This is a genomic window from Massilia sp. KIM, from assembly GCF_002007115.1.
Taxonomy (GTDB): Bacteria; Pseudomonadota; Gammaproteobacteria; order Burkholderiales; family Burkholderiaceae_D; genus Telluria.
The window spans coordinates 2,387,428-2,444,449 of the sequence record NZ_MVAD01000001.1; the positions used below are offsets into that span (position 1 = coordinate 2,387,428).

The following is a 57,022-nucleotide window of genomic DNA, read 5'->3' on the forward strand; positions in this document are numbered from 1 at the left end:
CCAGCATCTCGTCCGGCGGTGTGAGGGAAGTGGCGTTCATCTGTGCTCCTCGTGATAGACCGGATCGGGATCGTCGTCCCAGCACGGTGCGAAGATCGCGTTCTGCCAGCGCGGGCCGCTGCGATCCCAGGGATGGGTCGGGTCGAGGCGCGGCCGGCGCTGGCCATACACAAGGCAGGTCAGGCCGGCCTGCACCAGGCGCTCGGCCTCGCGCAGGAAGTCAGCCCCGCACAGCAGCGGCGCATGCTCGAAGAAGTCATCGTCTTCCCACGGGCTCTCGGCGCTGAACAGCTGCCACAGGTGCTTGAAGTGACGCGGATTGCCAAGCGGCCAGGGTGAGCCACTGCAATAGCGCACCGACGGCGGCTCGCCCGCGAGCTTGGCCAGGTTGGCGTGGGTCGGCCGCCTCATGCCTGCGGCCTCAGGCAGCGGACGTCGGAGCCGATCATGAACAGCGAGGCTTCGAACGCGTGCATGCGGTCGGCCAGACGGCCCTGCGCCGCGAACAGCGCCGGATGCCGTTCCAGCAGCGCGCGCATCAGCCAGCCCAGCCGCAGTTTGGCGCTGCTCCACTTGTGCGCGGTGGCGGCCTCGTGCCGCTGTTCGTAGGACATCAGGCCCGGGCCGCGCGCGTCGGGATAGGCATGCCGCACCGTACGTCCCGGTATGGTGGCCGGAAACGCGAGCGCGGCCGGCGGCTTGCGCGACCAATCGCCGCGCTCGCGGCGCCACATTTCCACCAGGGTGGCAAGCGCCGCGGCGACGCGCGAATCGTAGATCGGCAAGCCATCGTCGGCGGCCAGCGCATGGACCTTGGTGAGCATCGAATTCATTTTTCGTACCGGCTGCCAGCCGGGAAGAATACGGGCCGCGTCCAGGCGCAAGGCGCCGCTCGCGCCGCTCAGGCAGGCGCCGAGCGCCCCCTGCGCATGCAGGCCTTCGAGGAAGGGCCTGGCGCCCGCCGCGCCGTTGCGGTCGCCGCCCCAGCCGACGATCTGCAGGCAGATGCGCAGCACCGCATCCTGGTCGGCCGCCTCCAGCGCGCTTCTCAAGTCAAGACCGAGCTGCTTCAAAAAGGCTTTGGTGGATGCCCAGTCGCCGTCTCCGGTCTCGACGGTGCGCCAGGTGTAGCAGCCGAGCGCCGCCTCCAGGCCCGCCACCTCCCTGCGCAAGCCTCCCGGCACGTAACGCGAGGACGCGATGTCGAAACGGACCGGCAGTCCGTCGGCCCTGGCGCGCAGCCAGTCGATGAAGCCGGAGACCTCCGGGTCGGATACGAATGCGATGTGGTCCATGGTGGGCGCCGCTGCGGCGTCTGTGATTGTTATTGCATTATAGCAATGACACCTCGGGCAGCGATCGATCTGCCCTGCTTTCAGGACATCGTCGAGACGCTGGCCAGGGCCGCGTCGCGATCCTCCGGCGCCTGCTCTTGCGTGATCGCGACGTCGGCCAGGCGCAGCACGACCTCGGTGCCGCGCCCCGGCCGGTTGCGGATCGCCAGCCGCGCGCCGATCTTGTCGGCCCGCTCGCGCATGCCGACCAGGCCCCAGTGGCCGGGACGGCCGCTCGCCTGCACCTGCGGGTCGAGCCCGATACCGTCGTCGCGCACCGCCAGCAGCATCTCGCCCCCTTCGCAGCGCAGGTCGATCTCGATCAGGCTGGCGCGCGCGTGGCGCACCGCATTGGCGATCGCCTCGCGCGCGATGTGGAAGACCTCCAGATGCAGGGCGCAGGGCAGCTGCACGCAGGCGCCTTCGGTGCGCACCGCCACCCGCACGCCGCTGCCCTCCCTGAGCATGTCCGCGGCCTCCGCCAGCGCCTGGGCCAGGGAGGGGACGGCCTCGTCCAGGCGCAGGTCCATCACCTGGTCACGGCCCTCGGCGATGACCTTGTCGGCCAGGTCGAGCGCGCTATCCAGTTCGCGCCGCATGGGACTGCCCGCTTCCATGCGCAGGGCCAGCGACTGCAGGCGCAGCACCAGGCCCTGCAGGCTTTGCAGGAAGGTGTCGTGCAGGGTGCGCGCGATGCGCTCGCGCTCGTGCAGGCGCTCGCGCAGACGGGCCTGGAACTGGCGTTGCACCTGGCGCATGCGCAGCCAGTACAGCAGCCAGGCCGCCAGCGCGACCGCGCTCGCGCACAGGAGCGCGAACCAGGCGGTCTGCCAGAAGTGCGGACGGATCGAGAACTCGGGCGTGGACGCGACGGCGCTGGCCACGCCGTCCTCGTTGACGGCGCCGACCTCGAAGCGGTAGTTGCCGGGCCCGAGGTTGGTGTAATAGGCGCTGCGGCGTGTGCCGACTTCCTGCCAGTCATGGTCCAGGCCCACCAGGCGGTAGCGGAAGCGCACGCGCTCCGGCATCGTGTAGCTGAGCGCGGTGTAGTCGAACTGCAGTTGCTCGGTGCCGGACGGGAAAGCGGCGAGTTCGTCCGGCCGGTAGGACACGCCGTCCGCTTGCAGGGCCAGCACTTCCACCGCCGGCGCTTCCGGGTTGCGCCACAACTGGCCCCGATCGAACCAGGCCAGGCCCTCGGTGGTCACGATCCAGACCTTGCCGTCGCGCGCGACCAGGGCGGTGCGTCCGCGCGAGACGGTCTCGGCGCTGCCCGGGTAGCCGTCCAGTCCGTTCCACACGGTAGTGCGCAAAGGCAGCCTCGCGTCGCGCATCGACCTGCGCCAGTCCTCGGCGCGCACGTGCACCAGCCCGCGCACGGTGTTGAGCCAGCGGTCGCCATCGAGGGTGACCGCCAGGCCGGACACGCCCGCCAGCAGCTCCGGCCGGTCGGCCAGCAGCGGATGAAAACGATTCCCGCGCAGCACCGCCGCGCCGAAGTCGCCGGCGATCACCAGCTCATGCTGCATGTCGATGAAACGCACCGGCCCGACATTGATGCCCTGCTCCTCGCCAAAGGCATGCCAGCGGCCGTCCTCGGCGCGCATCAGCAGGCGGTTGTTGCGCAGGCCGAACCACATCCGTCCGCGCGCGTCGCGCCCATAGGAAGTCGGGCCCTTGATCTGCGGGTGCGCCGCGGGCGGATGCCAGACCCCGTCCTGCCAGCGGAACAGGCCGCGGCCGGCGATCGCGACCCACAACGCGTCGCCGTCGTCCGCCACCATCACCACGAAATTGCGGGTTGGGTCCTTCGGCCCGCGCGCAGGCAAGGAATAGGTCGCCAGCACGCGCTCGCCGCGCCGCCGCTCGATGCGCTCGCCGCCGCCGAGCAGCACGCTGCCATCCTTGCCGACGGCGACCAGGTAGACTTTCTGATCGCTTTCCTGCGCCACCGGCACGCCGTCCCTTACCTGCCACAGCCTGCCCAGGTCGTCCATGCCGGTGGTGGCCGCCCACAGCACGCCGTCGCCGTCCTCGACCAGGTAGGCGTTCTCGGTCTGCTCGTCGAAGGGCACGTGGCGCAGCTTGTTTGGCCGCAGGCGCTCGACGCCGGCGATGGTGCCCACCCACAGGTTGCCCTCGCGGTCCTCCATCATCGAATGGACGTTCAGGCTGCTCATCTGCCAGGGCTGATCGAAGCGCTCCTCGCCTTTGCCAATCAAAATGCGCTCGCGCTCGCGCCGCCAGGTGGCGGGCAGGATGCGGCACAGCCCGACAGGGCAATTGCCGTTCCAAAAATTGCCATCGCGGTCGAACAGGCTCTGGAAGCTGCTCGAGCGCAGGCGCGACTCGGGACGCGGACGCCAGCCGCCGGGCGGCGCCGGCAAGACCTGCATCGCGTTGCCGGCCAGCGCCCAGATGCGCCCGTCGGGCGAAGCCAACAGCATCGGATAGCGCGTGGTCGCCATCACCGGCGCGAAACGGCGCTGCGCGCGGTCGAGCAGGAAGATCTGCTTGCCGTCGGAGGCCCACAGCCTTCCGTAGTGGTCGTGGTAGACGTATTCGGCGTAGTTGCCGGGGAAGCCCCAGTCCGCGCCGACGCGCTCCAGGCGGCCGTCGCGGTAGCGGAACAGGCCGCTGGACGAGGCGACCCACAGGCTGTCCTCGGCGTCGAAGGCCAGGGCGAAGGTCGCGCCGATCGGCTCGCCCGGCTTCGCCGAGACGTGCTCGAGCCTGCCGTCGCGCACCACCGACAGGCCGCCCAGGGTGTAGCCGATCCACAGTTCGCCATTGGGTCGCGGCAGCAGGACCGTGATGCTGGCGCCGAGCAGGCGCCCGCCGTCACGCGGCGCGAAAGGCGTGAACTTCACGCCGTCGAAACGGTACAGGCCCGAGGTCGTGCCCAGCCACAGCCAGCCGTCGGCGGTCTGGGCCATCGCTTCGATCTCACGCGGCGCCCCTTCCTTTTCGCGCCAGATGTCGTGATAGAGCGCGTCCAGGCGCATGGACGGGTCCAGCGCCAGCACGGGCTTCGCCCAGCCCAGCAGGCAGGCGAACAAGGCGAGAATGAATTTCAGACGGCGCAAAACGGTCAGGGCAAATGAAATACGGCCAACAGCATCTTTAACAAAAAGATATTGTAGAGCGTTTAGCGCCAGCCGCAAGGCCCCTGTCTCATTTCAGCTTGCAGGTCAGCACCCAGTAAAACTCCCAGCGCGCGATCTTGAGGTCCTTGCCGACCGCGCCCACCCGCTTGCGCAGCGCGCTGTCGGTCGGGTAGCTCTTGGCCAGTTCGTGGCGCGAACCGTCCTCGTCGGTGACGATGTGGAAGGTGTTGCCCTGGGCGTCGGTGCGCGCGATGGTCGGGCTCTCGTCCTCGATGTATTCGTCGTCGACCAGCACCAGCAGCACGTCCTTGCCCAGGCGTTTTTTCAGCTGGGCGAGGAAAAGGTCCTGCTCGTCGCGCGTGAAATGCGACCACAGGCCGGCCATGAACACCGCCGTGAAGCCGCTCAGGTCGGCCGGCAGGTCGAGGGCGTCGACCCGGCGCCAGCTCACGTTGGCCAGGCCCTCGCCCAGTTCGCGCGCCACGTCCAGCATTTCCTCGTTGACGTCGGTGGCCAGCACCGATTCCGCGCCCTGGGCGATCATCTCGGTCCAGGCCCCGGTGCCGCAGCCCAGTTCCAGCACCCGGTGGCCCTTGAGCAGGGTGGCCAGCTGTTCGCCGGCCTCCTGCAGGTCTTCCTGGCGTTCCTCGGATTGTTCGACCAGGCTGTCGTAGCGCTCGGCGTTGCGTGCGTAATAGGCGGCGACCGCGTCCTTGTTCATCGTGCTTCCTTGTTGCATGGGTTGATACTCAGATTTCGTAGTTGTCGCCGCCGCGCATGGCGGCTTCGACCATCTTGCGGTTCAGCGTGGGCGCCAGCAGCTCGATGAAAGTATAGATATAGCTGCGCAGGTAGGCGCCCTGCTTGATCGCCACGCGCGAGGTGTTCATGCCGAACAGGTGGCCGACCGGCAGCGCGCGCAGGTTGCGGTCGCGCTCGGGGTCGAAGGCGATGCTGGCGATGATGCCCACCCCCATGCCCAGCTCCACATAGGTCTTGATTACGTCGGCGTCGATGGCCTCCAGCAGCACGTCGGGCTTGAGGTTGCGCAGGGCGAAGGCGTGGTCGATCTTGCTGCGCCCGGCGAAGGCGGCGTCGTAGGTGATCACCGGGTAGCTGGCGATCTCTTCCAGCGAGACGGCGCGCGACTTGAACAGCGGGTGCTCGGGCGGGGCCACCACCACGTGCTCCCACTGGTAGGCCGGCAGGGTCACCAGGCCGTCGACCGCCGTGATCGATTCGGTGGCGATGGCCAGGTCGGCCTGGTCGTTCTTGATCATGTCGGCGATCTGGCGCGGATTGCCCTGCAAGAGGGACAGACGCACCTTGGGGAATTTCTGCATGAAGCCCTGCACCACCTTGGGCAGCACGTAGCGCGCCTGGGTATGGGTGGTGGCGATGGTGAAGCTGCCGCTGTCGTGGGCCGCGTATTCCTTGCCGATGCGCTTGAGGCTGTCGATCTCCTGCATGATCAGCTCGACCGACTGCAGCACCAGGCGCCCGGGCTCGGTCAGGCCGCGGATGCGCTTGCCGTGGCGGGTGAAGATGTCGACCCCGAGCTCTTCCTCCAGCTCGATGATCGCCTTCGACACCCCCGGCTGGGAAGTGAACAAGGCCTTGGCGGCATCGGTCAGGTTGTAATTCTGGCGGACGGCCTCGCGCACGAAGCGCAGTTGATGAAGATTCATTCGGCGTGATTTGTCAGTTTGGCAGCAGACGCTATTTTAAGATGCTTATTCGGGTTGCGCATATAAGCAAATAAATTCTTCGTAGTTTGGAATATAGCGACGGGTCCGTATTATCGAGAATACTTTAATGGGTGGACAACACATCCATTCTTTCTGGACGAGAACATGTACCGCTACGACCACTACGACCACCTCATCGTGCGCGAACGGATTGCGCAATACCGCGACCAGGTTCAGCGCCGCCTCAACGGTGAGTTGACGGAAGAAGAATTCCTCCCGCTGCGTCTCCAGAACGGCCTGTACATGCAGCGCCATGCCTACATGCTGCGCATCGCCGTGCCCTACGGCCTGCTGTCCTCGCAGCAGGTGCGCATGTTCGCGCACATCGCGCGCAAGTACGACCGCGGCTACGGCCACTTCACCACCCGCCAGAACATCCAGTTCAACTGGATCGAGCTGGAACAGACCCCGGACATCCTGACCGACCTGGCCTCGGTCGAGATGCACGCGATCCAAACCTCGGGCAATTGCATCCGCAACATCACGACCGACGAATACGCCGGCGTCGCGGCCGACGAGCTGATCGACCCGCGCCCCTTCGCCGAGATCCTGCGCCAGTGGAGCACCTTCCACCCCGAGTTCATCGCCCTGCCGCGCAAGTTCAAGGTCGCCATCAACGGCTCGCTCGAAGACCGCGCCGCCGTGGCCGTGCACGACATCGGCCTGACCATGGTGCGCAACGAGGCCGGCGAAGTCGGCTTCAAGTTCATGGCTGGCGGCGGCCTCGGCCGTACGCCCATCATCGGCAGCGTGATCCGCGAATTCCTGCCCTGGAAGCACCTGCTCACCTATACCGAAGCCGTGATGCGCGTGTATAACCAGTTCGGCCGCCGCGACAACAAGTACAAGGCCCGCATCAAGATCCTGCTCAAGGCCCTGGGCGTGGAGGAATTCACCCGCCTGGTCGAAGCCGAATGGGCAGACCTGAAGGATGGTCCGGAGACCATCACCGAAGAAGAATTCCAGCGCGTCGCCAAGTGGTTCCAGCCGCACGACTACGCCCGCCTGGACGACAGCGACGTGCTGGCCGCCCACCCGGACAACCGCGCCTTCGCCAACTGGGTCAACCGCAACGTCAAGCCGCACAAGGTGCCGGGCTATGCCGCCGTGGTGCTCTCGCTCAAGAAGACCGGCGTGCCGCCGGGCGACGCCACCGCCGAGCAGCTCGACTTCGTGGCCGAACTGGCCGACCGCTACAGCTTTGGCGAAGTACGCGTCACCCACGAGCAGAACCTGGTGCTGGCAGACGTCGAGCAGAGCAAGCTGTTCGAGCTGTGGCAGCAGGTCAAGGCCAAGGGCCTGGCGACGCCGAACATCGGCCTGCTGACCGACATCATCGCCTGCCCCGGCGGCGACTACTGCTCGCTGGCCAACGCCAAGTCGATCCCGATCGCGGCCGCCATCGCCGAACGCTTCGACTCCCTCGACTTCCAGCACGACATCGGCGACATCGAACTGAACATCTCGGGCTGCATCAACGCCTGCGGCCACCACCACGTCGGCAACATCGGCGTGCTGGGCGTGGACAAGGACGGCAGCGAGTGGTACCAGGTGTCGATCGGCGGCGCCCAGGGCAACGAGACCGCGATCGGCAAGATCATCGGGCCTTCGTTCTCCGCTGGCCAGATGCCGGAAGTGATCGGCCGCCTGCTCGAAGTCTATGTGCGCGAGCGCATCGAAGGCGAGCGCTTCGTCGACACCGTCGGCCGCATCGGCATCACGCCGTTCAAGGAACACGTTTATGCCACCCCGATCAAGGGCGGCGCACTGGTTGGGGAAGACGAATATGCCTAATTTCGAACTGCAGGCGCACAAACAGATCATCAAGGGCCGCGAGATCGTCGACGACGACTGGAGCGTGCTGCGCCTGGGCGAGGACGCGGCGCCCGAGACCGTCGAGGTCCCGGCCGGCAAGATCATCGTCCCCCTGGCCGTGTGGAAGGCCCAGCGCAATGCATTGGCCGACCGCCCCGCGCTGGGTGTGTGGTTCGCCCCCGACCAGCTCGCTGCAGAGATCAAGGACGACCTGCACCGCTTCGCCGTGATCGCGGTCGACTTCCCGAAATTCTCCGACGGCCGCGGCTATTCGATCGCCTTCAACCTGCGCCGCCGCCTCGGCTACGCGGGCGAGCTGCGCGCGATCGGCGACGTGCTGCGCGACCAGCTGTTCCAGATGCACCGCTGCGGCTTCGACGCCTACGCGACCCGCCAGGACCGCAGCATCGTTGATGCGCTCAAGGGCCTGTCGGTGTTCTCGGAAACCTACCAGGCCTCGGTCGACCAGCCCGTGCCCCTGTTCCGCCGCGCCCAGCGCGACCTGGCGCCCGAGCATCGCGACGTCGGCGCCGGCATCTAGGAGTCCAGCATGAGCGACCTGCACCATCGCGTGGAAGAAACCACCGCGATCCTGGAGCGTATTTCCCGCGATTTCACGCCCGCCGTGTTCGCGTCCAGCCTGGCGGCCGAAGACATGGTCTTGACCGACCTGATCCTCAAGAACAAGCTGCCGATCGGCATCTTCTCGCTCGAGACCGGCCGCCTGCACGCCGAGACCCTGGCCATGCTCGACAAGGTCAAGGAAAATTATGGCTACGAGATCGCGTTGTTCCGTCCGCAGCCCGAGGCGGTCGAGGCCTATGTGGCCCAGAACGGCCTGAACGCCTTCTACGACAGCGTCGAGATGCGCAAGGAATGCTGCCGCGTGCGCAAGGTCGAGCCGCTTGGACGGGCGCTCAGCGGCAAGCGCGCCTGGATCACCGGCCAGCGCCGCGCCCAGTCGAGCACCCGCGCCGAACTGGCGGTGCAGGAAGATGACGCCGCCCACGGCATGCAGAAGTTCAACCCGCTGGCCGACTGGTCGGAGCAGGACGTCTGGGACTACCTGCGCGCCAACGCGGTGCCCTACAACGCCCTGCACGACCGCGGCTACCCCTCGATCGGCTGCGAGCCCTGCACCCGCGCGATCCAGCCGGGCGAGGACGTGCGCGCCGGCCGCTGGTGGTGGGAGAACCCCGAGTCCAAGGAATGCGGGCTGCACGTGGTCGACGGCAAACTCATTCGCATCAAATCCGTGGCCGCCTAGGCCGCAACCAAGAACAGGCAGAACATGACTACCGTGATTGAACAAGCACTGCTGAGCGACGTGAATGCGCGTCACCTCGACCTGCTGGAATCGGAAGCGATCCACATCCTGCGCGAAGTGGCGGCCGAATGCAGCAACCCTGCCCTCCTGTTCTCGGGCGGCAAGGACTCGGTCGTGCTGCTGCGCCTGGCCGAGAAGGCCTTCCGTCCGGGCAAATTCCCCTTCCCCCTGGTGCACATCGACACCGGGCATAACTTCGACGAAGTGATCGCCTTCCGCGACGCGCGCGTGGCGGAACTGGGCGAGCGCCTGATCGTCGGCAGCGTCGAGGAATCGATCAAGCGCGGCACCGTGCGCCTGCGTAACCCCCAGACCGACTCGCGCAACGCGGCCCAGGCCGTGACCCTGCTCGAAACCATTTCCGAGCACGGCTTCGACGCCTGCATCGGCGGCGCCCGCCGCGACGAGGAAAAGGCGCGCGCCAAGGAGCGCATCTTCTCCTTCCGCGACGAATTCGGCCAGTGGGATCCGAAGGCCCAGCGCCCGGAACTGTGGGACCTGTATAACACCCGCGTCCATCCGGGCGAGAACATGCGCGTGTTCCCGATCTCGAACTGGACCGAGCTCGACGTCTGGCAGTACATCGCCCGCGAAAAGCTGGCCCTGCCCTCGATCTACTTCGCCCACGAGCGCCAGGTGATCCCGCGCAACGGCCTGCTGGTGCCCCTGACCCCTCTGACCCCGGCGCGCGAAGGCGAAAGCGTCGAGACCCGCACCGTGCGCTTCCGCACGGTGGGCGACATCTCCTGCACTTGCCCGGTCGCCTCCGATGCGGACACGGTGGACGCGATCATCGCCGAAACCGCGGTGACCGAAGTGACCGAACGCGGCGCCACCCGCATGGACGACCAGACTTCCGAAGCCTCGATGGAAAAACGCAAGAAAGCGGGTTATTTCTGATGAACGCCATGACCGAACAACTGACCCAAAGCGGGCTGCTCCGCTTCATCACCGCCGGCTCCGTCGACGACGGCAAGAGCACCCTGATCGGCCGCCTGCTGTACGACAGCAAGGGCATCTTCGCCGACCAGCTGGCCGCCGTCTCGCGCGCCAAGCACAAGCGCACCGTGGGCGACACCATCGACCTCTCGCTGCTGACCGACGGCCTCGAAGCCGAGCGCGAGCAAGGCATCACGATCGACGTGGCCTACCGCTACTTCGCCACCCCCAAGCGCAAGTTCATCATCGCCGACACCCCGGGCCACGAGCAGTACACCCGCAACATGGTGACCGGGGCCTCGACCGCCGACGCCGTGATCATCCTGGTCGACGTGTCGAAGGTGAAGCTGCGCGAGGACGGCGGCGTGGACCTGCTGACCCAGACCAAGCGCCACTCGACCATCGCCAAGCTGCTCCAGATCGAGCACGTGATCGTGGCGGTCAACAAGATGGACCTGGTGAACTACGACCGCGCCGTCTACGAGCGCATCGTGGCCGCCTACGGCGAATTCGCGCAGTCGCTGGGCTTGAAGGACGTGACCGCGATCCCGCTCTCGGCCCTGGCCGGCGACAACGTGGTCGAGGCGTCCGCCAACATGCCCTGGTATGAAGGCCCGACCCTGATCGCGCTGCTGGAATCGCTCTCGGTCTACGACGAATCGCATGCCGCGCCCTTCCGCTTCCCGGTGCAGCTGGTGGCGCGCCACAACGGCCACGAGGCGAACGACTTCCGCGGCTACATGGGCCGCATCGAATCGGGCCAGGTGAAGGTGGGCGACAAGCTGGTGGTCCAGCCCTCGGGCCAGGCCGCCACGGTCAAGGAGATCGTCACCTTCGACGGTCCGCTGCAGTCGGCCGCGGCCGGCCAGTCCGTGACCCTGGTGCTGAACGAATACGTGGACGTGTCGCGCGGCGACGTGCTGTCTTCGAGCGAACAGCCGGCGACCCTGCTCAAGCAGGTGGTGGCCGACGTCTGCTGGATGGCCGACGAGCCGCTCGACCTGCGCCGCAAGTACTGGCTCAAGCACGGCACCCGCCAGACCGCCGCCAAGGTGACCCGGGTCGACAGCATCCTGGACGTCAACACGCAGCAGCGCCACGCTGCCGAGGGCCTGAAGCTGAACGACATCGCGCGCATCGGCCTGACCGTGCAGCAGCCGCTGGCGGCCGACGCCTATGACGAGATCCGCGCCACCGGCGCCTTCATCCTGATCGACGAAGTGACCCACCAGACCGTGGCAGCAGGTATGATCCGTCTGGAGCAATAGTTCTAGAAAGGATCTGCATGGGGGCCTTGGGCAAAGTTTACCTGGTGGGAGCGGGCCCCGGCGCGGCCGACCTGATCACCGTGCGCGGTGCGCGCCTGCTGGCCCAGGCCGAGGTGGTGCTCTACGACGCCCTGGTCACCCCCGAGATGCTGGCCCTGTGCGCCCAGGCCGAGAAGATCTCGGTCGGCAAGCGTTCCGGCCAGCGTTCCACCGCCCAGACCCTGATCAACCAGCAGCTGGTCGACTGCGCCCGCAAATACCGCCACGTGGTCCGCCTCAAGGGCGGCGACCCGATGCTGTTCGGGCGCGCCGACGAAGAGCTGCGCGCGCTGGAAGCCGAAGGCATCGAGGTCGAGGTGGTGCCCGGCATCACGACCGCGGTGGCCGCCGCCGCCGCCACCCTCCAGCCGCTGACCAAGCGCGGCGTGGCGCGCAGCGTCGCCTTCTTCACCTCGAGCACCGCGCCCGACGAGCCTGATCATCCGGCCCTTCCCGAAACCGATACCCTGGTCCAGTACATGGGCGGCCGCGAGGCGGCCGCCACGGCCGAGCGCCTGCTGGCCGAAGGACGCCGCCCCGACCTGCCGGTGGTGGTGGTGGAAAACTGCAGCCGCCCCGACCAGCGCATCCTGCGCCTCTCCCTGAAGGACCTGGCCCAGGGCCTGGAACCCGGCCACGGGCCGGTGCTGGTCATGCTGGGCGAAGCGCTGGCGCGGCGCGAACACCAGAAGGGCGACTAGGCGCCCTCCTCCTGCGCCCGGGGTTCAGCCCCAGGGCGTGAACTCGATCCCGTGCTGGATCGCGCCGATCACCTGGGTCTGGTTCTCCCCGCTTTCGCTGAAGAAGGCCAGCACCTGCTGGCGGCCCTGGCCCTGCTCGAGGGCCCCTAGCCAGTAGTCGCGCCCCGGGACGTCGAGCTGGCGGTGCAGCACGTTCTGGTACAGCAGCTCGACGAAGCGCGCGTCGCTGGCGTCGGCGCCGTACAGGTCGGCGAACTCCTTGCTCGCGGCGAAGCCCGCCGCCACGCTCTCCAGGCTGGCGCCGCCATCCATCATCTTGATCCAGTAGCCCATGCCGGCCTTGTCCGGCGCGCGGTCGAAGGCGGCCTGGTACAGCCGGTAGGCCTGGCCCGCCACGCCCTCGATGTCGAGGGCCACCGACACGTCGCTGAAGTGCACGCGCTCGACGTTGACCAGGGTGTCGCTGCCGCTGCCGCCCTTGCGGTCGCTGACGATGGCCGCCCCGGCCTCGCGTGTGATCGCGAACATGGACCTGGCGCCGCCGTAGCTGATGCTGTCGATGCCGCCCAGCCCGTCGATCTTGTGGTCGCCCGCGGCGGCCTTGAAGCTGTTGCTCCGGTCGCTGCCGTAGGTGGCTGCGGCGCCGCCCGCACTCGCGCCGGCGCTGCCGCCGGCCGATGCGCCCGCACCCGCGGAGGGCGCCAGCCCTGCGCTCGCGGCGGGGGCCGGGGCCGGTTTGCTGACCACAGCCAGGGGCGCGGTGACGACCGGCGTCACGAGCTCGGGCGCCGCGGCGGCCGGCGCGCTGGCCGCCGGCGCCAGCGCGCCTTCCAGGACGCGCGCTTCGACCTGCACCGCGCCGTTGGCCTGGGTGTCGATCCAGGCCGTGGCGAAGCCGCCGTTAGCCAGCGCGCTCAGGACCGGGCTGGCCTGGTCGCCCGCGCGTGATTCGTTGATGGCGAATTCGCGCGCGTCGATGGCGCTGCCGTCGGCGCCGAAGCGGCGCCCGAAGATGCCGTTGCCGTCGAAGTCGCCGCTCTGCGACTGCCAGGCGAGGGCAAAGCCGCCGTCGCTCAGGGCCGTGACCGAGACGTCGTAGCGCCCGCCGCCGCTGTCGAGATTGGCCTGCGCCATCGCGCCCAGGCGGTTGCCGGCGGCGTCGAAGCGCTGGAAGAAGATGTCGCTGACGCCGAAGCCGAAGGGCGAGTTCAGGTAGCTGTCCCAGGCCACCACCATGCTGCCGTCCTTGAGGACGCTCAGCTCCGGCAGCGGGGCCGCGGTGCCGATGCTGGCGGCGTAGCCGTCGCCGCTGGCCAGGATCACCGGGCCGCCGTTCTGGGCCAGGTAGACGTTGCCGTCGTTGATTTCGCCCCAGCTCACGACGTAGCTTGCGCCCTTGGCGGCGAGCGCCGGACTGAAGGCGCTGCCCAGGGTCCCGTAGACCTGTTCCGGGCCCAGGTTGCCGGCGGCGTCGGCGCTGCGCACGTGCACCTGCCCGCCGGCGCGCCAGGCCAGGGCGAAGCCACCGCCCTGCAGGGCCACCACGTCCGGCATGGCGCTGTCGCCGGTCGCGCCGGCGTCGGCGAACTGCTGGGGGCCGGCCTTGCCGGCCGCGTCCACGATGCGGTAGGCGATGCGGGCGTCGGCACCGGCGCCGACCGTGTAGGCGGTCACGAAGCGGCCGCCGTCCAGGGCCGCCACGCTGGGCGCTCCTTCGGGCACGCCATCGGCGCTGGGCGTCAGGGCGAAGGCGGCGCCGCGCGCATTGCCGACGGCGTCGCGCAACTGGGCCCACAAGGCCTGGTCGGCGCCCTGCCAGACGGCCGCGAAGCCGCCGTCGGACAGGGTGGCCAGGGCCGGATTGGCGCTGCCCGATGCGGCGCCCAGGGACAGGTCGGCGCCGAAGCGGTCCAGTTCGCGCGTGGTGCCCGGCTCGACGGTGAAGACCAGGGTCTCGGCGAAGCCGCGGCCCGGGAGCGGGTTGCCGGAGCCGTCGATCTGGTAGCGGTCGTAGTAGTGCACCGTCACAGAGGTGGAGCCGCCGGCGGCCGGCAACTGGCTGGCGTCGGCCACGACCAGGCGGGCCGAGGTGTCGGTGGCGGGGTTGTAGACGATGCTGAACAGGCCGGGGTTGTGCTGGGCGTCGATGAACCAGCGGCCGCCGGTCAGGAGGCCGGTGTCGATCGCCGTCATGGTCGCGGCCAGATCGCCGTTGCGCAAGGTCGTGAACAGGGTGTCGCGGTCGTCGAGGATACCGGTAGGGGCGTAATCGATGTCGGTGCTCATGGGGTGAATTCGTTCCTGGAGAAGGCCGCGCGAAAGCACGGTCATGTCAGGCCATGATGCACTACGTCAATTTTTATTGGAAGAAGGAAATACAAATTCCGTACGGCAATATGGCGGGAAACCAACGGAAAATGAGCAGAAAATCAGCTAAATTGCACGAAAATCAGCACATGTGGCTGAACTGCCAATCTTGCTTCGGTGCGTCTCAGCCCAGCGAACGCACGCAATAGTCGAGCATCGCCTGCTGCACTCCCGGGTCCTCGCCGATGGCCCCGGCCACGTCCAGGCGCAGCCCAGGATGGGCAGCGCGCAGGCCCTCGGCCAGCTCCGGCAGGTCGCGCAGCAGGTGCCCGCCCTGCCCCAGGAAGACCGGCACCACGGTCACTTCGCGGATGCCGCGCGCCACCATCGCGTCCACGGTCTCGGGCAGGCGCGGCGACATCAGTTCGAGGAAGGCGAGTTCGACCTCGACCTCGGGCAGGCGCGCGCGGCTGGCGTCGCGCAGGCGCTCGAAAGGGGCGGCCCAGGCGGCCGCGCGGGCGCCGTGGGCGAACAGGACCAGACCGCGTTTCATCAATGCCTCTCCACCCACCACAGCGCCCCCAGGGCGAGCAGCAGGAACAGGATGCTGGGCGCAGCCGCCGTGATGAAGGCCGGCCAGGTGGTGAGCACGCCCAGGTGCGAGAACAGGGAATTGATCAGGATGAAGCTCACCCCGATCATGATGCCGATGAAGATCTTCAGGCTGACGCCGCCGCTGCGGGTGTGCAGGTAGGCGAAGGGCAGCGCCAGCGCCATCAGCACGAAGATCGACAGCGGGTCGATCAGCTTCTTCCAGAACGCCACCTTGAAGCGGTCGGTCTCCTGGCGGTTCTCGGCCAGGTGGCGGGTGTAGACGGCCAGCTCGTTGGCCGACATGCGCTCCGGGTCCGAGCGCGACACCGACAGGATCTTGGGGGTGATCTCGGACACCAGATTCAGCTCGGCCAGCTTGCGGGTGGCGCTGGCGGCGGTCTCCTGGCCATAGGTGCTCTGCACGGTCTGCCCGTCCGGCACCGGGGCGCCCGGCGCGGGCAGCTCGCGGCTGTTGCTGAAGGTGGTCTCGGTGACCTCGCGCAGGCGCCAGGTGTTGTCGCCGCCATAGCTGCCGTGGGCGGCGGTGATCACCGCGCGCATGCGCATGTTGGCGTCGAATTCGTAGAGGCGCACGTCTTCCAGCGAGCCGTCGGGACGGATCGCGCGCACGTTGAAGAAGCGGGTGCCGACAATCTTGCCGCGCACGCCCTCCTCGTGCACGCTGTCCTTGGTCCAGACGCCGGAACGGAACTCGCCCGAAATGCTGCCGCCCTTGGCCTGCAGGCGCAGGCGCTCGGCCACCGGGGCCGTGCGCGGCGTGATCAGCTCGCCGAACACGAAGGTGATCGCCACGAACACGATGCCGATTCTAAACAGCATGCCGGCCGCCTGCATGGTCGACATCGAGGAGGCGCGCATGATGGTGAATTCGGAGCTGGAGGCGAACTGCGCCATCGTGTAGATGGTGCCGATCAGGGCCGCCACCGGCATCACCTCGTAGACGTGGCCCGGCACCAGCAGGAGCACGTAGAGGAAGGCGCTGCCGATGCCGTAGTCGTTCTTGCCGACCGAGGGCAGGATGCTGGTCAGGTCCATGAAAGCGATCAGGGCCAGGAAGGCCACCAGCACGAAGGCCACGGCCTGCGAAATATTGATCGCAAAATAGCGCTGCAGGATCTTCATGCCGCGGTGTCCTCCGTGCGCGCGGCTGGCTGCGCGCGGCCGGCCAGGCGGCGCCGCTTCCAGCTGTTGAGCAGGACCAGCGGATGGTAGCGCCCGTTGACGTTCAGGCGCCAGGCGAACAGCGCCAGCACCACCAGGATCATGGCCAGGTGGAGAGGCCACCAGGCCATGCCGAAGGCGGCCTTGCCCTGCTTGACGCTGGCCTCGGCCAGGCGCACCAGGTTGTTATAGGTGAAGAAGATCAGCAGGGCAAGGATCAGGTTGGCCGAGGAGCCGGCGCGCGGGTTGACGAAGCCGAGCGGGATCGCCAGCAGGATCAGCACGAGGCAGACAATGGGCGCCGAGATCCGGCCCAGCAGCTCGGACATGGTGTAGCGGTTGGGCGCGGCCAGCAGGGCCGGCGTCGACAGCGCGCTGACCGGCAGGTCGGCGCCCAGCACCGGCACCTGGGTCGCCACGCGCATGCTGTAGCGCTCGAACTCCATGGACTGGAAATCGGCCTGGCCCGGCACGCCCTGGTAGCGGCGGCCGTTGGACAGCACCAGGAACTGGCCGCCCTTGTCGTCGGTCTCGATCACGCCTTCCTTGGCCACCACCACCGAGTGGTCCTTGCCGTTGACGCTGCTCACGAAGACGTTCTGCACCACGGTCGCGCCCTCGGTGCTGCGCTCGACGAAGAACACGCGGTCGCTGGAGCTCGATTCGCGGAACTGGCCGGGGGCCACGCGCTTGAGGTCTTCGCGCTTCTGGAAGCGCTCGGTGAACTCGGCGCTCTTCATCTTGGCCCAGGGCGTGACCACCAGGGACAGAGCCGCCACCAGGGCCACCAGCGGCAGGCCGAAGGTCAGCACCGGGCGGATCCAGCCCAGCAGCGACTGGCCGGAGGCGAACCACACGACCATCTCGGAATCGCGGTAGCTGCGCGTGATGGTGGCCACCACGGCGATGAAGCCGGTGAGGATCAGGATGGTGGGCAGCAGTTCGGTGCTGCGGAAAGCGATCAGCGCCAGCACGTCGCCTGACGCGACCTTGCCGCCGGCGGCCCGGCCGAGGATGGCGATCAGGGTCCAGGTGAGCAGTACGGTGAACAGCACCGTGAAGGTGGCGCCGGCCGAACTGGCCAATTCACGTTGCAGGGCGCGTCGAAAGATCATTCAATAGATATAATTGCAGGTTAGGCACGGCGGAAAAGTGATGGCTCCATCACCTGGTCCGCCGCCAGAACATCGAAACGGAGAATCCAATGGACTTTAGCATAAAAGCATTCGACACCAAGAACACCCTGGCCGCCGCAAAGACCGGCTGCGTGGCGGTAGCGGTGTTCGAGAACAAGAAGCTGTCGGCGGCCGCCCAGGCCCTCGACGTCAACGGTGCGATCACTGCGGCGCTCAAGTCCGGCGACATCAGCGGCAAGCCCGGCTCCACCCTGCTGCTGCGCGGCGTGGCCGGCGTGGCCGCTGCGCGCGTGCTGCTGGTGGGCATGGGGGCGGACGATTCCCTGACCGAGAAAAACTACTCCAGCGCCGTGTCTGCGGCGCTCAAGGTATTCGCCACCCTCGGCAGCCAGGATGCCATTATCGCATTCCCGCTGGGTGAAGTGAAAGAGCGCGACGCCGCCTGGGCCCTGCGCACCACCGTGATCGCGGCCAACGAGGCCGAATTCCGCACCGACGCGCAAAAGAGCAAGAAGGAAGCGGCCCCTGGCGGCGTGCGCAAGATCGTCATCGCGGCCCCGGAAGCCGGCCAGCTCAAGACCGCCCTGGCGCAGTCGATCGCGATCGCCAACGGCATGAACCTGACCAAGGAACTGGGCAACCTCTCGCCCAACGTCTGCACCCCGACCTACCTGGCCGACACCGCGCGCAAGCTGGCGGGCGAATTCGGCTTCCAGGTCGAAATCCTGGAGCGCAAGCAGCTCGAAGCCCTCAAGATGGGCAGCTTCCTGTCGGTGGCCAAGGGCAGCGACGAGCCGCCCAAGTTCATCGTCCTGAAGCACAACGGCGGCAAGTCCAAGGATGCGCCGGTGGTCCTGGTCGGCAAGGGCATCACCTTCGACACCGGCGGCATCTCGCTCAAGCCGGGTCCGAACATGGACGAGATGAAGTACGACATGTGCGGCGCCGGCTCGGTGCTGGGCACCTTCCGCGCGATCGGCGAGATGGGCCTGAAGCTCAACGTGATCGGCATCGTGCCGGCCTGCGAGAACATGCCCTCGGGCCGCGCCTCCAAGCCGGGCGACATCGTGACCTCGATGAGCGGCCTGACCATCGAGATCCTGAATACCGACGCCGAAGGCCGCCTGATCCTGTGCGACGCCCTCACCTACGCCGAGCGCTTCAAGCCGGCCGCGGTGATCGACGTCGCGACCCTGACCGGCGCCTGCATCGTGGCCCTGGGCCACCACACCAGCGGCCTGTTCACCCGCCACGACGCCGCCCACGACGCCCTGGCCGAGGAACTGCTGGACGCCGGCCGCCAGACCGGCGACGTGGCCTGGCGCCTGCCGATCGGCGAGCAGTACAACGAGCAGCTGAAGTCGAACTTCGCCGACCTGGCCAACATCGGCACCCCGGGCGGCGCCTCGATCACGGCCGCCTGCTTCCTCGAGAACTTCACCCGCAAGTACACCTGGGCCCACCTGGACATCGCCGGCACCGCCTGGAAGTCGGGCGCCGCCAAGGGCGCCACCGGCCGTCCGGTGCCGCTGCTGACCACCTTCCTGATGAACCGCGTGTGAAATCTTCTTTCATCGGGAGCAGCTCGGTGAAATATTGTTTCAAATGAAAACAGCCCCGCTTGCGGGGCTGTTTTTTTCATGGCGGCGCCTCAGAACACCCGGCTCTCGACCGCCGGCTCCCCCACCCCGTCCGGGTCCGGCGCTGGCTGCATCAGCACGGTCAGGACCTGGGGATAGGCGTGTCCGGCCCCCGAATGGCGGTCCACCAGCACGCCCAGGCCGGCGCTGATCACCAGGTTGCCGATCAGGCTGGACGTGTCCGCACGCGAGGCGAACAGCTCGCGCGCGCTGCCCTTGCCTTCCTTCTTGCAGCTGACCTGCAGCGGGGCCGTGCTGCGGGTGACCGTTACCCGCCCCGGCGCCACCACGTACCAGCGCCCGACGTCGTTGCTCAGCAGGCAACCGACCCCACCCACCTCGCGGTGGTCGAGAATCGCATGCAGTTCGAGCTGCTGCTGGGGAGATTCGGACAGGGTCGCGCACCCGCCCAGCAGCGCGCAAGCGCCGAGGACGAGGGAGCGGAACAAGGGGGTATTACGGTGGGACATGGAATGCACCTGGGTTGGCCTCATTCCTCCTTAACGGCAGGAAGCGGTCCAAACTGTAGGTGCGTCAGGCGACTGGGGGCGGAAACCGTACCAGGCGCCTTGCCTCGATGTAGGTGCGTCAGGCGGCTGGGGCGGAAACCTTGCCAGTCACCTTGCCTGGAGTCGTCTCGGGAGCCGTACCGGGTGGCGTGGCGGGAGCCGTACCGTTCGCCGCGTCCAGCGGCGCGAAGCGCGGCATGCGCCGCCCATCCACCTCGATGGTCTCGAAGAAGGCCGCACGCGGTCGGACCCACACGGCGCCGTCCTGGCCACGGTAGACCACGACGGGCGTATGGTCGGCTTCGAGCACGGCTTCGCAGACCAGTTCGTACACTCCGCCCTTGTAGTGGCGGTAGCGCATCAGGCCTTCTCGGCCAGCGCCTTCTGCTTCTTCTTGAGGCCCTGGATGACCTTGAGCACGCCTTCCATGCCGGCGGCTTCGTCAAGTTCGCTGAACGCGTCCAGCACCTCGTTCAGCACGCGGTTGCGCACCGCGGCTTCGTCCGGCTCGATCGCGGCCGGCTTCTGCTCCGACGGGGCGAACTTCGACGGGGTCTCGGCTGCTGCCTTGGCGCCATGCGTCAGGGCGGCCTGCCAGATGACCCAGCGGCGTTGGGTTTCATAAACGAGGTATTCCTCGGGCTTGTCTTCCCGGCGGCGAACGATATGGCCTTCGCGCTGGGCCCATGCTTCAAATGCACTGCGCATTTCAGTCCTTTTCAAATCTGCGTTCGGGTTCATTTACTATCGAAAAATAAGATTTCAAAATAGTACCACTTTGCCACTGGGGCACGGTTGCGACCATGCTGTCACAGCCTAGCAGCCGAACACGCTCTTTCAATCCACAAATAGTACAGCTAAAGTTGCTGAGCTGCAACTTAACTTATGCCTGAGTGCAACATCGTTAAATGCTACACAGACTCGTTTATTGTTTTACGAACGTCTTTATAACGCGATCGCCCTGATTAAGCAACTTTTTTTAATATTCTATTAATTTATAATAGAATCGTCTGTTGTATTTTGCTTAATATTGCTCTCTCCTCGGACATATTATCCTGAGAGCATAGTTTCTACGCGGGACAATAGAATACACGGATCAGGAAAATACGGCGTACGGGAAAGCTGCCGAGGGTGAGGCCCCCGCCCCTGCCCTCCTTCGGCTATCATGTCGGCCCTGATCGCCTTTCCTTTGAAACATGAAAATCGCCACCTGGAACGTCAACTCCCTGAAAGTCCGCCTGCCCCATCTGCTGCAATGGCTCGCCGCCAATCCCGTGGATGTGCTCTGCATTCAGGAGACCAAACTCACCGACGACAAGTTCCCGCTGGCCGAAATCAACGAAGCCGGCTACCAGGTTGCCTTCAGTGGCCAGAAGACCTATAACGGGGTGGCGATCCTGTCGAAACTCCCGATCGAGGACGTGGTGAGGAACAACCCGCGCTTCGAGGACGAGCAGCAGCGCCTGCTGGCCGCCACCATCGGCGGCGTGCGCTTCATCTGCGCCTACGTGCCGAACGGCCAGGAAGTCGATTCCGACAAATACGTCTACAAGCTGGCCTGGCTGGCCGCGCTGCGCGAATGGGTGGCGGCCGAGATGCGCGCGCACGAGCAGTTCGCGATCCTGGGCGACTACAACATCGCGCCCGAGGCGCGCGACGTGCACGACCCGGCCGAATGGGAAGGCCGCATCCACTTCTCGGAACGCGAGCGCGCCGCCCTGCAGGAACTGATGGGACTGGGCTTGGCGGACGCCTTCCGCCTGTTCGAGCAGCCCGAGAAACAGTACAGCTGGTGGGACTACCGCCAGATGGCCTTCCGCCGCAACCGCGGGCTGCGCATCGACCATATCCTGCTGTCCGAGAAGCTGGCCAAGCGCTGCACCGCCTGCAGCATCGACCGCGAGACCCGCAAGTGGGAGCAGCCCTCCGACCACGCGCCGGTCGTGGCCACCCTCGCCGACTGAAGCGCCGCCAGGGCGCTCAGGCGACCAGGAAGGCGCCCACCTGGGCGGCCGGCAGCGGCCGCGCGAACAGATAGCCCTGGGCGAACTGGCAGCCGAAGGAGCGCAGCAGGGCGTACTGCGATTCGGTCTCCACGCCCTCCGCCACCACCGACAGCTGCAGGCTGTTGGCCAGCGCCATCACCGCCGCCACGATGGCGCGGTCTTCCGAACTCACGTCCAGCTCGCGCACGAAGGCGCGGTCGATCTTGATCTTGCGGACCGGGAAGCGCTTCAGGTAGGCCAGGCTCGAATAGCCGGTGCCGAAGTCGTCGATCGAGAGCGACATGCCCATCGCGTTAATCTGGCGCAGGGTCTCCAGCGTCTGGCCGCCGTGCTGCATCAGCGCGGTCTCGGTGATCTCGAATTCCACCAGCTTTGGGTCGATCCCGGTGTCCTGCACGATGCGGCGGATGGCGTCGATCAGCCCGTGGTGCATGAACTGGCGCGCCGACAGGTTGATCGCCAGCGGCACCACGTCCAGGCCTTCGCGCTGCCACTCCATGAGCTGGGCGCAGGCGCTGCGCACCACCCACTCGCCGACCGGCACGATCATGCCGCTCTCCTCGAGGATGGGAATGAATTCGTCCGGCCCGACCAGGGTCTCCCCGCCCCTGCGCCAGCGCAGCAGCACTTCCAGCGCGCGCGCGCGGCGCGTGGCGGTGTCCATGATCGGCTGGTAGTGCAGCTCGAACTCGCGCCGCGCCAGCGCCCCGCGCAGGCTGGATTCGAGCTCGAAATGGCGCGCCGCCGCCTGGTTCATGCGCTGGGTGAAGAACTGGTAGTTATTGCGGCCCGCCGCCTTGGCGTGGTACATCGCGGCGTCGGCATGGCGCATCAGGGTCTCGGTGTCCTCGCCGTCGTCCGGATAGACGCAGATGCCGATCGAGGGCGAGATGTGCAGGCTGTGGCCTTCGAAGGGGAAAGGCGAGGCCAGCGCCTCGATGATCTTGTCGCCCACCCGGCCACATTCCCCGCCGGCCTCGATCTCGGGCAGCAGCACCACGAACTCGTCGCCGCCCAGGCGCGCCACCGTGTCGCTCTCGCGCACCGCCACCACCAGGCGCTTGGCCACCTCGCGCAGCAGGTGGTCGCCGGTCAGGTGGCCGAGCGTGTCGTTGATGTTCTTGAAGCGGTCCAGGTCGATGAACATCAGGGCCAGCTTGCGGCCGCCGCGGTGGGCCGCGCGGATCGCGCAATCCAGCCGGTCCGACAGGAGCGCGCGGTTCGGCAGCCCTGTCAGGCTGTCGTGGTAGGCCATGTGGTGCACCCGCGCCTCGGCCTGGCGGCGCTCGATGATCTCTTCCTGCAGCAGGGCGTTGGCGCCGGCCAGTTCGGCGGTGCGCTCGGCCACCCGCACCTCGAGCTCGTCGCGCGCGCGCCGGATGGCGTCGGCCGCCTCGCGCTCGGCGGTGACGTCGTCGATCACCCAGACGCTGCGCCCGCTCATCTGCGACAGGTCGAAGGGGCGGCCCGACAGGCGCGCCCAGAAGCGCGTGCCGTCGCGCCGCACCAGCTGCTGTTCCGACATGTGCACGCGCCCGGCCGCGAAGTCGGCGGCGGCCAGCGCGCGCGCGGCCGACCAGCCGGCGTCGTCGGGATACAGGGAGCGCACCGTGAAGCCGTCGACGGCGCCGGCCTCGGCCCCGAACAGCTCTTCCATCTTGCGGTTGCAATGCAGGGTGCGGCCATCCTCGACCACGGCGATGCCCAGCACGGCGTTGTCGAGGATGGCGCGGTTCTCCATCAGCGCCACGCGCAGCGACTGCTCGTCGTTCTTCTCGCGGGTACGGTCCTCCAGCAGCCACACCGTGCCCTGCTCGGGCTCGTCGCGGTTGACCTGGTAGCCGATCATCTGCACCCAGATCGCGGCCCCGTCCTTGCGCAGCATGGTCGTCTCGGTGCGGAAGGGCAGCCCGCCGGCGAGCTGCGGGTAGGCGGTCTCGCCGAGTTCGTGGAAGGAGCTCTCGTCCGGATAGAGGATGCGGGTGCTGCTGCCCAGCGCCTCCGCCTCGGTCAGGCCGAACATCGCGGTGAAAGCCGGATTGCAGCGGCGGATCACGCGCTCGCGCGTGAACATGATGCCGACCGAGGCATTGTTCATGATCGCCTCGACCTCGTTCAGGGCCTGGCGGGTCTCGGTCACGTCCTCGATGATCCAGATCGTGCCCGCGCCGTGGTCGCGCGGATCGACCGCGCGCCCGCGCAGGCGGGCCCAGAACAGGCTGCCGTCGCGACGGCGGAAGGGGAATTCGCTGCGTTCGTAGAGTTTGCCGGCGGCCAGGACTTCATAGGCCTCGCCGGTCAGCTGCTGGTAGGCCTCGGGCGAGGGGAAGATGTGGATGGGCTTGAGGCACAGCAGCTCGTCGCGCCGGTAGCCGAACATCTCGCACACGCGCGGGTTGAAGGACTTGATCTCTCCCGGCATCGTGAAGGCGATGCCCACCGGCGCGTTCTCGAGGATGGCGCGCTGCTCCAGCACCAGGCGGCACAAGGCCGCCGCTTCCACATCGGGCTGCTCGTGCGCGCAGGCGCCGTCCGGCGGCGCCAGCTTCGTGTCGGTCGGGAAGCGATCCATTGTCGGGGCTACTTGTGCTGTTGCTCAAGAGAAATTGCCAATTTTCAATCATAGCCGAGAATTGGCAAACTCTCTACAACCGGAAGGCACATGAGGAAAAAACACCACAAGTGCCCCTGCCCGCTCAGAAGGCGTCGCCCGGCACCCTCACCCAGCCTTCCATCAGCACGCGCGCGCTGCGGCTCATGATCGCCTTGCTGACGCTCCATTCGCCGTTCGCCTCGACCGCCTCGGCGCCGACCCGCAGCGTGCCCGAGGGGTGGCCGAAGCGCACCGCCTGACGGGCGCCGCCGCCGGCCGCGAGGTTGACCAGGGTGCCGGGAATGGCGGCGGCGGTGCCGATCGCCACCGCGGCCGTGCCCATCATGGCGTGGTGCAGCTTGCCCATCGAGAGCGCGCGCACCAGCAGGTCGATCTCGCCGGCGGCCACCGGCTTGCCGCTCGAGGCCAGGTAGTCGGCCGGGCGCGCGACGAAGGCGATCTTGGGCGTGTGCTGGCGCTTGGCCGCGTCCTCGATGCGCTCGATCAGTCCCATGCGCAGGGCGCCGTGGGCGCGGATGGTCTCGAACATGGCCAGCGCGCGCGGGTCGCCATTGATCGCTTCCTGCAGCTCGGTTCCGGTATAGCCGATCGCCTCGGCATTGACGAAGATGGTCGGGATGCCGGCGTTGATCATGGTCGCCTTGAGGGTGCCGACGCCGGGGACCTCCAGCTCGTCGACCAGGTTCCCGGTCGGGAACATGGACCCGCCCGCGCCCTCCTCTTCGGCGGCCGGGTCCATGAATTCGAGCTGGACTTCGGCCGCCGGGAAGGTCACGCCGTCGAGTTCGAAGTCGCCGGTCTCCTGGACCTGTCCGCCGCTGATGGGCACGTGGGCGACGATGGTCTTGCCGATGTTGGCCTGCCAGATGCGGACCACGGCGACGCCGTCGCGCGGCACGCGTTCCGGATCGACCAGGCCGTTGCTGATGGCGAAGGGGCCGACCGCCGAGGACAGGTTGCCGCAGTTGCCGCTCCAGTCGACGAAGGGCTTGTCGATCGAGACCTGGCCGAACAGGTAATCGACGTCGTGGTCCGGGCGGGCGCTCTTCGACACGATCACGGCCTTGCTGGTGCTCGAGGTGGCGCCGCCCATGCCGTCGATCTGCTTGCCGTAGGGGTCGGGGCTGCCGATCACGCGCAGCAGCAGCGCATCGCGCGCATCGCCGGGCACGCGCGCGGATTCGGGCAGGTCGTCGAGGCGGAAGAACACGCCTTTGCTGGTGCCGCCACGCATGTAGGTGGCGGGGATCTTGATTTGGGGGGTGCTTGGCATATCGCGTCCAAAAAGATGTCAGTGTTGACCATTAACCGTCGTTCCCGCGAAGGCGGGAACCCAAGTTTGCGAGCGCAGCCGCTGTGCATGCAACACTTGGGTCCCCGCCTTCGCGGGGAGTCGTAGGCGCCAGTGGCGCGTACGACGTACTTACGGTGCCGTGCTGCATGCGTAGCCGCTGCGCACACAAACTTGGGTCCCCGCCTTCGCGGGGACGACGTGCTTATGGTGCAGTGTTGCATGCGTAGCCGCTGCACACACAAACTTTGGCCCCCGCCTTCGCGGGGAGTTGTAGGCGCCAGTGGCGCGTACGACGTGCTTAGGGTGCGGTGCTCATGTGCGTGCGTTGACCGCTCATGCCGCCGCCTTCGACGCCGACGACTCCAGGAAGTCCTGCGCAAAACGCTGCAGCACCCCGCCCGCCTCGTAGATCGCCACTTCCTCGGCGGTGTCGAGACGGCAGGTCACCGGCACCTCCACGGTCTCGCCTCCCTTGCGGTGGATGACCAGGGTAAGCTCGGCGCGCGGCGTGCGCTCGCCCACCACGTCGAAGGTCTCGGTGCCGTCGATGCCCAGGCTCAGGCGGTCCACGCCCGGCTTGAACTCCAGCGGCAGCACGCCCATGCCCACCAGGTTGGTGCGGTGGATGCGCTCGAAGCCCTCGGCCACGATCGCCTCCACGCCCGCCAGGCGCACGCCCTTGGCCGCCCAGTCACGCGAGGAGCCCTGGCCGTAGTCGGCGCCGGCGATCACGATCAGCGGCTGCTTGCGCTCCATGTAGGTCTCGATCGCTTCCCACATGCGCGTCACCTGCCCGTCCGGCTCGATGCGCGCCAGCGAGCCCGCCTTCACGTTGCCCATCGCGTCGCGCACCATCTCGTTCTTCAGGGTCGGGTTGGCGAAGGTGGCGCGCTGCGCCGTCAGGTGGTCGCCGCGGTGGGTGGCGTAGGAATTGAAGTCTTCCTCCGGCAAGCCCATCTTCGCCAGGTATTCGCCGGCCGCCGAATCGAGCAGGATGGCGTTCGACGGCGACAGGTGGTCGGTGGTGATGTTGTCGCCCAGGACCGCCAGCGGACGCATGCCGCGCAGGGTCCGCTCGCCGGCCAGCGCGCCTTCCCAATATGGCGGACGGCGGATGTAGGTGCTCATCGGACGCCAGTCGTACAGCGGGCTCACGCTCGCGCCGTCGTCCTGCACGCGCGCGAACATCGGCGTGTAGACCTTGCGGAACTGCTCCGGCTTGACGCTGGACTCGACGATGGCGTCGATCTCCTCGTCCGAGGGCCAGAGATCGGCCAGGCGGATCTCGCGGCCGGCGGCGTCCACGCCCAGCACGTCCTTCTCGATGTCGAAGCGGATGGTGCCGGCGATCGCATAGGCCACCACCAGCGCGGGCGACGCCAGGAAGGCCTGCTTGGCGTAGGGGTGGATGCGGCCGTCGAAGTTGCGGTTGCCCGACAGGACGGCGGTGGCGTACAGGTCGCGCTCGATGATCTCCTGCTGGATGGTGGGGTCGAGCGCGCCGCTCATGCCATTGCAGGTGGTGCAGGCAAAAGCGACCACGCCGAAGCCGAGCTTTTCCAGCTCGGGCATGAGACCCGCTTCTTCCAGGTACAGCGCAACGGCCTTGGAGCCCGGCGCCAGCGAGCTCTTTACCCAGGACTTGCGCACAAGGCCGGCGCGGTTGGCGTTACGCGCCAGCAGGCCGGCGGCGATCATGTTGCGCGGATTGTTGGTGTTGGTGCAGCTGGTGATCGCCGCGATGATGACGGCGCCGTCGGGCATCAGGCCCGGCTCGTTCTCCACCTTGCCGGCGATGCCGCGCGCCGCCAGTTCCGAGGTCGGCACGCGCTTGTGCGGATTCGAGGGGCCGGCGATGTTGCGCACCACGCTCGACAGGTCGAAGGTCAGCACGCGCTCGTATTGCGCGTTCTTGAGGCTGTCGGCCCAGAGGCCGGTTTCCTTGGCATAGGTCTCGACCAGCTTCACCAGTTCCTCGTCGCGGCCGGTCAGGCGCAGGTACTTGATGGTCTGCTCGTCGATGTAGAACATCGCGGCGGTGGCGCCGAATTCCGGCGCCATGTTGGAGATGGTGGCGCGGTCGCCCAGGGTCAGCGCGGCCGCGCCCTCGCCGTAGAACTCGAGGTAGGCCGAGACCACCTTGGACTGGCGCAGGAATTCGGTCAGGGCCAGCACGATGTCGGTGGCGGTGATGCCGGGCTGGGGTTTGCCGGTGAGCTCGACGCCGACGATGTCCGGCAGGCGCATCCACGAGGCGCGGCCGAGCATGACGCTCTCGGCTTCCAGGCCGCCGACGCCGATGGCGATCACGCCCAGGGCGTCGACCATCGGGGTGTGGGAGTCGGTGCCGACCAGGGTGTCCGGGTAGGCCACGCCGTCCTGGACCTGGATCACGGGCGACATGCGCTCGAGGTTAATCTGGTGCAGGATGCCGTTGCCCGGCGGGATCACGTCGACGTTCTGGAAGGCCTTCTTGGTCCATTCGATGAAGTGGAAGCGGTCTTCGTTGCGGCGGTCTTCGATGGCGCGGTTCTTGGCGAAGGCGTCGGGGTCGAAGCCGCCGCATTCCACGGCCAGGGAGTGGTCGACCACCAGCTGGGTCGGGACCACCGGGTTGACCAGGGCCGGGTCGCCGCCCTGCTGCGCGATGGCGTCGCGCAGGCCGGCCAGGTCGACCAGGGCGGTCTGGCCCAGGATGTCGTGGCAGACCACGCGCGCGGGAAACCAGGGGAAGTCGAGCTCGCGCTTGCGCTCGATGATCTGCTTGAGCGAGTCGGTCAGCGCGACGGGGTCGCAGCGGCGGACCAGGTTCTCGGCCAGCACGCGCGAGGTGTAGGGAAGCGTGTCGTAGGCGCCGGGCTGGATGGTGTCGACGGCGGTGCGGGTGTCGAAGTAGTCCAGCGAGGTGCCTGGGAGGGGTTTGCGGTGGTTTGAATTCATGGCGGTGCTCATGACGTACGTACTCGTGATGCTTGCTTGTTTAGCCAGCCGGGAGACCGTCGTCCCCGCGAAGGCGGGGACCCAAGTTCGTGCGCAGGCCACTCACGCAAACTTGGATCCCCGCCTGCGCGGGGATGACGGTCTTGAAGGTGCGGGTCAGGGTGTGAGCCGCTGCTACGCTGACGCTCCTTTTAGTGCGTTTACCTGCATTTATTTGCGCGCTTCGATCGGCACGAACTTCAGATCCTCCGGACCCACGTAGTTCGCGCTCGGACGAATGATCTTGTTGTCGATGCGCTGCTCGATGATGTGCGCCGCCCAGCCGGAGGTGCGCGAAATCACGAACAGCGGCGTGAACATGGCCGTCGGCACGCCCATCATGTGATAGGACACCGCCGAGAACCAGTCCAGGTTCGGGAACATCTTCTTCACTTCCCACATCACCGACTCCAGGCGCTCGGCGATGTCGAACATCTTCATCGAGCCGGCTTCCTGCGACAGCGAACGCGCCACTTCCTTGATCACTACGTTGCGCGGGTCGCTGATGGTGTACACCGGGTGGCCGAAGCCGATCACGACTTCCTTGTTGGCCACGCGGTTGCGGATGTCGGCCTCGGCTTCGTCGGCGTTCTCGTAGCGCTTCTGGATGTCGAGCGCGACTTCGTTGGCGCCGCCGTGCTTCGGACCGCGCAGCGCGCCGATCGCGCCGGTGACGGCCGAGTAGATGTCGGAACCGGTGCCGGCGATCACGCGGCTGGTGAAGGTTGAAGCGTTGAACTCGTGCTCGGCGTACAGGATCAGCGAGGTGTGCATCGCACGCACCCAGGACGCGCGCGGCTTCTCGCCGTGCAGCAGGTGCAGGAAGTGGCCGCCGATCGAATCGTCGTCGGTCTCGACCTCGATGCGCTTGCCGTTATGGCTGTAGTGGTACCAGTACAGCAGGATCGAGCCGAACGAGGCCATCAGACGGTCCGCGATGTCGCGCGCGCCGGCCAGGTTATGGTCGTCCTTCTCCGGCAGCACGCAGCCCAGCACCGAGGCGCCGGTGCGCATCACGTCCATCGGGTGGGCGCCTGCCGGCAGCGCTTCCAGCGCGCTCTTCACCGCCTGCGGCAGGCCGCGCAGCGATTTCAGCTTGGCCTTGTAGCCCTTCAGCTCGGCCACGGTGGGCAGCTTGCCGTGCACCAGCAGGTAGGCGATCTCTTCGAATTCGCAGGTGTTGGCCACGTCCAGGATGTCGTAGCCGCGGTAGTGCAGGTCGTTGCCCGACTTGCCCACCGAGCACAGCGCGGTGTTACCGGCGGCGACGCCCGACAGGGCGACGGATTTCTTGGGTTTGAAGGTCGGGGTCTCGTTGGTCTGGGTCATGCTTGGGTCTCCGGAGTTTTATTTGGATTTGTTGGCGGCGAACAGCGCGTCCAGCTTCTGCTCGTAGCTGTGATAGTCGATGCGCTCGTAGAGTTCGGAACGGGTCTGCATGGTGTCGACCACGTTCTTCTGGGTGCCGTCGCGGCGGATCGCGGTGTAGACGTTCTCGGCCGCCTTGTTCATGGCGCGGAAGGCCGACAGCGGGTACAGCACCAGGCCCACGTGGGCGCTCTTCAGTTCCTCGGTGGTGAACAGCGGGGTCGAGCCGAATTCGGTGATGTTGGCCAGCACCGGCACCTTCACGGCGTCGGCGAACTTGCGGTACATGTCCAGGCTCGTCATGGCTTCCGGGAAGATCATGTCGGCGCCCGCCTCCACGCAGGCCACGGCGCGCTCGATGGCGGCGTCCAGGCCTTCCACGGCCAGCGCGTCGGTGCGCGCCATCACGACGAAGTTCTCGTCGGTGCGGGCGTCGACGGCGGCCTTGACCCGGTCGACCATCTCGTCCTGGCTCACGATTTCCTTGCCCGGACGGTGGCCGCAGCGCTTGGCGCCGACCTGGTCCTCGATGTGGCAGGCGGCGGCGCCGGCCTTGATCAGGGAGCGCACGGTGCGCGCCACGTTGAAGGCCGAAGCGCCGAAGCCGGTGTCGACGTCGACCAGCAGCGGCAGGTCGCACACGTCGGTGATGCGGCGCACGTCGATCAGGACGTCTTCCAGGCCCGAGATGCCCAGGTCCGGCAGGCCGAGGGAGCCCGCGGCCACGCCGCCGCCCGACAGGTAGATCGCCTTGAAGCCGGCGCGCTTGGCCAGCAGGGCGTGGTTGGCGTTGATCGTGCCGACCACCTGCAACGGAGATTCTTCCTGAACCGCCTTGCGGAACGCGGCGCCTGCGGAGTATTGGCTCATTGCTTACCTTTCTTGATGCGTTGAAGAGTGACGTCCCACCTTAATGCAAGCGGCGTGCCATCTTGCTTGAGCGCACGCACATCCTCGTGATTTGTTTATTTTCAAGCACTTGTGTGAACGACGCGACGTTGCTGCGCAGGTGGGGATACGCGCGTGTTTCAACAATGTTTCATTATGAAACATCTGAGCGAAACTGTGAAACACCAGTACAGAACCGGCACCACAAAAGCGTCGTCCCCGCGCAGGCGGGGACCCAAGTGGCTGGCGTAATCGAAACGCCGAACTTGGGTCCCCGCCTGCGCGGGGACGACGGTGGTGGTTAGCCTGCCCCCCCCTCCCCGCGTGCGCGGGAACGACGGCGGTGCTTGGCTTGGGTCCCCGCCTGCGGGGGGCGACGGAGAGGATGCTTGGGTCCCCGCCTGCGCGGGGACGACGGATGGGATGGCTCGGGTCCCCGCTTGCGCGGGGACGGGCGAGCTGTCAGTGCGCCGAAGCGGCTGCTGCGCCGATGCCGGTTTCCGAACGCACTTCCTGCGCTTCGAAGCCGGCCTTGTCGATCGCGGCGCGCGGGCTCTTGTCAGTGACCGAGAAGAACCAGATGCCGAAGAAGCCCACCGCCATCGAGAAGATCGCCGGCGAGGTGTAGGGGAAGATCGGCGCGGCATTGCCCAGCACGTCGACCCACACCGACTTCGACACGATAGTCAGCACGACCGCGGTCGCCAGGCCCAGGAAGCCGCCGATGGTCGCGCCGCGGGTGGTGCAATCCTTCCACAGCACCGACATGAACAGCACCGGGAAGTTGGCCGAGGCCGCGATCGCGAAGGCCAGCGACACCATGAAGGCGACGTTCTGCTTCTCGAAGGCGATGCCGAGCAGCACCGCGACCACGCCCAGCACCAGGGTGGTGATCTTCGACACCTTCAGTTCGCTCGCGCTGGTGGCCTTGCCCTTGGCGAACACGGTGGCGTAGAGGTCGTGCGACACGGCCGAGGCGCCCGACAGGGTCAGGCCGGCCACCACCGCCAGGATGGTCGCGAAGGCCACGGCCGAGATGAAGCCGAGGAAGATGTCGCCGCCCACGGCCTTGGCCAAGTGGACCGCCGCCATGTTGTTACCGCCCAGCAGTTTGCCTGCCGCGTCCTTGAAGTCCGGGTTGGTGCCGACCAGCACGATCGCGCCGAAGCCGATGATGAAGGTCAGGATGTAGAAGTAGCCGATCCAGGTGGTCGCCCACAGCACCGACTTGCGCGCTTCCTTCGCGCTCGGGACGGTGAAGAAGCGCATCAGGATGTGCGGCAAGCCGGCGGTGCCGAACATCAGCGCCATGCCGAAGGAGATCGCCGAGATCGGGTCCTTCAGGAAGGTGCCCGGGCCCATGATCGACTCGCCCTTGGCGTGCACTTCGGTCGCGGTGGCGAACAGTTTTTCAGGGCTGAAGTTGTACTGCGCCAGCACCGAGAAGGCCATGAAGGAGGCGCCCGACAGCAGCAGCACGGCCTTGATGATCTGCACCCAGGTGGTCGCGGTCATGCCGCCGAACAGCACGTAGACCATCATCAGGATGCCGACCAGCACCACGGCGATCCAGTACTCGAGGCCGAACAGCAGCTTGATCAGCTGGCCGGCGCCGACCATCTGCGCGATCAGGTAGAAGGCCACCACCACCAGGGTGCCGGAGGCCGCGAACACGCGGATCGGCTTCTGGTGGAAGCGATAGGCGGCCACGTCGGCGAAGGTGTAGCGGCCCAGGTTGCGCAGGCGCTCGGCCATCAGGAAGGTGATGATTGGCCAGCCGACCAGGAAGCCGATCGCATAGATCAGGCCGTCGAAGCCGTCCAGGAAGACCGCGGCGGAAATGCCGAGGAAGGACGCGGCAGACATGAAGTCGCCCGCGATCGCCAGGCCGTTCTGGAAGCCGGTGATGCCGCCGCCGGCGGTGTAGAAATCGGAAGCGGAACGGGTCTTGGCCGCGGCCCACTTGGTGATGAACAGGGTGAGCACGACGAAGATCGCGAACATGCTGATCGCGGTCCAGTTGGTGGCCTGCTTGGCGGCCTGGCCGAGGTCGGGCGCGGCCATCACGGCGCCGCTGGCGGCGAGCAGCGCCAGCGCTGCAGTGCTGCGGTTCAGGTTCTTCATGCGTTCACCTTCTGGGCCTTGGCGACATTGGCCTTGATGGCGTCGGTCAGTTGATCGTATTCGCTGTTGGCGCGGCGCACGTAGATGGCGGTCACGATGATGGTAAAGGCAATGACGAACAGGCCCAGCGGAATGCCCCAGGACATCACACCGTCGCCGATGCGGCTGCCCATGAATTCCTTGTCGAAAGCGCAGAGCAGAGTGAAGCCGTAGTAGACGACCATCATGCTCCAGGTGAGGGCCCAGCCGAACTTGGAACGCCGTTCGACGAGCTTGCGGTAATTGGGGTCGCTCTTGACCCGCTTGACGATCTCTTGATCCACTTCTGTCTCCTGATGTTTTCGTGATGCCTATGCGGTACATGTGTTCCAGGCTGACTTCATCCTACGGGCGCGCGCTTACCGCATGCTTACGCGGATCCGATCTTTTCCGACGGCTGGCTGGACCGGCGCCGGCGTTCCAGCTTGAAACACCGCGGCGGAAATGCCTTACACTTGCGCCATGAGCTACCCCGCCCGCCCCGCCGCGGAAGGCGGCGACAAGCCCGTCATCTGGACGGTATCGGTGTCGCGCCTGTCCGACCTGTTCCGCGACATCACACTCGAATACGACCATCTTGCTTTGATCGAGCCGCTGCATCTTGGTTTCGACGAGGCCGCCCGCCACATCCGCGAACGCATGGCCACCGAGCGCTGCGACGTGGTGATCGCGGCCGGCTCCAACGCGGCCTATCTCAAGGGACGGGTGTCGGTGCCGGTGGTGGTGGCCAAGGCCAGCGGCTTCGACGTGATGCAGGCGCTGTCGCGCGCGCGCCGGGTGTCGAAGCGCATCGGCGTCATCAACTACCAGGCGCCGCTCAAGGAACTGGCCGAGTTCGCGGCCACCTTCGGCATCGAGATCGCCCAGCGCACCTACGTCACCGAAGAAGACGCGCGCGCCAGCATCAACGAGCTCAAGGCGGCCGGCATCGAGGTCATCGTCGGCGCCGGCCTGATCACCGACCTGGCCGAGGAGGCGGGCCTGACCGGCGTGTTCCTGTACTCGGCCGCCTCGATCCGCCAGGCCTTCGACGACGCGCTCGAGATGGCGCGCCTGACCCACCTCGAAGCCGGCCGCGGCCGCCGCCAGGCCAGCATCGACACGCGGCGCGCGCGGCGCGGGCTGAACGATTTGCGCGGCGAATCGGCCGCGATGGAAAGGCTGCGCCAGACCGTGGTGCTGTATGCGCGCTCGCCGGCCACGGTGCTGATCCAGGGCGAGACGGGCAGCGGCAAGGAAGTGGTGGCGCAGGCGATCCACCGCGAGGGCCCGCGCCGCGCGGCCCGTCCTTTCGTGGCCGTGAATTGCGGCGCGATCGCGGAATCGCTGCTCGAATCGGAACTGTTCGGGCACGAGGAAGGCGCCTTCACCGGCGCGCGCCGCGGCGGGCATGCGGGCCTGTTCGAGGCGGCCAACGGCGGCACCCTGTTCCTCGACGAGATCGGCGAAATGCCGCTCGCCCTGCAGACCCGCCTGCTGCGCGTGCTGGAAGAGCGCGAAGTGATGCGCGTGGGCGGCACGCGGCCGGTGCCGATCGACGTGCGGGTGGTGAGCGCCACCCACTGCGACCTCGAGGCGCGGGTGCGCGAGGGACGCTTTCGCGCCGACCTGTTCTATCGCCTCGCCGTGTTGCGCCTGAGCCTGCCGCCGCTGCGCGAACGGCGCGAGGACATCGCCGCGCTGGCCGAGTGGTCGCTCAAGACCGCGCTGGCGGCGCTCGACGCGCGGCCGCATCCGAACCTGCACGCCGAGATGAGCGCCTGCGCGCCCCTGCTGGAGGCCTATGCCTGGCCGGGCAACGTGCGCGAACTGCGCAACCTGATGGAACGCCTGGCCCTGTTCCTGGCGGCGGAACCGTTGCAGGCCCTGAGCCCGGCCTTCTTGCTGGCAGTGGCGCCGGAGCTCGCACGGCAGCCGGGCGCCCTGCCCTCGCCCGCGGCACTGGCAGGGCCGCTCACCGAGCCGCTCACCGAACCGCTTGCCGCAGGGTCGGCGAGCGCCGAGTCGGTCAGCGAGGTCCTGGCGCGCTTCAACGGACAGCGCGACCTCGCCGCCCGCCACCTCGGCATCAGCCGCACCACGCTGTGGCGACGCCTGAAAGCCGGAAGCCGCAAGCGCTGACTAGTCCGATCCCGCGGGACGGATCAGTTCCGGCAGCGCCGCCAGCCGCTCGCGCATGAAGGCGCTGAAGACTCGGGTCTTGGCCATCTGGCTGCTGGCCGGCGTGACCAGGTTGAGCCTGGTGGCCGGCAACGACCACTCGGGCAGCACGCGCCGCAGCGCGCCCTCGCGCTCCAGCGCCGTGGACAGGAAGACCGGGAGCACGCCGATCCCCGCCCCGCTGGCGATGGCGCGCCTTAGGAAACCCAGGCTGTTGGCGCTGATGCTGCTGCGCACCTCGACCTCCTGCACCACGCCGCCCTGCATCAGGCGCCAGGCGGCGCCATCGGGGTCCGGACGGAACAGGACGCAGCGGTGCTGCGCGAGTTCGCGCGGCAGGCGCGGCGTGCCGGCGCGCTCCAGGTAGGCCGGGCTCGCGAACAGGCGGCGCTCCATGTGTCCCAAGAAATTTACTTCAAGTCCAGCGTCGCGCAGTTCGCCGATGCGAAAGGCCACGTCGACGCCTTCCCTGAGCAGGTCGAGGTTGCGGCTGGCGAGATCGACCTCGAGCCGGATCGCCGGATGGCGCGCGGAAAAGTCGGCCATGGGCGCGGCCAGCCACTCGATCCCGAGTTCCACCGGCGCCGCCACGCGCAGGGTGCCTTCCGGATTGTCCTGGGCCCAGCGCAGCCGCTGGCCGGCGGCGTCGAGGGCGGCCAGCGCGGCCGCGCAGTCGTCGTGGTAGGTCCGTCCGGCCGCGGTGAGCACGGTGGCGCGGGTGGTGGTCACCAGCAGGCGGGCGCCGAGCGTGCGTTCGAGCGCATGGATATGCTCGCTGACGGTCGACTTGGACAGCCCGAGGCGCTGGGCCGCGGCGGTCACGCCGCCTTCGGCGACCACGGTGACGAAAGAGCGGATATGGTCAAGCTGCATGCGACTGTTCGGCTTGGCGAACGCGCCGTTCGGCGCGATCTCACGGCGGAGGGCCGCTCCTATACTCGGGTTTTCTCATGAATAAAGGATACATGATGAAGAATCTCTATACGAGCGATAACGCCGTGATGCTGCTGATCGACCACCAGGTCGGCACGATCAAGCTGTCCATCAGCACGCCCTACGACGAAGTCGTCCGCAATACGCGCGCGCTGGCGCGCACCGCCGTCGCCACCAAGATGCCGCTGATCTTCACCACCAGCCAGGAAGAACGTTTCCAGGGTCCGCTGCTGGACGATTTGCTGCGCATCGCGCCCGAGGCCCACGCGGCGCGGGTCAAGCGTCCGGGCACGGTCGACGCCTGGACCTATGCCCCGTTCAAGGAAGCGGTGCTGGCCACCGGCCGCCGCAAGCTGATCATGGCCGGCCTGACCAACGACGTGTGCATCGTCTACCCGGCCATCAGCGCCATCGAGGACGGCTTCGAGGTGCAGGTCGTGGTCGATGCCGGCGGTTCGCCGACCCGCCTGGCCGACGACATGGCCTTGCGCCGCATGGAACGCGCCGGCGTCATGCTGACCTCGACCAACCAGCTGATGGCCGAACTGGCGATGGACTGGTCGACGCCGGCGGGGTCCGCCATCCAGGGCATCATGTACGAGGAAATCCTCAAACGCCTGGTGGAGGCCTGACGCCGGCGCATTAACAAAAGTTTAATTTACTCCAATGCCATAAGTCGGAAAAACGCCGTATCATGTTGCATCACGCGGCTGGCGCCCAACCGGCGCCGGCCGGTCGTTACGGCGCACCCCGAGGAGCCGCATCCGGCCCTCCCGGTCCGGTTCATTGGAGGCGATATGCAAGTTGCACGGCAAGCTGCACTGTTTTCCCTGATCGGCGACACACCGCTCGTGGAGGTCACCCGGATCGACACCGGTCCCTGCCAGCTCTTCCTCAAGCTCGAATCCCAGAACCCCGGCGGTTCGATCAAGGACCGGATCGGCCGGGCCATGATCGAGCAGGCCGAGCACGACGGCCACCTGCAGCCGGGCGGCACCGTGGTCGAGGCGACCGCCGGCAACACCGGCCTGGGCCTGGCCCTGGTGGCGCGCATCAAGGGCTACCGGGTGGTGCTCGTGGTCCCGGACAAAATGGCGGCGGAAAAGATCCTGCACCTGAAGGCGCTCGGCGCCGAGATCCACCTGACCCGCTCCGACGTCGGCAAGGGCCACCCGGAGTACTACCAGGACTACGCGGCCCGCCTGGCCAGGGAAATCCCCGGCGCCTGGTTCGCCGACCAGTTCAACAATCCGGCCAACCCGCGCGCCCACGAAACCACCACCGGCCCCGAGATCTGGGACCAGACCAACCACAAGCTCGACGCCGTCGTGGTGGGGGTCGGCTCCTCCGGCACCCTGACCGGGCTGTCGCGCTACTTCAAGAAGGTCCAGCCCCACCTCGAATTCATCCTGGCCGACCCCAAGGGTTCGATCCTGGCCGACTACGTCAACACCGGGCACCTGGCCAAGGAAGCCGGTTCCTGGGCGGTGGAAGGCATCGGCGAAGACTTCATCCCGAGCATCGCCGACCTGTCGCGCGTGAGCAAGGCCTACACCATTCCGGACGAGGAAAGCTTCAACACCGCGCGCCTGCTGCTGCAGCAGGAAGGCCTGCTGGGCGGCTCCTCCACCGGCACCCTGCTGGCCGCCGCGCTGCGCTACTGCCGCGAGCAGACCCGCCCCAAGCGCGTGGTCACCTTCGTCTGCGACACCGGCACCCGCTACCTCACCAAGGTGTACAGCGACGGCTGGATGGTCGACCAGGGCCTGATCTCGCGGCCCAAGCTGGGCGACCTGCGCGACCTGATCGGGCGCCGCTACGACGCCGGCGAGATCACCACCGCCCTGCCCACCGACACCCTGCTCACCGCCTTCAATCGCATGCGCTCGGGCGACCTGCAGCAACTGCCGGTGATCGACAACGAAGGCCGGCTGGTGGGCCTGATCGACGAATCCGACCTGCTGCACCACGTGACCACCGAACCTGGCAAATTCGGCGCGCCGGTGTCGAGCACCATGACTTCGCAGCTCCAGACCCTGCACCCGGCGGCCAGCATGCAGCAGCTGCGCGAGGTGCTCGACCGCGGCCTGACCGCGGTGATCGCCGACGGCCCCACCTTCTACGGCCTGATCACCCGCTACGACCTGCTCAACCACCTGCGAAGGACCCTATCGTGACCGATACCAAGAAACACATCGCCACCCGCGTCATCCACGGCGGGCAGGCGCCGGAACCGGCGACCGGCGCCGTGATGCCGCCGATCTTCGCCACTTCCACCTTCCGCCAGGAGAGCCCGGGCGTGCACAAGGGCCTGGACTACGGCCGCTCGCACAACCCGACCCGCTGGGCGCTGGAGCGCTGCGTGGCCGACATCGAGGGCGGCAGCGCCGCCTTCGCCTTCGCGTCCGGCCTGGCCGCGATCTCGGCGGTTCTGGAACTGCTGCCGGCCGGCTCGCACATCGTGGCCGGCGACGACATGTACGGCGGCACCTTCCGCCTGTTCGAGCGCGTGCGCCGCAAGAGCGCGGGGCACGAGTTCAGCTACGTCGACCTGAGCGATCCCGACGCCCTGGCGGCGGCGCTGCGCCCGGAGACGAAGCTGGTGTGGGTCGAGACCCCGACCAACCCCATGCTCAAGCTGGCCGACCTGCGCGCCATCGCCGCGCTGTGCAGGGAGCGCGGCATCCTGAGCGCCTGCGACAACACCTTCGCCAGCCCGATCGTGCAGCGCCCGCTGGAATGCGGTGTCGACATCGTGGTGCACTCGACCACCAAGTACATGAACGGCCACTCCGACGTGATCGGCGGCGTGGCGGTGGTCGGGGCCGAGGCGCGCCACGCGGAACTGGCCGAGCAGCTGGGCTTCATCCAGAACGCCGTGGGCGCGATCCAGGGCCCCTTCGACAGCTTCCTGGTGCTGCGCGGAATCAAGACCCTGGCCCTGCGGGTGGAGCGCAGCAGCGCCAACGCCCTGGCCCTGGCCCAGTGGCTGGAGCGCGAGCCCAAGGTGCGCAAGGTGCACTATCCGGGCCTGGAGTCGCACCCCCAGCATGCGCTGGCGCGGCGCCAGATGAACGGCTACGGCGGGATCGTGTCGATCGACCTGGACACCGACCTGGCCGGCGCGCGCCGCTTCCTCGAGCGCTGCGAGGTGTTCACCCTGGCCGAGAGCCTGGGCGGGGTGGAGAGCCTGATCGAGCATCCGGCCCTGATGACCCATGCCAGCATCCCGGCCGAACGGCGCGCCGAACTGGGGATCGGCGATGGCCTGATCCGGCTGTCGGTCGGGATCGAGCATCTGGAAGACCAGCGCGAAGACTTGCGCAGGGCGCTGGCTGCCATCTGAGGTGTCTGGGCCGGCCGGCGCGGGCTCGCGCCGGCCTCCGCCGCCCTACCCTGTTTCTTGTCGCAATGCAAAGTTTCCGCTGCTACAATGTCGATCTGGACGCCGGGGCGATTTCCCGGCCACGGCTCTTCACCCACATCGACTAGCATGCGACACAAGATCCTTCTCTCGCTCGGCGCCGCGGCCCTCATCGGCGTCGGCGCTTATTGGTACTGGTCCCCGTATCTGGCCCTGCATTCCCTGCGCGAAGCGGTGCGCCAGAACGATCCGGACGCCTTCAACGCCCACATCGACTACCCGAAACTGCGGGAGAGCATGAAGGGCCAGTTGTCTTCCCTCATGACCCGTCAACTTGGCGCGGCCTCCGGCGGCGGCGACGCCATGGAGAGCGCCGGCGCGAGCCTGGGCAGCATGCTGGGACTGGCCATGGTCGACAAGCTGATGGACGCCATGGTGACGCCGGAAGCCGTCATGCATGCGATGCAGAATGGCGGTCTCCGGCTTGGCGACAATGGCCCGAAGGCGAAGACCGCGACGGGCAAGGATGGCGCCGCCCAGGACGGGGACAACGCCTGGCACAGCGAGCGCAAGAATGCCGACCTGCTGATCGTGTACGCCGGCGAGAACGACAAACCGGCGCGCGAGAAGACCGGCTTCGTGATGGCGCGCGAAGGCTTCGCGCAGTGGAAGCTGACCGAAGTGCGCTTCCCCGCTCCGGGCAACTAGCCGGCCGGCTCTCAGGCCGCTTCCAGCGCGCGGCGCCCGTTCGCGCCGCGCAGCTTGAAAGTCCCCACCAGCGCCGACAATTCGGCGGCCTGCTGCCGCATCGAGGCCGCCGCCGCCGCGGCCTCCTCCACCATCGCCGCGTTCTGCTGGGTCGACAGATCCATCTCGGCGATCGCCCTGGTCACCTGTTCCACCCCGCTGGCCTGGCCGGTGCTGGCTTCGTGGATGGTCCCGAGGATCGCCGCCACCTGGTGCACGTGCTCCAGCACCGCGCGCATGGTCGCCCCGGCCTGCTCGGCCATCCCGGTGCCGGCCTCGATCTCGCCGGCCGATTCCCCGATCAGCTTCTTGATCTCCTTAGCCGCGCCGGCGCTGTGCTGGGCGAGGTTGCGCACCTCGGCCGCCACCACCGCGAAGCCGCGCCCTTCGCTGCCGGCGCGCGCCGCTTCCACCGCCGCGTTCAGGGCCAGGATATTGGTCTGGAAGGCGATGCTGTCGATCATGCCGGTGATGTCCACGATGCGCTCGGCCGAGGCCTTGATCGCGCCCATGCGCGCCACCAGTTGCTCGACCGCCTGCGCGCCCTCGATCGCCACGCCGGAGGCGGACTGGGCCAGGGTATTGGCCTGGCGCGCGCTGGCGTTGTTGCGGGAGATGGCCTCGTTCAGTTCTTCCATCGCGCCCACCGTCTGGCGCAGCGCCGTGGCCTGGCGCTCGGTGCGTTGCGACAGGTCCTGGTTGCCGTCCGCGATCTCGCTGGACGCCGAGTCGATCGCCTGCGCGCCCTGCAGCACCTGCGACACCGTCGAGGACACGCCCTGGGTCATGCCGTTGAGGGCGTCGAACAGGCGGCCGATCTCGTCGCCGCGCGCATGCCGGATCACCGGCCGCAGGTCGCCCCTGGCCACCTGCTCGGCCAGGCCGGCCGCCTGCTGCAGCGGGCCGACGATGTTGCGGGTCAGGACAAAGGCCAGCGCGCCGCCGACCGCCAGCGCGCCCAGGCACAAGACCGCCAGCAGCGATTTGCTGAAGGCCGAGGCGGTGGCCGACTCGTCGGCCAGGCGGTGCGCCTCCCCGCTCTCGTGCCGCAGCAGCGCTTCGAGCGCCGCCACCTGGGCCTTGTAGCCCTGCTCCCAGCGTCCGCTCACGAGCTGCTCGACCACCTGGGTCTGGCCAAATTCCTTGGCCTTGAACAGCTCGGCCTGGGTCGCGGCCAGCGCCGCCTTGTGCTTGGCGGCCGCCTGCAGCAGCGCGCGCTCCTGCTCGGTGGCGGGCAGCTTGCCCAGCTTCGCCTCGATGGCGGCAGCGGCCTTGCCGCCCTCCGCCAGCTGGGCCTGGAAGTAGTCGGCCAGCTCCAGGCTGTCGCTGCGCGCGATGGAGACGGTGCGCGAGCCGTTCAGGCGCTCGATGCCGAGCAGGTCGGAAACCAGCTGCTGCTTGGCCAGCTTGTCGTCGACCAGGTCGGAAGTGAGACGGTCGGCCGCCTCCATCCGCCACAAGGCCACGGCCGAGATCAGGATGATGACGAGGGCGACGATGCCGAAGGAAGCGAGGATCTTGGTGCCGGTGTTGAGCTGTGCGAGGCGCATGGCAAGTACATGAAAAGAAACAGTACTTGCAGTTTAGAAATCAAATATGACACCCATATGAACAAGCGTGTCATTTTTGTCGCCAGAATGTAAAGCCCGCGCCGGCAGCGGCGCGGGCGTGGACGCTCAGCGCTTGAGGGCCGGGATGGCCGCCGGTTTCCACGGCTTCACCGGCTGCTCCTTGAGCTTTTTCTCGAGCAGCTCGAGCGCCGTTTCGAGCTGGCGATCGCGGCCCTGGAAGGTCTCGTGCGGCAAGTTGTCGACCTCGACGTCGGGCGTGACGCCCACGCCTTCGATCAGCCATTCGCCGTCGCTCGAGAACTGGCCGAACTCCGCCACCCGCGCCATGCCGTTGTCCGACAGGCCGTTGCCGTCGCTGAGCCAGACCCCGGCGCCGGCGGTGCGCTTGCCGACCACCGGGCCGAGCTTGAGGGCCTTGACGCCGGCGGCGAAGGTTTCGCCGTCGGAATAGGTCAGCTCGTCCGCCAGCACCACCAGGTGGCCGCGGAAGCTGTTCTGCATGTTCGACTGCGGCTGGCTGCCGTTCGAGGCCCAGAAGGCCCAGGAGCGGCGCAGCAGCTTCTCGATGATCCAGCTGTCGATGTTGCCGCCGTTGTTGCGGCGCACGTCGATGATCAGGCCTTCCTTGTTGATGTTGGCGTAGAAGTCGCGCGCGAAGGCGTTGATGTCGCGCGCCACCATGGCGCGCAGGTGCAGGTAGCCGATCCTGCCCTTGCTGGCGGTGTCGACCTGCTGGGCCCTGCCCTGCTCCCAGTCGGCGTAGCGCAGGCTGGCATGGCGCGCCATCGGCACCGGCGTCACGATCACCTGGCGCGGCTTGCCGCCCGGGCTCTTCACCTGCAACAGCACCTGCTTGTCGGCCTGGTCCAGCAGCAGGTCGGCGATGTCGCGCGCCTCCACCAGCGACTTGCCGTTGACAGCCAGGATCACGTCGCCCTCCTTCACGTTCACGTCGGGCAGCGCGAGCGGGCCGGCCTCCGAGGGCAGTTCGGGCTCGCTGCGGTAGACGCGGTCGACGCGGTAGCCCTCGGTGGTGCGGCTGAGGACCGCGCCCAGGCTGGACGGGGTGCCTTCGGCCGCCGCGCGGCGCACGTCGCCGGGGCGGATCTGCGAATGCAGCGCGCCGACCTCGCCCACCATCATGCCCAGCACGTCGTCCAGCTCGGCGCGGTCGGTGACGCGCTCGACCAGCGGCGCATAGCGCGCGCGCACGGCGTTCCAGTCCACGCCGCGCATGCGGGCGTCGTACAGGAAGTCGCGGTGCATGCGCCAGGCGTCGTTGAACATCTGCTTCCATTCCATGCGCGGATCGGTGCTGATCGCCCAGTCGTCGATCTTGACCCTGGCCTTGCTCAGGTCGGCCGGCGCCTTGGCGCCGGCGGCCACGATCAGCATCTCGCCAGGCGCGCCGCGCGTGAAGGTCCGGTAGAACACGTGCTTGCGGTCGGCGCTCAGGCCGAACTCGCGCACGTTGGCCGCGAAGGTTTCGGGTTGCGGCGCGCTGCGCGCGATCTCCAGGGTCTTGAGCACGCCCTTCTGGCCGTCGTCGGAATCGAGCAGGTAGAGGCGCTTGTCGTCCAGCGCCAGGGCGCGGTAGTTGCCGGGGGCGACCGGCACCTCGTACAGGCGCTCGCGCAGGCCGGCGTAGACGATGGCGGGCGTCGGCGCCTTGGGCTTGTCGGCTTCCTTGGCGTCCTTGGCGGCATTGACCGCGTTGGCGGCGGCTGCAGCGGCCACGGCGGCGGTCCTGTCGGCGGCGGTCTCGTCCGCGCCCGGGGTCTTGACGGCGGCCCTGGCGGCGGCTTCGACCGACTTCTCTTCCGGCTTGGTCAGCTCGTCCTCGGGCTTGAAGGGGAAGCGCGTGCCCGGCTGCAGGGCCAGCGCATAAACGCCGACGCGCTTGTCGAACACCGGCCCCATGTTGCGGTCGCCCCAGGGCGAGGCATTGCCGAGGTTGAAGTGGCGCGCCGACAGGAAGTACAGCCACTTGCCGTCCGGAGAGAAGGCCGGCGAATTGGCCTCGTAGCGGTCGGTGGTCACGAAGCTCATCTGCTTCGTCCCCAGGTTATAGAGGCCGATCTGGTTGCGCTGCTCGCTGCTGCCGACCCGCACCAGGGCCAGGTTGCGGCTGTCGGGCGACCACACCACCTGTTCCAGGCGGTCGATGCCGACCTGGCCGGCGTCGTCGATCACCGTGTTCGCTTTGCTGGCGAGGTCGAGCAGCCAGGTGCGGCCCTTCTTGTCGGTGTGGGCCAGCCACTTGCCGTCCGGCGAGGGATACAGGTTCCAGCGGTGGGCGGCGCCATCCTGGGTCAGGCGTTCGCCGTGGCCGGAGCCGTCGGCGGCATAGCGCCAGATCTCGTTTTCGCCGCTGGTGTCGACGATGGCGTAGACCCATTTGTCGTCGTGGCTGAAGACCGCGCCGCGGGCGCGCGCGCCCAGCGGCACCGCGATCTCGACGCGGCGATAGCTGCCGGTGCCGGCGATGGTGACGCGGCCGCGCGCGGTGAGCACGATGCGCTCGGCCTTGTTGGCGACCTCGATGTTGGTGAGCGCGTCGAGCGGCGACTTCACGCGGCGCACGCGCTGCTGGTCGAAGTCCGAGACCAGGCTGGCCTTGAGCAGGCTGTCGCTGCCGCTGGCCAGGTCCAGCACGCGCAGGTCGGCGCCGAGCTGGTAGACGATGCGGCCGTCGCCCAGCGAGGCGGTGCGCACGTCCCATTCCTTGTGCTGGGTGTGGACGCGGCGGTCGCTGCCGTCCGGGAGCGAGGACCAGATGTTGTCGGCCCCTCCGGCGTCGCTGATGAAGTAGATTCGTCCCGCGTGCCACATGGCGCGCCGGTTGTTGGCGTTGTCGCCCTTGAACAGCGGGCTGGCCTCGGCCTGCGCGCCCAGGTCGAAGCGCCACAGCTGGGCGTGGGCGCCGCCGCGGTAGGACTTGACGTTATCGTTGGTCATCGACAGGCCCATGCGCGTGAAGTAGACCGTGCGCCCCGCGTCGTCCAGCGTCGCGTCGTTGGCGTCGGCCAGCGGCAGCACGCGGCGCTTCATCGTGGCCGGATCGAGGGCGGCGACCACGCGGTGCTTGGCCGGGCCGACCGAGTTTTCGGTGCTGACCAGCACCTCGCCCTGGGCGGTCCAGCCGAGCACGGTGACGCCGCCGTTCTCGAATGTGATGCGCTTGGGCAGGCCGCCTTCGAGGGGCATCACATAGGCTTCCTGCGCGCCCTCGTAGGAAGCGGCGAAGGCGACCAGCTTGCCGTCATGGGAGATGGCGGCGTGGGTCTCGGCCGACGGGTGGGTGGTCAGGCGGGTGGCCTTGCCGCCCTGGATCGTGGTGCGCCACAGGTCGCCCTCGGCGGTGAAGACCACGGTGTCGCCGCGGACGGCCGGGAAGCGGAAATAAGGATCGGCGGCGAGGGCCTGGCTGCCGGCGAAGGCGAGCGAGAGCGCGAGGATGGTGCGGGTGAGGGTCATGGTCACTGCGGCAGGGGTCACTGAAGAGCATGAGTTTGCCACAGGGGAAAGAGGTGTTGGCGTGCATACAGGCAAAAAAAGGCCTGCGTTGTTGTGCTTGTGGTGCGCGGAGTTCTGGTTCAAGGCTGCGTCAGTGGTGCGCAACCAAACTTGGGTTCCGGCCTTCGCCGGAACGACGGTTTCTCGGCTGACCACTACGCTAATTTTTACCTTCAGCGTGAATACGTCGTTCCGGCGAAGGCCGGAACCCAAGTTTGCGAAACGACAACCTTCGCCTGAATCGCCCACGAACCCAAGGGACAAAAAAAAACCGCGCCGTAGCGCGGTTTTATTGAGCCTGCCGAGAATTACTCGATCTCGACCGTCTCCGCCGGTGCCGGCGGCGGCAGCACGTCCCCTTCCGGGAACTCGAGCACCACGTCGTCCTTCTCGTTCAGGTCCACGGTCACGCGTCCGCCGTTGACCAGGCGGCCGAACAGCAGCTCGTCGGCCAGGGCCTTGCGGATCATGTCCTGGATCAGGCGCGACATCGGACGGGCGCCCATGAGCGGGTCGAAGCCCTTCTTGCCGAGGAACTTGCGCAGCTTCTCGGTGAACACCGCTTCCACCTTCTTCTCGTGCAGCTGCTCTTCCAGCTGCATCAGGAACTTGTCCACGACGCGCAGGATGATTTCCTCGTCCAGCGCACGGAAGCTGATGATCGCGTCCAGGCGGTTGCGGAACTCCGGCGTGAACATGCGCTTGATGTCCGCCATCTCGTCGCCCTGGGCGCGCGCGTCCAGGAAGCCCACGGTGCGCTTGGTCAGGCTCTCGGCGCCCGCATTGGTGGTCATGATGATGATCACGTTGCGGAAGTCGGCCTTGCGTCCGTTGTTGTCGGTCAGCGTGCCGTGGTCCATCACCTGCAGCAGGATGTTGAAAATGTCCGGGTGGGCTTTTTCAATCTCGTCCAGCAGCAGCACCGCGTGCGGCTTCTTGGTGATGGCCTCGGTCAGCAGGCCGCCCTGGTCGAAGCCGACGTAGCCCGGCGGCGCGCCGATCAGGCGCGACACGGCGTGACGCTCCATGTACTCCGACATGTCGAAGCGCACCAGCTCGATGCCCAGGATGAAGGCCAGCTGCTTGGCAACCTCGGTCTTGCCGACACCGGTCGGACCCGAGAACAGGAAGGAGCCGATCGGCTTGTCCGTCTTGCCCAGGCCGGCACGCGCCATCTTGATCGCCGAGGCCAGCGCTTCGATCGCCGGATCCTGGCCGAACACCACGTTGCGCAGGTCGCGGTCGATGGTCTGCAGCTTGCTGCGGTCGTCCTGGTTGACCGTCTGCGGGGGAATCCGCGCGATCTTGGCGATGATGTCCTCGATCTCGGTCTTGCCGATGGTTTTCTTCTGCTTCGACTTCGGCAGGATGCGCTGCGCTGCGCCCGCCTCGTCGATCACGTCGATCGCCTTGTCCGGCAGATGACGGTCGTTGATGAAGCGCGCCGCCAGCTCGGCCGCGGTCGACAGCGCCGAGGCGGAATACTTGACGCCATGGTGCTCTTCGAAACGCGACTTCAGGCCGCGCAGGATCGCCACGGTCTGCTCGACCGAGGGCTCGTTCACGTCCACCTTCTGGAAGCGGCGGCTCAGGGCATGGTCCTTCTCGAACACGCCGCGGAATTCCGTGAACGTGGTCGCGCCGATGCACTTGAGCTGGCCGTTGGCCAGGGCCGGCTTGAGCAGGTTCGAGGCGTCGAGCGTGCCGCCCGATGCCGAACCGGCGCCGATGATCGTGTGGATCTCGTCGATGAACAGGATGCCGTTCGGGGTGTCCTTGATCTGCTTGAGCACGGCCTTCAGGCGCTGCTCGAAATCGCCGCGGTACTTGGTGCCGGCCAGCAGCGCGCCCATGTCGAGCGAGTACACGACCGCGTTCTGCAGGATCTCGGGCACGTCTTCCTGGACGATGCGCCATGCCAGGCCTTCGGCGATGGCGGTCTTGCCGACGCCGGCCTCGCCCACCAGCAAGGGATTGTTCTTGCGGCGGCGGCACAGGATCTGGATCACGCGGTCGACTTCTTCCTCGCGGCCGATCAGCGGATCGATCTTGCCGTCGGCAGCCGCCTTGTTCAGGTTCTGGGTGAACTGGTCGAGCGGGCTTTCCTTGGTCTGGCCTTCGACCTGCGCCTCTTCCACGCCTTCGGACGCCTTCTGGGTGTCCATCTGCTGGTCCTTGCGCACGCCGTGCGAGATGAAGTTCACCACGTCCAGGCGGGTCACGCCCTGCTGGTGCAGGTAGTACACCGCGTGGGAGTCCTTCTCGCCGAAGATCGCCACCAGCACGTTGGCGCCGGTGACTTCTTTCTTGCCGTTGGAAGCCGACTGCACGTGCATGATCGCACGCTGGATCACGCGCTGGAAGCCGAGCGTCGGCTGGGTGTCGACCTCGCCCGTGCCAGGCACGGTCGGAGTGTTGTCACCGATAAAATTAGTCAGGGTCTTGCGCAAGTCTTCGATGTTGACAGCGCACGCACGCAGGACTTCGGCGGCCGAGGGATTGTCGAGGAGCGCCAGCAGCAGATGCTCCACGGTAATAAACTCGTGCCGTGCCTGCCGTGCTTCGACAAAGGCCATGTGTAGGGATACTTCAAGTTCCTGCGCAATCATACTTCCTCCATCACGCATTGCAGGGGGTGCCCCGCCTTGCGCGCATGCGTTAAGACAAACTCCACTTTGGTACACGCTATATCTTTGGAAAACACGCCGCACACCCCTTTACCATGGCGATGCACTGAAAGCATGATCTGGGTCGCCGTTTCGCGATCCTTGTTGAAGTACTCCTGAATAATGGCGACCACAAACTCCATCGGGGTGTAGTCGTCATTCAGCAGCGCCACCTGATAGAGTGGCGGCGGTTTGACTGTCTGCCGCTCCAGCAGCTGTTCGGTATCGTGCTTCGTTGCCATGGGGTTATTCTAATGCTTTCGGGGTTGGTGCCAAGCGTAAAAATCAGCTCGCTTTCATGTGCTTTCATCTTACAAGTTTTCCGCTGATTGCGCAGATGGCGATCCAATTGTAGAAATCAAGTGCACCCGTTGTGGCCGTAGTGAAAAATTTAACAAGAGACACGCAAAACCGCTTGACTTCAGTGATTATTCCACCAACAATGCAGACATTGACATTGTACTTATGTACTTGTTGATAAGAAGTGAGCAGGCTGAGGAGGGGGCAAGAAGCTTCTTGCTTTTATGGCTCGTGTGATTTGTTTTTAATTGAAAGTTTCTTTTATGGCAACTGGTACTGTTAAGTGGTTCAATGATTCCAAAGGTTTTGGCTTCATCACTCCTGATGACGGCGGCGAGGATCTGTTCGCGCACTTCTCCGCAATCAATATGACCGGTTTTAAGACCCTCAAAGAAGGTCAGAAAGTCCAATTCGAAGTCACGCAAGGCCCGAAAGGCAAGCAAGCTTCCAACATCCAGGGCGTGTAATACCTCTCCCCCGGAAGCAAGAGACCCCGCGACAGCGGGGTTTTTTTTTGCCCTCGGCGCGCGCTGTCAGTGCCGCGCGTATTCGCGCAGCGCCGCGAAACGGTGCAGGTCCGCCAGCAGGCAGGCCAGGCGCTCCTCGCTCACCGAACCGGCGCGCCCCAGCAACTCGTCCCGCTCCCAGTCGGCCAGCACCGCATGGAAGCGGCGCGCCAGGTCGGCGCCCTGCTCTTCCAGGCCCGGCGGCAGCGCAGCCGGCCCGTCGAGCAGCCAGTCATGGCAGAACCCCTCGATGAAGCTGTCGATCCGTGCCGCATCCACTAAGCGCTCCATGCCAGCCCCCACATATGAGAAAGCCCCGGTTCGGAGGAGCCGGGGCTTTCATCATAACCGCTTCAGGAAACGAAGGGCGCGTCACATGTTCTCGATCATGACCTCGCCGAAACCGGAGCAGGACACCTGGGTCGCGCCCTCCATCAAACGGGCGAAGTCGTAGGTGACCTTCTTGGACAGGATCGCCTTTTCCATCGAGCTGATGATCAGGTCGGCGGCCTCGGTCCAGCCCATGTGGCGCAGCATCATCTCGGCCGACAGGATCAGCGAGCCCGGATTCACGTAGTCCTTGCCCGCGTACTTGGGCGCGGTGCCATGGGTGGCCTCGAACATGGCCACCGAGTCCGACATGTTGGCACCCGGCGCGATGCCGATGCCGCCGACCTGGGCCGCCAGTGCGTCCGAGATGTAGTCGCCGTTCAGGTTCAGGGTGGCGATCACGCTGTACTCGGCCGGGCGCAGCAGGATCTGCTGGAGGAAGGCGTCGGCGATCGAATCCTTGACCACGATGTCGCGCCCGGTCTTGGGGTTCTTGAACTTGCACCACGGGCCGCCATCGATCAGCTCGGCGCCGAACTCGCGCTGGGCCAGGGCATAGCCCCAGTCACGGAAGCCCCCTTCGGTGTACTTCATGATATTGCCCTTGTGGACCAGGGTCACCGAAGGCTTATCGTTGTCGATCGCGTACTGGATCGCCTTGCGCACCAGGCGCTCGGTGCCTTCGCGCGAGACCGGCTTGACGCCGATGCCCGAGCTCTCGGGGAAGCGGATCTTGTTGACGCCCATTTCCTTGATCAGGAAGTCGATCACCTTGCGCGCGCCGTCCGAGCCCGCGGCCCATTCGATGCCGGCGTAAATGTCCTCGGAGTTCTCGCGGAAGATGACCATGTCGGTCTTTTCCGGTTCCTTCAGCGGCGAAGGCACGCCCTTGAAGTAGCGCACCGGGCGCAGGCAGACGTAGAGGTCGAGCTCCTGGCGGAGGGCCACGTTGAGCGAACGGATGCCACCGCCCACCGGGGTGGTCAGCGGGCCCTTGATCGAGACCACGTAATCCTTGAGCACTTCCAGGGTCTCGCCGGGCAGCCAGACGTCCGGGCCGTAGACCCTGGTCGCCTTCTCGCCGGCGTAGATTTCCATCCAGCTGATCTTGCGCTGGCCGCCATAGGCCTTGGCCACGGCCGCGTCGACCACCTTGATCATCACCGGGGTGATGTCGACGCCGGTGCCGTCGCCTTCGATATAGGGGATGATCGGGGTCGCGGGAACGCCGAGCGTGTAATCGGCCTTGACGGTGATCTTCTGGCCGTCCGCCGGAACGGTGATATGTTGGTACATCGTGTTCTCCCAGGTGGTCGCATGCGGCTGCGCGGAAGGACGGCGGCAGGCGCGGTCAGCGATCTATTACAATGGCGATGGCAGCTGCTAGTCTTGTATAAGACATGAATGTGTCGTCTTGCATTATGCACCAGTATTTTGCCAGGCGCCACGCTGCGCGTTTCCGCCCCGGCGGCCACTGATTCTGTTCCTGTTAACTTCGATGCCTTTAATCCTGTTCAATAAACCCTTCCAGGTCCTTTGCCAGTTCTCGCCGCAGGAGGGGCGCGAATCGCTCGCCGACTATCTCAAGATTCCCGGCATCTACCCTGCCGGGCGGCTGGACGCGGACAGCGAGGGTTTGATGCTGCTGACCGACGACGGCAAGCTGCAGCACAAGATCGCGCATCCGGACCACAAGGAGGCGAAGACCTACCTGGTGCAGGTGGACGGTGTGGCGGACGCGGCCGCGCTGACGCGCCTGCAGGCGCCGCTCGACCTGGGGGACTTCGTGACCAAGCCCTGCCGCGCGGTGCGGATCGCCGAGCCGCAATGGCTGTGGCCGCGCAACCCGCCGATCCGGGCGCGGGCGGACAAGCCGACCAGCTGGATCGCGATCACGCTGGAAGAAGGGAAAAACCGGCAGGTGCGCAGGATGACGGCGGCGGTGGGCTTGCCGACCTTGCGGCTGGTGCGCAGCAGTATCGGGCCGTTTTCGCTGGCGACGCATCCCTTGATGCCGGGGGAGTTCATGGAGGTGGCGGCTTCGTTGCTGCGCTGACCGCGTTCGGCCTGCGGGCTACGGACAAGCCTTCGGCCTGCAGGCAAACTTGGGTTCCGGCCTTCGCCGGAACGACGTGCAAAGGGCGGCGGTTGGTGCAAGCGTAGTGGCCTGCGCCAAAAACTTGGGTCCCCGCCTTCGCGGGAACGACGTGCGAAGGGCGGCGGTTGAAGCAAACGTAGTGGCCGCCCCAAAAACCTGGGTTCCCGCCTTCGCGGGAACGACGTGCGAAGGGCGGCGGTTGATGCAAACGTAGTGGCCTGCCCCAAGACCGTCGTTCCCGCGAAGGCGGGAACCCAAGTTTCTCAGCCCACCACGAACGCAAAAAAAAACCGCCGGCCCAAAAGCCGGCGGTTTTCAACGAGGCCTACGCGAAGCGCTTACGCCAGCGACTCCAGCGCCGCATTGAAGGTCGCGCTCGGGCGCATCACCGCCTTGACCTTCGCATCTTCCGGCTTGTAGTAGCCGCCGATGTCGACCGCCTTGCCCTGCACTTCCAGCAGCTCGGCGACGATCTTCTGCTCGTTCTCAGCCAGGCTCTTGGCCAGCGGCGCGAAGGTGGCCGCCAGTTCGGCGTCCTCGCTCTGCGCGGCCAGTTCCTGCGCCCAGTACAGCGACAGGTAGAACTGGCTGCCGCGGTTGTCGAGCTCACCGGTCTTCGGCGACGGCGACTTGCGGTTGTCCAGCAGCTTGCCGGTGGCCGCGTCCAGGGTCTTGGCCAGCACCTTGGCCTTGTTGTTGCCGGTCTTGATGCCCAGGTCTTCCAGCGACACCGCCAGCGCCAGGAATTCGCCCAGCGAATCCCAGCGCAGGTGGTTCTCTTCGACCAGTTGCTGCACGTGCTTCGGCGCCGAACCGCCCGCGCCGGTTTCGTACATGCCGCCGCCCGCCATCAGCGGAACGATCGACAGCATCTTGGCGCTGGTGCCCAGTTCCAGGATCGGGAACAGGTCGGTCAGGTAGTCGCGCAGGATGTTGCCGGTCACCGAGATGGTGTCCAGGCCGCGCGCCACGCGCTCCAGGGTGTAGCGCATCGCGCGCACCTGCGACATGATCTGGATGTCGAGGCCCGTGGTGTCGTGATCCTTCAGGTAGGTCTTGACCTTCTTGATCAGCTCATTCTCGTGCGGACGGTACGGGTCCAGCCAGAACACGGCCGGCATGCCCGAGTTGCGCGCGCGGGTGACCGCCAGCTTGACCCAGTCGCGGATCGGGGCGTCCTTCACCTGGCACATGCGCCAGATGTCGCCCTGCTCGACGTTCTGGCTCATCAGCACTTCGCCGGTGGCGAGGTCGGTGATGTTGGCCACGCCGTCTTCCGGGATCTCGAAGGTCTTGTCGTGCGAACCGTATTCCTCGGCCTGCTGGGCCATCAGGCCCACGTTCGGCACCGTGCCCATGGTGCGCGGATCGAAGGCGCCATGCCATTTGCAGAAGTTGATGATCTCCTGGTAGATGCGGGCGAAGGTCGATTCCGGAATCACGGCCTTGACTTCCTTCAGGCGGCCGTCGGCGCCGTACATCTTGCCGCCGGCGCGGATCATGGCCGGCATCGAAGCGTCGACGATCACGTCGTTCGGCGAGTGGAAGTTGGTGATGCCCTTGGCCGAGTCGACCATGGCCAGCGCCGGACGGTGTTCCTGGCAGGCGTGGATGTCACGGATGATCTCGTCGCGCTGCGAATCCGGCAGGGCCGCGATCTTGTTGTACAGGTCGGCCATGCCGTTGTTCACGTTCACGCCCAGGCTGTCGAACAGCGCGCCGTGCTTCTCGAAGGCTTCCTTGTAGAAGGTGCGCACGCAGTGGCCGAAGACGATCGGGTGCGAGACCTTCATCATGGTCGCCTTGACGTGCAGCGAGAACATCACGCCGGTGTCCTTGGCGTCCTGGATCTGCTTCTCGTAGAAGGCCAGCAGGGCCTTGCGGCTCATGAACATCGAATCGATGATCTCGCCGTCCTGCAGGGCGACCTTCGGCTTGAGCACGATGGTCGAGCCGCTCTTGGTGACCAGCTCCATCTTGACTTCGCGCGCGCGGTCCAGGGTCATCGACTTCTCGCCATGGTAGAAGTCGCCGTGGGTCATGTGCGACACGTGGGTGCGCGAGGCCTGCGACCATTCGCCCATCGAGTGCGGGTTCTTGCGTGCGTATTCCTTGACTGCCTTGGGCGCGCGGCGGTCCGAGTTACCTTCGCGCAGGACCGGGTTCACGGCCGAACCGATGCACTTGGCGTACTTGGCCTTGATGGCCTTCTCTTCCTCGGTCTTGGGATCGGCCGGGTAGTCCGGCAGGTCGTAGCCCTTGCCCTGCAGTTCCTTGATCGCGGCGACCAGCTGGCCGACCGAGGCCGAGATGTTCGGCAGCTTGATGATGTTGGCGTCCGGCTCGAGGGTCTTCTTGCCCAGCTCGGCCAGTGCGTCCGGCACGCGCTGCGCTTCCGTCAGGCGTTCCGGGAAGGCGGCCAGGATGCGGGCGGCGACCGAGATGTCGCTCTGCTCGACCTTGATGCCGGCCGGCTTGGTGAAGGTGCTGACCACGGGCAGGAAGGCATGGGTCGCCAGCAGGGGCGCTTCGTCGGTCAGGGTGTAGATGATGGTCGGATCACTGCTCATTCGCTTTTTCCTCGAGTTGCGCGCCGGATGTGCGCGACGTGTCAAACGGTTGGTCGCTCAAGTCTTCTATAAGACATAAGACGGGCGTTTCACATTATGCACCAGTATTTTACTGGGCGCCACGGTTTTAAGACATCTGCCTTCGGCTACGGTCCAAGCTCGACAGCCGATGCGCCAAGCAAAAAAACCCGCCAGGACCGAGGGTCGGGCGGGTCTTTCTCTGCACAGAACCATGCCGGCGCGGCCGAGGCCGCGCGCACGCGGACTAATTAGGCCGACAGTGCCTTGATGGCGGCAGCCAGGCGGCTCTTGTGGCGCGCTGCCTTGTTCTTGTGGATGATCTTCTTGTCAGCGATGCTGTCGATGGTCGACACGGACTGCTGGAAGATGGTGGTTGCAGCGGCCTTGTCGCCAGCCAGGATGGCCTTGCGGACTGCCTTGATTGCGGTGCGCAGGGTCGAACGCTGTGCCGAGTTGTGCGCGTTTTGCTTAACTGCTTGACGAGCGCGTTTGCGCGCTTGTGCGGTATTTGCCATGGAATTTCCTAAATCGGGGTCAAGTTGCGTTTGCAAACATTAGCGAGTGAAACCGGCTCTTCTTGTGCCTGCCCAACGATTAGTGTCTGCCAACAGAATTCAGTACAGCCCACGATTATAGCGAAGCTTGCCGGTCAAGGCAATTCATTATTCAATTAATGTCTCGGCAAGAGCGTGCGCGAGGTGTTGCCCAAGTATAATCCCGGCCCATGAACCTGCTCCGTACCCTCGCTGCCATTTCCAGCATGACCATGGTGTCGCGCGTCACCGGCCTGCTGCGCGACAGCCTGTTCGCGGCCGCCTTCGGCACCTCGAACTATACCGACGCCTTCAACATCGCCTTCCGCCTGCCCAACCTGCTGCGGCGCCTGTTCGCCGAAGGGGCCTTCTCCCAGGCCTTCGTGCCCATACTCACCGAATACAAGACCCGCCACGGCGAGCAAGCGACTAAGACCCTGGTCGACCACGTGGCCACGGTGCTGATCTGGGCCACCATGCTGGTGAGCATCGCCGGCATCGTCGCCGCGCCTGTCCTGATCCTCCTGATCGGCGGCGGCCTCCAGCGCGAGCCCGGCGCCTTCGACGCGGCGGTGATCATGACCCAGATGATGTTCCCCTACATCACCTGCATGGCCTTCGTGGCCCTGGCCAGCGGGGTGCTCAACACCTGGCGCCAGTTCAAGATTCCGGCCTTCACCCCGGTGCTGCTGAACCTGTCCTTCATCTTCAGCGCCCTGGTGCTGGCCGATTACTTCGAGCAGCCGATCTATGCGATGGCGGTCGGCGTCTGCGTCGGCGGCCTGGCCCAGGTGGCGATCCAGCTGCCTTCGCTGGCCAAGCTGGGCATGCTGCCGCGCATCTCGCTCAACCCGCTGACCGGCCTGCGCGACGGCGGCGTGCGGCGCATGCTGAGCAAGATGGGGCCGGCCGTGTTCGCGGTCTCGGCGGCCCAGATCAGCCTCCTGATCAACACCACCATCGCGGCCGGCCTGGCCGCCGGCGCGGTCACCGCCCTGCAGTACGCCGACCGCCTGATGGAGCTGCCCACCGCCCTGCTGGGCGTGGCCCTGGGCACCATCCTGCTGCCCGGCCTGGCCAAGGCCAACACCGAAGGCGACAGCACCGAATATTCCTCCCTGCTGGACTGGGGCCTGCGCCTGACCTTCCTGCTGGCCCTGCCCGCGGCGGTGGGCATGGCGACCCTGGCCGAGCCCATGATCGCTACCCTGTTCCACTACGGCGCCTTCACCGCCGAGGACGTCGGCGCCTCCTCGCTGCCGCTGACTGCCTACGCCGCCGGCCTGCTCGGCTTCATCCTGGTCAAGACCCTGGCCCCGGCCTTCTATGCGCGCCAGGAAGTGCGCACCCCGGTGAAGATCGCGGTCGGGGTGCTGGTCGTGACCCAGCTCCTGAACCTGGTCTTCGTGCCGATGCTGGGCGTGGCCGGGCTGGCCCTGTCGATCGGCGTGGGCGCCTGCGTCAACGCCAGCTTCCTGTATCGCGGCCTGCGCAAGAGCGGGATCTACCAGCCGCAGCGCGGCTGGCTGGGCTTCTTCCTCAAGCTGCTGGCGGCGGTGGCGGTGATGGGCGCGGTGGCCTGGTTCAGCCAGGCGCAGTTCGACTGGATCGCGCTGCGCGCCACGCCGCTGCTGCGCGCGGCACTCCTGGCCGGCATCATCGCGGCCTGCGGCCTGGCTTATTTCGCGGTGCTGCTGGCCCTGGGCTTCCGGCCGCGCGACTTCAAGCGCCGCGCCAAGTAAGCCTCAGCGGCCGGACTCCTGGGCCTGGCCGGGCGGCTCGCGCGGCGGCTCGCGCGGCGGCTCACGGGGCGATTCGCGGGGCGCCTCTTCCTCCCTGGGCGGCTCGTCCTCGTCCTTCTCTTCCTCCTGGGCCGGCGCTTCCGGCGCGGCGGCGGGCTCCTGGGCTTCCGGTCGCGGCAGGCTCGGCGCTTCGAAGGCCGCCTGGGGCGCGGCCGGCGCCACCGCCTGCCCTTGCGCTTCCTGGGCCGGCGGCGCCATGCCGGTGTCCGGCTGCTGGGGCGCGCCCGGCCTTGCCGGCGCGCCGGTGTCGCCACCCTCCGCCATGAACTTCCATTCCGAGAGGTGTTCGCGGTTCTCGAAATTGCGGAAGCGGCTGTCGAAGTTGGCGAGCTTGAGCGGCGCCGCCTGCGACAGGCTGTGCACGCCGATGATGCGCCCGCCCTCGCCCTGGGTCACCAGGCCCCACTCGGCCTTGCCCGTGACCGGGTCGACAAAGATCTTGCGCAGATGCCGCAGCGGGCTGGGAAAGCGGGAGTCGCGCAGCAGTTCCTCCAGGCTCCTGGGCTGGGGCGGCTGGCCGCGCGGGGTCGCGTCGGCGTAGCTCTTGAGGGCGGCGCTGAACTGGGCGCCGATCTCCAGGAGCTCATACTCCGCCTGGGCGCGCTGCAGCAGCGCGCCCACCTTGAGCGTGGCCGCGCCGACCAGGCCGATGATGAACACGAAGATGATCAGGCCCAGATAGGTGAAGCCGGCCTGGCGCGCGCGCGGTCTCACTCACCACTCCGCGTAGGGCCTGCCCTTGCGGTCGTTGCCGGGCGCGCCGCTGCGCAGGTTGCCGACCATGCCCTGCTCCCCTTCCGGCGGCGGCTCGACGATCCAGCCTTCGCGGCTTTCCAGCACCGGGTCCATGGGCAGTTCGGTCAGGTAGCGTTTTTCCACCAGCTGTTCGAGCGAATCCGGGTAGCGCCCGTTGTCGGAACGGTACTGGTCGATCACGGCGCGCGTGC

The 57,022-nt window shown here is 66.8% G+C and carries 47 protein-coding genes (2 of these 47 running past the window's edge); 16 read left to right on the forward strand and 31 right to left on the reverse strand.

Features of this window, described 5'->3' with window-relative positions; genetic code table 11:
* The 6 genes from B0920_RS10385 to B0920_RS10410 all read right to left on the reverse strand — a co-directional run.
* Positions 1 to 40, reverse strand: partial view of a hypothetical protein gene (locus B0920_RS10385; RefSeq protein WP_078032421.1) — the start only. It extends 647 nt beyond the left edge of the window; 40 of the gene's 687 nt are visible here — the first part of the coding sequence; its start codon is at positions 38 to 40; its stop codon lies beyond the left edge, outside the window.
* Complete coding sequence (locus B0920_RS10390) at positions 37 to 411, reverse strand: hypothetical protein (RefSeq protein ID WP_078032422.1); 375 nt, start codon at positions 409 to 411, stop codon at positions 37 to 39. Before B0920_RS10390 ends, B0920_RS10385 begins: the two co-directional genes overlap by 4 nt.
* On the reverse strand, positions 408 to 1,295 hold the full coding sequence (locus tag B0920_RS10395) for a hypothetical protein (RefSeq protein ID WP_078032423.1): 888 nt from the start codon (positions 1,293 to 1,295) through the stop codon (positions 408 to 410). Before B0920_RS10395 ends, B0920_RS10390 begins: the two co-directional genes overlap by 4 nt.
* 80 nt (positions 1,296 to 1,375) lie before the next feature.
* Positions 1,376 to 4,420, reverse strand: coding sequence for a sensor histidine kinase (locus B0920_RS10400; protein ID WP_143745695.1), 3,045 nt, complete (start codon positions 4,418 to 4,420; stop codon positions 1,376 to 1,378).
* Positions 4,421 to 4,508: 88 nt separating this feature from the next.
* The gene (locus B0920_RS10405) at positions 4,509 to 5,162 is read right to left on the reverse strand and encodes a class I SAM-dependent methyltransferase (protein ID WP_143745696.1); all 654 of its coding nucleotides are present in this window, start codon (positions 5,160 to 5,162) and stop codon (positions 4,509 to 4,511) included.
* A 28-nt stretch (positions 5,163 to 5,190) separates the two neighbouring features.
* Positions 5,191 to 6,129 carry a CysB family HTH-type transcriptional regulator gene (locus B0920_RS10410; RefSeq protein ID WP_078032426.1) on the reverse strand — a complete coding sequence of 313 codons (939 nt, stop codon included), beginning with the start codon at positions 6,127 to 6,129 and terminating at the stop codon, positions 5,191 to 5,193.
* Between the two features lie 165 nt (positions 6,130 to 6,294).
* Here B0920_RS10410 and B0920_RS10415 point away from each other — a divergent pair, with 165 nt between their 5' ends.
* Genes B0920_RS10415 through cobA form a run of 6 tightly spaced genes read left to right on the forward strand, consistent with a single transcriptional unit; the run spans position 6,295 to position 12,278 of the window.
* Positions 6,295 to 7,983: a nitrite/sulfite reductase gene (locus B0920_RS10415; protein WP_078032427.1), complete on the forward strand. Its 1,689-nt coding sequence runs from the start codon at positions 6,295 to 6,297 to the stop codon at positions 7,981 to 7,983.
* Positions 7,976 to 8,545, forward strand: coding sequence for a DUF934 domain-containing protein (locus B0920_RS10420; protein WP_078032428.1), 570 nt, complete (start codon positions 7,976 to 7,978; stop codon positions 8,543 to 8,545). The genes B0920_RS10415 and B0920_RS10420 overlap by 8 nt, the downstream gene beginning before the upstream one ends.
* A gap of 9 nt (positions 8,546 to 8,554) precedes the next feature.
* Positions 8,555 to 9,271, forward strand: a complete 717-nt coding sequence (locus B0920_RS10425) for a phosphoadenylyl-sulfate reductase (protein WP_078032429.1) — start codon at positions 8,555 to 8,557, stop codon at positions 9,269 to 9,271.
* 24 nt (positions 9,272 to 9,295) lie between these two features.
* On the forward strand, positions 9,296 to 10,231 hold the full coding sequence (gene cysD / locus B0920_RS10430; protein ID WP_078032430.1) for a sulfate adenylyltransferase subunit CysD: 936 nt from the start codon (positions 9,296 to 9,298) through the stop codon (positions 10,229 to 10,231).
* Complete coding sequence (locus B0920_RS10435) at positions 10,231 to 11,538, forward strand: sulfate adenylyltransferase subunit 1 (protein WP_078032431.1); 1,308 nt, start codon at positions 10,231 to 10,233, stop codon at positions 11,536 to 11,538. Before cysD ends, B0920_RS10435 begins: the two co-directional genes overlap by 1 nt.
* Before the next feature lie 17 nt (positions 11,539 to 11,555).
* Positions 11,556 to 12,278 (forward strand): uroporphyrinogen-III C-methyltransferase, encoded by a 723-nt coding sequence (gene cobA / locus B0920_RS10440; RefSeq protein ID WP_078032432.1) that lies wholly within the window; start codon positions 11,556 to 11,558, stop codon positions 12,276 to 12,278.
* 24 nt (positions 12,279 to 12,302) lie between these two features.
* Here the strand turns inward: cobA and B0920_RS10445 are convergent, their stop codons facing one another.
* From B0920_RS10445 to lptF, 4 genes are all read right to left on the reverse strand, one after another.
* Positions 12,303 to 14,564 (reverse strand): DUF4214 domain-containing protein, encoded by a 2,262-nt coding sequence (locus B0920_RS10445; protein ID WP_078032433.1) that lies wholly within the window; start codon positions 14,562 to 14,564, stop codon positions 12,303 to 12,305.
* Positions 14,565 to 14,769: 205 nt separating this feature from the next.
* Entirely contained in the window at positions 14,770 to 15,138 is a 369-nt protein-coding gene (locus tag B0920_RS10450) for a sirohydrochlorin chelatase (RefSeq protein ID WP_078032434.1), read from the reverse strand.
* Positions 15,138 to 16,322: an LPS export ABC transporter permease LptG gene (gene lptG, locus B0920_RS10455; protein ID WP_078032435.1), complete on the reverse strand. Its 1,185-nt coding sequence runs from the start codon at positions 16,320 to 16,322 to the stop codon at positions 15,138 to 15,140. Before lptG ends, B0920_RS10450 begins: the two co-directional genes overlap by 1 nt.
* Complete coding sequence (gene lptF, locus B0920_RS10460) at positions 16,319 to 17,476, reverse strand: LPS export ABC transporter permease LptF (protein WP_078032436.1); 1,158 nt, start codon at positions 17,474 to 17,476, stop codon at positions 16,319 to 16,321. Before lptF ends, lptG begins: the two co-directional genes overlap by 4 nt.
* Positions 17,477 to 17,565: 89 nt before the next feature.
* Between lptF and B0920_RS10465 the strand changes: the two genes are divergently transcribed.
* Positions 17,566 to 19,059: a leucyl aminopeptidase gene (locus B0920_RS10465; RefSeq protein WP_078032437.1), complete on the forward strand. Its 1,494-nt coding sequence runs from the start codon at positions 17,566 to 17,568 to the stop codon at positions 19,057 to 19,059.
* 89 nt (positions 19,060 to 19,148) lie between these two features.
* Here the strand turns inward: B0920_RS10465 and B0920_RS10470 are convergent, their stop codons facing one another.
* From B0920_RS10470 to B0920_RS10480, 3 genes are all read right to left on the reverse strand, one after another.
* Complete coding sequence (locus tag B0920_RS10470; RefSeq protein WP_078032438.1) at positions 19,149 to 19,607, reverse strand: hypothetical protein; 459 nt, start codon at positions 19,605 to 19,607, stop codon at positions 19,149 to 19,151.
* Between the two features lie 118 nt (positions 19,608 to 19,725).
* Positions 19,726 to 20,007, reverse strand: coding sequence for a DUF1653 domain-containing protein (locus tag B0920_RS10475; RefSeq protein ID WP_078032439.1), 282 nt, complete (start codon positions 20,005 to 20,007; stop codon positions 19,726 to 19,728).
* Positions 20,007 to 20,354, reverse strand: coding sequence for a hypothetical protein (locus B0920_RS10480; RefSeq protein ID WP_078032440.1), 348 nt, complete (start codon positions 20,352 to 20,354; stop codon positions 20,007 to 20,009). Before B0920_RS10480 ends, B0920_RS10475 begins: the two co-directional genes overlap by 1 nt.
* A gap of 488 nt (positions 20,355 to 20,842) precedes the next feature.
* On the opposite strand from B0920_RS10480, the gene xth reads away from it, so the two are divergent.
* On the forward strand, positions 20,843 to 21,610 hold the full coding sequence (gene xth, locus B0920_RS10485; RefSeq protein ID WP_078032441.1) for an exodeoxyribonuclease III: 768 nt from the start codon (positions 20,843 to 20,845) through the stop codon (positions 21,608 to 21,610).
* A gap of 16 nt (positions 21,611 to 21,626) precedes the next feature.
* Here xth and B0920_RS10490 read toward each other — a convergent pair whose 3' ends face one another.
* From B0920_RS10490 to B0920_RS10520, 7 genes are all read right to left on the reverse strand, one after another.
* Positions 21,627 to 24,224 (reverse strand): EAL domain-containing protein, encoded by a 2,598-nt coding sequence (locus B0920_RS10490; RefSeq protein WP_078032442.1) that lies wholly within the window; start codon positions 24,222 to 24,224, stop codon positions 21,627 to 21,629.
* Between the two features lie 124 nt (positions 24,225 to 24,348).
* Positions 24,349 to 25,539: a 2-methylaconitate cis-trans isomerase PrpF gene (prpF, locus tag B0920_RS10495; RefSeq protein ID WP_078032443.1), complete on the reverse strand. Its 1,191-nt coding sequence runs from the start codon at positions 25,537 to 25,539 to the stop codon at positions 24,349 to 24,351.
* Positions 25,540 to 25,893: 354 nt separating this feature from the next.
* Positions 25,894 to 28,500 carry a Fe/S-dependent 2-methylisocitrate dehydratase AcnD gene (gene acnD / locus B0920_RS10500; RefSeq protein ID WP_078032444.1) on the reverse strand — a complete coding sequence of 869 codons (2,607 nt, stop codon included), beginning with the start codon at positions 28,498 to 28,500 and terminating at the stop codon, positions 25,894 to 25,896.
* A 210-nt stretch (positions 28,501 to 28,710) separates the two neighbouring features.
* The gene (prpC, locus tag B0920_RS10505) at positions 28,711 to 29,868 is read right to left on the reverse strand and encodes a 2-methylcitrate synthase (protein ID WP_078032445.1); all 1,158 of its coding nucleotides are present in this window, start codon (positions 29,866 to 29,868) and stop codon (positions 28,711 to 28,713) included.
* A gap of 18 nt (positions 29,869 to 29,886) precedes the next feature.
* Positions 29,887 to 30,777: a methylisocitrate lyase gene (gene prpB / locus B0920_RS10510; RefSeq protein WP_078032446.1), complete on the reverse strand. Its 891-nt coding sequence runs from the start codon at positions 30,775 to 30,777 to the stop codon at positions 29,887 to 29,889.
* 480 nt (positions 30,778 to 31,257) lie between these two features.
* The gene (locus B0920_RS10515; RefSeq protein WP_078032447.1) at positions 31,258 to 32,919 is read right to left on the reverse strand and encodes a cation acetate symporter; all 1,662 of its coding nucleotides are present in this window, start codon (positions 32,917 to 32,919) and stop codon (positions 31,258 to 31,260) included.
* On the reverse strand, positions 32,916 to 33,242 hold the full coding sequence (locus B0920_RS10520; RefSeq protein ID WP_078032448.1) for a DUF485 domain-containing protein: 327 nt from the start codon (positions 33,240 to 33,242) through the stop codon (positions 32,916 to 32,918). Before B0920_RS10520 ends, B0920_RS10515 begins: the two co-directional genes overlap by 4 nt.
* A 178-nt stretch (positions 33,243 to 33,420) precedes the next feature.
* Between B0920_RS10520 and prpR the strand changes: the two genes are divergently transcribed.
* Complete coding sequence (gene prpR, locus B0920_RS10525) at positions 33,421 to 35,079, forward strand: propionate catabolism operon regulatory protein PrpR (RefSeq protein ID WP_078032449.1); 1,659 nt, start codon at positions 33,421 to 33,423, stop codon at positions 35,077 to 35,079.
* Here the strand turns inward: prpR and B0920_RS10530 are convergent, their stop codons facing one another.
* Positions 35,080 to 35,991, reverse strand: coding sequence for a LysR family transcriptional regulator (locus B0920_RS10530; protein ID WP_078032450.1), 912 nt, complete (start codon positions 35,989 to 35,991; stop codon positions 35,080 to 35,082). It abuts the gene before it with no gap.
* A gap of 92 nt (positions 35,992 to 36,083) precedes the next feature.
* Here B0920_RS10530 and B0920_RS10535 point away from each other — a divergent pair, with 92 nt between their 5' ends.
* From B0920_RS10535 to B0920_RS10550, 4 genes are all read left to right on the forward strand, one after another.
* Positions 36,084 to 36,683, forward strand: coding sequence for an isochorismatase family protein (locus B0920_RS10535; RefSeq protein ID WP_078032451.1), 600 nt, complete (start codon positions 36,084 to 36,086; stop codon positions 36,681 to 36,683).
* Positions 36,684 to 36,848: 165 nt separating this feature from the next.
* A complete protein-coding gene (locus tag B0920_RS10540; protein WP_078032452.1) occupies positions 36,849 to 38,228 on the forward strand; it encodes a cystathionine beta-synthase in 1,380 nt (459 codons plus the stop codon).
* Complete coding sequence (locus tag B0920_RS10545; RefSeq protein WP_078032453.1) at positions 38,225 to 39,397, forward strand: PLP-dependent aspartate aminotransferase family protein; 1,173 nt, start codon at positions 38,225 to 38,227, stop codon at positions 39,395 to 39,397. The genes B0920_RS10540 and B0920_RS10545 overlap by 4 nt, the downstream gene beginning before the upstream one ends.
* 147 nt (positions 39,398 to 39,544) lie before the next feature.
* Positions 39,545 to 40,123: a DUF2939 domain-containing protein gene (locus tag B0920_RS10550; protein WP_179119137.1), complete on the forward strand. Its 579-nt coding sequence runs from the start codon at positions 39,545 to 39,547 to the stop codon at positions 40,121 to 40,123.
* An 11-nt stretch (positions 40,124 to 40,134) separates the two neighbouring features.
* Here B0920_RS10550 and B0920_RS10555 read toward each other — a convergent pair whose 3' ends face one another.
* The 4 genes from B0920_RS10555 to clpS form a co-directional block, all read right to left on the reverse strand.
* Positions 40,135 to 41,712 (reverse strand): methyl-accepting chemotaxis protein, encoded by a 1,578-nt coding sequence (locus B0920_RS10555; protein ID WP_078032455.1) that lies wholly within the window; start codon positions 41,710 to 41,712, stop codon positions 40,135 to 40,137.
* 126 nt (positions 41,713 to 41,838) lie between these two features.
* A complete protein-coding gene (locus B0920_RS10560) occupies positions 41,839 to 45,210 on the reverse strand; it encodes a S41 family peptidase (protein ID WP_078033375.1) in 3,372 nt (1,123 codons plus the stop codon).
* A gap of 347 nt (positions 45,211 to 45,557) precedes the next feature.
* Complete coding sequence (gene clpA, locus B0920_RS10565; RefSeq protein ID WP_078032456.1) at positions 45,558 to 47,858, reverse strand: ATP-dependent Clp protease ATP-binding subunit ClpA; 2,301 nt, start codon at positions 47,856 to 47,858, stop codon at positions 45,558 to 45,560.
* A complete protein-coding gene (gene clpS, locus B0920_RS10570; RefSeq protein WP_027864722.1) occupies positions 47,855 to 48,157 on the reverse strand; it encodes an ATP-dependent Clp protease adapter ClpS in 303 nt (100 codons plus the stop codon). Before clpS ends, clpA begins: the two co-directional genes overlap by 4 nt.
* 321 nt (positions 48,158 to 48,478) lie before the next feature.
* Here clpS and B0920_RS10575 point away from each other — a divergent pair, with 321 nt between their 5' ends.
* Positions 48,479 to 48,682, forward strand: a complete 204-nt coding sequence (locus B0920_RS10575) for a cold-shock protein (protein WP_078032457.1) — start codon at positions 48,479 to 48,481, stop codon at positions 48,680 to 48,682.
* A gap of 66 nt (positions 48,683 to 48,748) precedes the next feature.
* On the opposite strand, the gene B0920_RS10580 is transcribed toward B0920_RS10575, so the two are convergent.
* Positions 48,749 to 49,012 (reverse strand): hypothetical protein, encoded by a 264-nt coding sequence (locus B0920_RS10580; protein WP_143745699.1) that lies wholly within the window; start codon positions 49,010 to 49,012, stop codon positions 48,749 to 48,751.
* Positions 49,013 to 49,093: 81 nt separating this feature from the next.
* Positions 49,094 to 50,347, reverse strand: a complete 1,254-nt coding sequence (gene icd, locus B0920_RS10585) for an NADP-dependent isocitrate dehydrogenase (RefSeq protein ID WP_078032459.1) — start codon at positions 50,345 to 50,347, stop codon at positions 49,094 to 49,096.
* Between the two features lie 202 nt (positions 50,348 to 50,549).
* Between icd and B0920_RS10590 the strand changes: the two genes are divergently transcribed.
* Positions 50,550 to 51,107: a pseudouridine synthase gene (locus B0920_RS10590; protein ID WP_078032460.1), complete on the forward strand. Its 558-nt coding sequence runs from the start codon at positions 50,550 to 50,552 to the stop codon at positions 51,105 to 51,107.
* Positions 51,108 to 51,487: 380 nt separating this feature from the next.
* Here the strand turns inward: B0920_RS10590 and B0920_RS10595 are convergent, their stop codons facing one another.
* Together B0920_RS10595 and rpsT are read right to left on the reverse strand one after the other, a co-directional pair.
* Positions 51,488 to 53,719 (reverse strand): NADP-dependent isocitrate dehydrogenase, encoded by a 2,232-nt coding sequence (locus B0920_RS10595; RefSeq protein ID WP_078032461.1) that lies wholly within the window; start codon positions 53,717 to 53,719, stop codon positions 51,488 to 51,490.
* Positions 53,720 to 53,988: 269 nt separating this feature from the next.
* A complete protein-coding gene (rpsT, locus tag B0920_RS10600; protein WP_078032462.1) occupies positions 53,989 to 54,255 on the reverse strand; it encodes a 30S ribosomal protein S20 in 267 nt (88 codons plus the stop codon).
* 209 nt (positions 54,256 to 54,464) lie between these two features.
* Here rpsT and murJ point away from each other — a divergent pair, with 209 nt between their 5' ends.
* Complete coding sequence (murJ, locus tag B0920_RS10605) at positions 54,465 to 56,015, forward strand: murein biosynthesis integral membrane protein MurJ (protein WP_078032463.1); 1,551 nt, start codon at positions 54,465 to 54,467, stop codon at positions 56,013 to 56,015.
* Between the two features lie 3 nt (positions 56,016 to 56,018).
* Here murJ and B0920_RS10610 read toward each other — a convergent pair whose 3' ends face one another.
* Both B0920_RS10610 and B0920_RS10615 read right to left on the reverse strand, forming a co-directional pair.
* On the reverse strand, positions 56,019 to 56,789 hold the full coding sequence (locus tag B0920_RS10610) for a type II secretion system protein (RefSeq protein ID WP_229455346.1): 771 nt from the start codon (positions 56,787 to 56,789) through the stop codon (positions 56,019 to 56,021).
* Positions 56,790 to 57,022: the 3' portion of a type II secretion system protein gene (locus tag B0920_RS10615; RefSeq protein WP_229455350.1), read on the reverse strand. Its footprint extends 154 nt past the window's final position; the window shows 233 of its 387 coding nt (coding positions 155-387); its start codon lies off the right edge, out of view — the gene reads right to left on this strand; it ends in the stop codon at positions 56,790 to 56,792.

What these genes read in the sequence shown, in the direction of transcription:
- prpC (WP_078032445.1), bottom strand. Translation starts at nt 29,868, where the DNA reads ATGACCCAGACCAACGAGACCCCGACCTTCAAACCCAAGAAATCCGTC.
- icd (WP_078032459.1), bottom strand. Translation starts at nt 50,347, where the DNA reads ATGTACCAACATATCACCGTTCCGGCGGACGGCCAGAAGATCACCGTC.
- lptF (WP_078032436.1), bottom strand. Translation starts at nt 17,476, where the DNA reads ATGATCTTTCGACGCGCCCTGCAACGTGAATTGGCCAGTTCGGCCGGC.
- cobA (WP_078032432.1), top strand. Translation starts at nt 11,556, where the DNA reads ATGGGGGCCTTGGGCAAAGTTTACCTGGTGGGAGCGGGCCCCGGCGCG.
- clpS (WP_027864722.1), bottom strand. Translation starts at nt 48,157, where the DNA reads ATGGCAACGAAGCACGATACCGAACAGCTGCTGGAGCGGCAGACAGTC.
- lptG (WP_078032435.1), bottom strand. Translation starts at nt 16,322, where the DNA reads ATGAAGATCCTGCAGCGCTATTTTGCGATCAATATTTCGCAGGCCGTG.
- B0920_RS10490 (WP_078032442.1), bottom strand. Translation starts at nt 24,224, where the DNA reads ATGGATCGCTTCCCGACCGACACGAAGCTGGCGCCGCCGGACGGCGCC.
- prpB (WP_078032446.1), bottom strand. Translation starts at nt 30,777, where the DNA reads ATGAGCCAATACTCCGCAGGCGCCGCGTTCCGCAAGGCGGTTCAGGAA.
- B0920_RS10590 (WP_078032460.1), top strand. Translation starts at nt 50,550, where the DNA reads ATGCCTTTAATCCTGTTCAATAAACCCTTCCAGGTCCTTTGCCAGTTC.
- B0920_RS10425 (WP_078032429.1), top strand. Translation starts at nt 8,555, where the DNA reads ATGAGCGACCTGCACCATCGCGTGGAAGAAACCACCGCGATCCTGGAG.
- B0920_RS10580 (WP_143745699.1), bottom strand. Translation starts at nt 49,012, where the DNA reads ATGGAGCGCTTAGTGGATGCGGCACGGATCGACAGCTTCATCGAGGGG.
- clpA (WP_078032456.1), bottom strand. Translation starts at nt 47,858, where the DNA reads ATGATTGCGCAGGAACTTGAAGTATCCCTACACATGGCCTTTGTCGAA.
- cysD (WP_078032430.1), top strand. Translation starts at nt 9,296, where the DNA reads ATGACTACCGTGATTGAACAAGCACTGCTGAGCGACGTGAATGCGCGT.
- xth (WP_078032441.1), top strand. Translation starts at nt 20,843, where the DNA reads ATGAAAATCGCCACCTGGAACGTCAACTCCCTGAAAGTCCGCCTGCCC.
- B0920_RS10475 (WP_078032439.1), bottom strand. Translation starts at nt 20,007, where the DNA reads ATGCGCTACCGCCACTACAAGGGCGGAGTGTACGAACTGGTCTGCGAA.
- B0920_RS10480 (WP_078032440.1), bottom strand. Translation starts at nt 20,354, where the DNA reads ATGCGCAGTGCATTTGAAGCATGGGCCCAGCGCGAAGGCCATATCGTT.
- B0920_RS10445 (WP_078032433.1), bottom strand. Translation starts at nt 14,564, where the DNA reads ATGAGCACCGACATCGATTACGCCCCTACCGGTATCCTCGACGACCGC.
- B0920_RS10405 (WP_143745696.1), bottom strand. Translation starts at nt 5,162, where the DNA reads ATGAACAAGGACGCGGTCGCCGCCTATTACGCACGCAACGCCGAGCGC.
- B0920_RS10450 (WP_078032434.1), bottom strand. Translation starts at nt 15,138, where the DNA reads ATGAAACGCGGTCTGGTCCTGTTCGCCCACGGCGCCCGCGCGGCCGCC.
- B0920_RS10575 (WP_078032457.1), top strand. Translation starts at nt 48,479, where the DNA reads ATGGCAACTGGTACTGTTAAGTGGTTCAATGATTCCAAAGGTTTTGGC.
- B0920_RS10515 (WP_078032447.1), bottom strand. Translation starts at nt 32,919, where the DNA reads ATGAAGAACCTGAACCGCAGCACTGCAGCGCTGGCGCTGCTCGCCGCC.
- B0920_RS10595 (WP_078032461.1), bottom strand. Translation starts at nt 53,719, where the DNA reads ATGAGCAGTGATCCGACCATCATCTACACCCTGACCGACGAAGCGCCC.
- B0920_RS10540 (WP_078032452.1), top strand. Translation starts at nt 36,849, where the DNA reads ATGCAAGTTGCACGGCAAGCTGCACTGTTTTCCCTGATCGGCGACACA.
- acnD (WP_078032444.1), bottom strand. Translation starts at nt 28,500, where the DNA reads ATGAATTCAAACCACCGCAAACCCCTCCCAGGCACCTCGCTGGACTAC.
- B0920_RS10530 (WP_078032450.1), bottom strand. Translation starts at nt 35,991, where the DNA reads ATGCAGCTTGACCATATCCGCTCTTTCGTCACCGTGGTCGCCGAAGGC.
- B0920_RS10435 (WP_078032431.1), top strand. Translation starts at nt 10,231, where the DNA reads ATGAACGCCATGACCGAACAACTGACCCAAAGCGGGCTGCTCCGCTTC.
- B0920_RS10560 (WP_078033375.1), bottom strand. Translation starts at nt 45,210, where the DNA reads ATGACCCTCACCCGCACCATCCTCGCGCTCTCGCTCGCCTTCGCCGGC.
- B0920_RS10465 (WP_078032437.1), top strand. Translation starts at nt 17,566, where the DNA reads ATGGACTTTAGCATAAAAGCATTCGACACCAAGAACACCCTGGCCGCC.
- B0920_RS10390 (WP_078032422.1), bottom strand. Translation starts at nt 411, where the DNA reads ATGAGGCGGCCGACCCACGCCAACCTGGCCAAGCTCGCGGGCGAGCCG.
- prpF (WP_078032443.1), bottom strand. Translation starts at nt 25,539, where the DNA reads ATGCCAAGCACCCCCCAAATCAAGATCCCCGCCACCTACATGCGTGGC.
- B0920_RS10410 (WP_078032426.1), bottom strand. Translation starts at nt 6,129, where the DNA reads ATGAATCTTCATCAACTGCGCTTCGTGCGCGAGGCCGTCCGCCAGAAT.
- B0920_RS10420 (WP_078032428.1), top strand. Translation starts at nt 7,976, where the DNA reads ATGCCTAATTTCGAACTGCAGGCGCACAAACAGATCATCAAGGGCCGC.
- B0920_RS10415 (WP_078032427.1), top strand. Translation starts at nt 6,295, where the DNA reads ATGTACCGCTACGACCACTACGACCACCTCATCGTGCGCGAACGGATT.
- B0920_RS10555 (WP_078032455.1), bottom strand. Translation starts at nt 41,712, where the DNA reads ATGCGCCTCGCACAGCTCAACACCGGCACCAAGATCCTCGCTTCCTTC.
- B0920_RS10535 (WP_078032451.1), top strand. Translation starts at nt 36,084, where the DNA reads ATGATGAAGAATCTCTATACGAGCGATAACGCCGTGATGCTGCTGATC.
- B0920_RS10550 (WP_179119137.1), top strand. Translation starts at nt 39,545, where the DNA reads ATGCGACACAAGATCCTTCTCTCGCTCGGCGCCGCGGCCCTCATCGGC.
- rpsT (WP_078032462.1), bottom strand. Translation starts at nt 54,255, where the DNA reads ATGGCAAATACCGCACAAGCGCGCAAACGCGCTCGTCAAGCAGTTAAG.
- prpR (WP_078032449.1), top strand. Translation starts at nt 33,421, where the DNA reads ATGAGCTACCCCGCCCGCCCCGCCGCGGAAGGCGGCGACAAGCCCGTC.
- B0920_RS10470 (WP_078032438.1), bottom strand. Translation starts at nt 19,607, where the DNA reads ATGTCCCACCGTAATACCCCCTTGTTCCGCTCCCTCGTCCTCGGCGCT.
- B0920_RS10395 (WP_078032423.1), bottom strand. Translation starts at nt 1,295, where the DNA reads ATGGACCACATCGCATTCGTATCCGACCCGGAGGTCTCCGGCTTCATC.
- murJ (WP_078032463.1), top strand. Translation starts at nt 54,465, where the DNA reads ATGAACCTGCTCCGTACCCTCGCTGCCATTTCCAGCATGACCATGGTG.